Origin of the sequence: Advenella alkanexedens, from assembly GCF_019132845.1 — a bacterium.
GTDB lineage: Bacteria > Pseudomonadota > Gammaproteobacteria > Burkholderiales > Burkholderiaceae_B > Advenella > Advenella alkanexedens.
On the sequence record NZ_JAHSPR010000002.1, the window covers coordinates 173,015 to 230,685 of the forward strand.

Here is a 57,671-nt window from a genome sequence, read left to right on the forward strand (position 1 = left end):
GCGTCTGGTGGTGATTGCCGTTGGTTCTTTTTTCTTCCTGTATCTGGGCGCTGCGAGCCAGTTGGGGGAAATTGGCAGTGTGCTTGCCCTGGTGGTGGGTTTTGCCATGACTTTGATTGGCTATGTGCCTTTTGGCGAGGCGGCCACGCGCGCCTTGCTTTATGCCTGGTTGATGACGGTAGCTCCCATGGGCATTATTGTGGGCTTCAATCTGTTTCTGGGTCGTTCGGCGGTACGCTTGCTGAAATCAGAATTGGTGCAAAGGTTTGAAATGGCGGGGCAGGTGCTTGAGCAGGCAACGGCCGTTGATGATTTGCATGCGCTATTGCACGAGGGAAATGAAGCCCTGAAAAAACGCGCGGGGAATATCAAACTGTTGCATTTGGTCTCTACCGCTCAAAACCGTTATTTGGAGGTTGCGATTGATGAGTCGTATCGCCTGATGCTGGCCGTTACAATGCTGGCGGGCAACCTGCCTGAGCAGCAACGCGTTGAACTGGCGGCGCAATGTCGTTTGGCTGCCCGGGCTGTGGCAGAAGGATATCCGCCCAATACTGCTTCTGAGGTCAGTATCACGTATGGAGCGGAGCCTGCAGAAGCCGCCAGACAGGCGCTTGATACGCTTCTGGGACGTTGTGCCTTGCCGGTGGTGCGAGCCGCTAAAGTTCCATTTTTTTTCAAGGACGCGCTTACCAATCCCAATTATGTGCGATTTGCCCTTAAAACCACAGCGGCCGCCATTATCAGTTATCTGGTCTATGCAGCGATCGACTGGCAGGGTATCCATACTGCCATGATCACCTGTTATGTCGCTGCGCTGGGAACCACCGCCGAAACGGTACATAAATTAACGCTGCGTATCATTGGCTGCTTAATTGGGGCTGCCATGGGCGTGGCCTCCATCCTGTTCCTGATTCCCCACATGACCAGTATCGGTTCATTAATGGCGTTGGTTTTTGCCGGTATTCTGGTGGCCGGGTGGGTCTCAGCAGGCAGCGAGCGGATTGCGTATGCAGGTATTCAAATTGGCCTGGCATTTTTGTTAACCATTTTGCAGGGCTTTGGTCCTGATATTCAGATGTCTGCCGCATCTGACCGGGTGGTGGGTATTTTGTTGGGCAATCTGGTGATGTATCTGATTTTCACCCGGGTTTGGCCGCTTGGCATTGCCTCTACGGTCAATGACAAGCTCAATGAGGCCCTGGATGGACTCACGAAAATTTTGGATTCAAGCCACATGCAAGCGGTGACCATGGATGATGTCTCTAAAGTGGTGGCTACCTTGCATCAGGCCCGGGAGGCCCTGGGTTTGTCAATGTTCGAACCACGAAATTTACGGCTGGATGATGCGTCCATCGCCCGCCTGAAAGACTTGATTGTGCGTGCAGAGGCATTGTGTCCCGTTGTGGTGTTCAAACAGCCCGGTCTTTCTTCTGCCACTGCCAGTGCCCTGAATGAGATTGATCAAATGAAGCAATTACTAAGCAAGAGTTAAGGATGATTAAACAGGCACTTTTTCCTATCCGATTTAATCCAGCCTTAAGGCAGCCGGGTCTTGTTTTGGCAATGTGTATGGTTTTGTCCGGTTGTGCCAGCGATGCCCTGACGCTGGCACCGGCCTCACCCGATAAACCATGGAAGCCGTCTCCGAAAGATCCTGTTGTTTCTGCTATGACATCTGGCAGTCCCGAGGTGCCGTCGGGTTTTGGCGTGCCTGTCTTGCCCGAGGTGTCCGTGTTGCCGACGGCCCCCACCATTGACAGTAAACGGGCTTATGGTTTGCCCGAGCTGATAGATATTGCCCAGCGGGAAAATCCCGATACGCGCCTGGCCTGGAACCGGGCCAGGCAGGCTGCCCTGGCGGTTGGTCTGGTTGAAGCAACTTTCTTGCCGCGATTGTCCGCCAACGTGATTAGTGGTTGGCAAAAGACGCATACACCGCTTCCTTTGCTGCCGGGTAATCGAAGTATCAATACCGAGTTGAACGGTGTCGTGCCAGCGTTGGCGCTTGAATGGCTGATTTTTGATTTCGGACAACGCAGTGCGCTTGCTGAAGGCGCCCGGCAAGCTTCTTTTGCGGCCAATGTCCTGTTCAATGGTACGCATCAGAAAATTATTCATGAAGTGACACATGCGTATTATCAGTATGGCGGGGCGAATGCGCAAATACAGGTGGCCGATCAGGCCCTGAAAAATGCACGCCAAATTGCCAATGCTGTTGAAGCGCGTCGCAAGGCCGGCCTGGCCACCGTGCTGGAAACTTCCCAGGCCAATCAGCAAGTGGCCCAGGCAAAGTTGCGACAGGTGACAGCGCAAGGCAATCAGCAAATTGCATATCAGGCTCTCCTGGCAGCGGCAGGCCTGCCGGCAAACATGCATATTAAAATCAGTGCACCGCAAAAAAATACGCTGCCTGGTACCAATACGATGTTAACGGATGAGGCCATAAGGCTGGCCATTTCCCGGCGTCCTGATGTGCTGGCCAGTTATGCGGCCATGAAAGCCAGTGAGCAGGGGATTACCGCCGCCGAGGCCGAATTTTTGCCGAAGGTGTATCTGGGGGCAGTGGCTGCCACTAACCGGACCAACTTTGACGTGCGCGGTTTACCTAGCCTGCAGCAGCAAACCAGTTCAAGCAATGTCATCCTGGGCGTGACAATCCCGATATTTGATGGCGGCCTTCGTTCGGCCCGTTTACATGATGCGCGCATTCAGGCCGACAAGGCTTCTGATGTTTTTCAGCAATCCCAGCAGGCCGCCATGCGGGAAATCATTGCGGCGTCCAATATGCTGCGTACGGCATTGGCCAGTCATCAGGCCGCTTCCGAGCTGGTCAGAACCGCGCAGACAACTTACGATGGTGCGCTTGAAGCCTATCGCGAGGGATTGGGTACCCTGACGGCAGTCACCATTGCCGATACGGCACTGCTCGATGCACAACAAGCCCGCATGGATGCGAGAACTGCCTCTCAGGTGGCGGCAGCCAACCTTGCTTTCATGATGGGTAATATGACTGCGGCACGTGAAAGCTGGATTGAATAGGGCATGTGAAAAGGCCCTGGTTTAGTGCCCGCATGCGCGTGACGTGATCATGGGTAAAATCCAATTGCCTGATGAGGCAGATCGCCGTAAAGACATGGATGCCTGGCTGCATCGTCACGGGCAGTTAGGCAGTGATGGCGAATGTATTGATTTCCAGGCCAGTTATATTGATGATCTGGTCGGTGCTACCGACTATCCCGAGTTTCCCGTGCATCAGCAGGCCGATCTGTTCAAACAATGGCAGGAAGATAAAAAAGAAAAGCCGACATCATGGGTTTTCGCAATAAGGTTTATCGTTCAACCATTACCGGGACAATGGGGGCCAAACTCCCAAAACCTTGGCTGGAAATCAAGGATGATTCCCTTGAGGGGTTCATGTCTTTGAAGTTTGAAGAAGTGGTCTGATGCGTTTATTGTAATGACGGTGGTTTTGTCAGAATACGCCTGACGTATATGGAAAAAAGGTTGGCCATGGCCAACCTTTTTTCAGGCTTTTTCCTTAGCCTGTTTCCTGATTTTTGTCTTGATGCGGTTTTGTTTCAGGCTTGAAAGATGCTCAACAAAAACCTTACCCATCAAATGGTCCAGCTCATGTTGGACGCAGACCGCCAGCAGGCCATCGGCATCAAACGTGTATTCTTCGCCTTTTTCATTCAGCGCCTTTACCCTGACCTGGGCCGCGCGTTCAACTTTGTCGTAAATGCCCGGCACTGACAGACAGCCTTCTTCGTAAACCTGGGTGTCATCGCTTTTCCAGATGATTTCCGGGTTGATCAGTACGCGAAGTTCGTTGCCTTCTTCCGAGATGTCAATAACCACAACGCGTTCATGAACATCAACCTGGGTGGCCGCCAGGCCCACACCGGGCGCATCATACATGGTTTCAGCCATGTCCTTGACGAGCTGGCGAATTCGGTCGTCCACCTGTTCAACAGGTTTGGCCACTTTGTGCAAACGTGGATCGGGAAAATGAAGAATAGGTAGTAATGCCATAGAATAAAATGTGGGTTCAAGTAAAAGACATATCAGCAATATCAATATTATAGGCAATTTTTGTGCACTAATAATAACCACCCTGCTTTACACGGGGGATTTTCCGTGCAGGGCAGGCGCAGTCAAATGTGCTTTGTGAGTGCCAGGCAGACCAAATTGTCCGTTTTTCCGTTTCTTTATCGTAAATGGTGGCACAATGTCATATTTCAAGTGGGTGTACGGGTACGGCCCTTTCCGTTCTGCTGGCACGGTAAGATAATGTTTATTTCATTCTTGTTTTTCAAATGTCTTTGATGCGCTCCCAAGAAGAATTGCAGGCTTGGTTAAGGCTGACCCTTGAGCCGGGCGTGGGTCCCGTAACGGCACGTCAGCTGCTGGCGGTTTTTGGTTTGCCAGAGCAGGTGTTTGCCGCTTCGGTTGGCCAGCTCATGAAATATTTGCCACAAAAACTGGCGTTGCAGCTGGCAGCAGAGCCTGAGCCTGACATTCAGGGATTAATCCAGAAAACCTTCGAGTGGCTGGCCCGGCCCGGGCATTACATTCTCACGCTGGCCGACCCTTTGTACCCGAAAGCCCTGTTCGATACGCATGATCCGCCTGTTTTGTTATACGTGGATGGCCGTCCCGAGGTGTTGGCCATGCCGACCATTGCCATGGTGGGCGCCCGTAATGCCACGATGGGTGGCTGCGACAATGCCCGTGCCTTTGCCAAATACCTGGCTGGGCAGGGCTGGTGTGTAGTCAGTGGGCTTGCCCATGGCATAGATGCCGCTGCTCACGAAGGTGCCCTTCAGGCACCGGCAGGGTCGGGCAGCACGATTGCCGTGATGGGCACGGGTATTAATCGCCTGTATCCGGCTGCCAACAAGAACCTGGCCCTGCGCATTCGCGAACAGGGGGCACTGGTGTCAGAACTGCCACTGGACACGCCGGCCGTAGTGCATCAGTTTCCGCGCCGCAACCGGATTGTGGCGGGTTTGTCCAAAGGGGTGCTGGTGGTGGAAGCCGCCAAACAAAGCGGCTCATTGATCACTGCCCGTCTGGCCGGAGAAATGGGGCGAGAGGTGTTCGCGATTCCGGGCTCAATTCACTCCCCCTTGTCACGAGGGTGTCATGCCCTGATCCGCCAGGGAGCAAAACTGGTGGAAACGGCCATGGATATCCAGGAAGAGCTTGCTGGAATCCCGGCAAATAAGCTGACAGCCGATACGGGAATCGAGAGGGTGGTGGGAAAGGGCAGAGGTAAGGGCACGGGTACGATAACAGACCAGACTGATGGTTTTGTTCCTGACCCCGAACAGTGTCGTCTACTGGAGCGGATGGGGTTTGAGCCTTTAAGTCTGGATGAGCTGGTGAGCGATTTGCGTATTGGCGTATCTGAAGTCAGTAGCCAGTTGCTGGCATTGGAACTGGCCGCTTATATTGTGCGTTTGAATGATGGTCGATATCAGCGTGTGCGTTAGGTGGTTCAGATTATAATGAAAAGTTGAAAAAAGCCATTTATGGCCCTGAGTGATTATTTTTAAAATGAGCAAACTAAAGGAAGGAAGACAGTCATGGCATTGCCGGATAAAGTAAAAATTGTAGAAGTAGGCCCACGCGATGGCTTGCAAAATGAGAAAGAGTTCGTCCCTACCGATATCAAGGTAGCGCTGGTCAACCAGCTGAGCGATGCCGGTTTTCTGAATATAGAAGCCACTTCTTTCGTATCACCGAAGTGGGTACCGCAAATGGCGGATGGCGCCCAGGTCATGGAAGCCATCAAACGCCGGGAAGGCACGGTTTATTCAGTGCTGACGCCCAATATGCGCGGTTTTGAAGGTGCTTTGGCGGCCAGGGCTGATGAAGTGGTTATTTTTGGTGCGGCCAGCGAGGCTTTCTCTCATAAAAACATCAACTGTTCCATCGATGAATCGATTGACCGGTTCGAGCCGGTGGCCCGAGCGGCCAAAGAGGCCGGCATTCGCCTGCGTGGCAGCATCAGCTGTGCGCTGGGTTGCCCCTATCAGGGCGAGGTGCCGGTTGAATCGGTGGTGCACGTGGCCCAGCGCCTGATTGCCCTGGGCTGTGATGAAATTGATGTGGCAGATACGATTGGCGTTGCCACAGCCTCCCAGGTTTACCGGGTCATGTCGGCAGTGACCGAAAAGGTTGACCCTCGCCAGGTTTCCGGGCATTTTCATGATACCTACGGGCAGGCACTGGCCAATATCTATGCGTCCCTGCAGGCCGGGATTTCAATTTTCCATTCATCGGTGGCTGGTCTTGGCGGCTGTCCTTATGCCAAGGGAGCAACGGGTAATGTGGCAACCGAAGATGTCCTGTACATGTTGCAGGGCATGGGCATTGAAACCGGCATTGACCTGGATGCCGTTATTACCACCGGACAGTGGATTTCCGATTACCTGAAACGTCCCAATGCCAGCCGTGCCGGCAAGGCCCTGGTGAATAAGCGGGCCGCGGTGTGCGCCTGATCTTTTATTTTTTTTGCCTTGTCTTGAAGGGCGGGGCAAATGTCTGGCAGGCAAGCCCGCTTTGGATTGTGCCTGCCCGACATTTTAGTGCGGGTCGAAGTGGGTGGTGATATCTAAAATATCTTCATCCACCATCGCCCGTCGACAGGCTTCTTCGGAAATTTCATGTCCTTCGGCAATGGTCATGTTGGCGGGCAGTTCAAGGTGTACTTCCACCAGGATCATATCGCCCATTTTGCGGGTTTTAAGGTCATGAATGCCCAGCAGGCCGGGGGTACCGACCAGTTTGTCGTGAATGCGCTGGTAGGTTTCGGCATCTACCGAGCGGTCTGTCAGATCATTCAGGGTAGACCAGATGAATTTAAGACCCATGCGTGAAATCATCAGGCCCACGATCAGGGCGGCAACCGGGTCGGCCCAGGTAAAGCCAAGCATGTTGGCCAGAATTCCGATGGCTACAATCAGGGATGAGGCAGCGTCGGAGCGCGAGTGCCAGGCATTGGCCACCAACATGGACGAGCGCACTTTTTCGGCCTGTGTGAGCAAATACCTGAATAGCAGCTCTTTGCCAACCAGCGTGGCGAAGGCAATGATAAGGGCAGTGTAGTGTACCTGGGCAATAGGCTTGCCGCTTTGTACGCTTTCGGCCGCTGCCCAGATCATTTCAACACCCACTAGTAACAATAAAACCCCAATACCCAGGGCGGCCAGGGTTTCAAAACGCTGGTGTCCGTATTGGTGGTTGTCATCGGGCGCCTTATTGGCATGTTTGCTGGCAAACAGCACGGCAAAATCCGATGCCAGGTCTGACAGGGTGTGAACGGCATCGGCAATCAAGGCTTGTGAATGGGCGATAATGCCAATAATGATTTGCAAGACTGACAGGCTAAAGTTAACGGCAACACTGACCCAGGTGCTGATACGGGCTACCCTGACACGCTCATTGTTTTGGGTCAGGGTGGCATTCGGTTTTTTGGCCGTGGGATGGTGACCAGCCGAAGCGTTGTGTTTAGGGTCGGAATGGGGAAATTGGCTCATAATATTGGACTGTGCCGAAAGAAATACTGATTGCCCTTACTTTAACTGAATCCACTGAAGATAAGCGTTGATGGCCAGAATTTACGGCATGTAGTGAGTTAAAATCGTTATCATTCAGGATTGTTTGCAGGAAGATAAGTAATTATGCGAGTTATATTTGCCGGTACCCCCGAGTTTGCCCGTCTGGCCTATGAGGCGATTGTCAACGCTGGACACGAGGTCCCGTTGGTGCTGACCCAGCCCGATCGTCCTTCTGGCAGGGGGCTGAAATTAACGCCCAGCCCGGTCAAGCAAGAGGCCCTGGCGCAAGGGGCGCAGGTGCTGCAGCCCCAAAGCCTGCGGCTTGACGGCAAGTATCCTGATGAGGCCCGGCAAGCGCAGCAGGTATTGCAGGCGCTGGCTCCTGATGTGATGGTGGTGGCGGCCTATGGGCTTATTTTGCCCCAGTGGGTGCTTGATCTGCCCAAATATGGTTGCCTGAATATTCATGCCAGTCTGTTGCCACGCTGGCGTGGTGCCGCACCTATTCAGCGTGCTATCGAGGCCGGCGATGCGCAAACCGGGGTGGCGATTATGCAAATGGATGCCGGGCTGGATACTGGCGACGTATTGCTTGAGAAGCGTATCGATATTACCGATCAGACCGCTGCCGTGCTGCATGACCAGTTGGCTGCAATGGGTGCCGAATGCATTACCGCGGTATTGGGCAAGCTGGGTACGGGTGAACTCAAGGCTGTGCCCCAGCCTAAAGAAGGGGTGACTTACGCGGCCAAGCTGGAAAAATCCGAAGCGCCCATTGATATTAAGCAGGATGCCCCAACCATTGCCCGCCGTATTCGGGCCTTTAACCCGGTGCCAGGGGCAACCCTGCAGCTGCCCGGCCTGAAAGACCCGGTCAAGGTGTGGCAGGCGGTGGCGTTAAATGAAAACACCAGCGCAGAACCTGGTACGGTATTACGTGCCACCGCTGACGGGGTGGATATTGCCACCGGGCAGGGCGTATTGCGTTTGCTTGAACTGCAAAAGGCCGGTGGCAAGCGACAGCCGGTCGCGGTTTTTGTAACGGGATGGAAACCTTGAACCGCCGTAAAACAGGGGTTTTGTTTTCAAAATACCTGATGACCGGGGTGCTGAATACCCTGATTCACTGGGGTGTTTTTTTCCTGGTGTACCGTGTTTTCAGTACCAGCCAGGCTACAGGCAATTTTGTGGCTTTTTGCGTTGCCGTGACCTTCAGTTTTTTTGCCAACGCCAAGTTTACGTTCAAGTCCAATGCCGGTTTAAGGCGTTATTTATTGTTTGTGTCATTCATGGGAGCGCTGTCCATCCTGGTGGGATGGGGCGCTGATGCCTTGGGTGCTTTACCTGTTATAACCCTGGCCGCCTTTTCAGGCACCAGCCTGGTACTTGGGTTTATTTACTCAAGATATATAGTGTTCAGGCCATGATCTGCATTCCCACGCAGGAGCGTGGGAACGAGACTGGACATTGGGGGGGCAGTTCAGAGCGTGGGAACGAGACTGGACATTGGGGGGCAGTTCAGAGCGTGGGAACGAGTCTGAACGAGTCTGAATGGGCCAGGTGGGTCTGTGTCCCCACGCAGGAGCATGGGGACGAGTCTGGGTTCCGTGTGTGTCCTCGTCCTCGTTCCCATGCTCCAGCGTGGGAACGCCTACGAGTCACGCACGATTCAACGTTTGCGTGTGAACGTGTGTCTGGCACTCAAGTTAACGCCTTAACGATATCTGCCGGTGAGGTGAACAGAAAGTTGGGCTGTTCCTGTTGCAGGGCATCAAGGCTGTTATAGCCCCAGGTGACCGAGCCAACCATGACGTTGGCTTTGCGAGATGCTTCAATATCACGCAGCTCATCGCCAATCAGCAGGCATTCGGTGGGGGACAGATTGTGTTTCTCCAGCAGTTTGCCCAATTTGGCCGGTTTGCCGAAAAGATCGGTACCGCACAGGAATTCATGAAAGTAGCGTACATTTGCGCCAAGAATCTGGTGGACATTGATTTCACTGTTTGAACTCAGGATTGCCATTGGGTATCCCTTGGCATGCAACTGCGCCAGAGCCTCGGGAATACCGTCAAACAGTTCGATATTGGGAGAGGCGTCTTGCATGCGCTGGCGGAACTCCATCAGGATAGCGGGTGCTTTCCAGAAAGGAATTTGCAGTGTTTGCAAGATTTCGCCGGCTTCCATACTGCGCAAACGGGCTTTTTCTTCGGCTGATGGATCCCGGAAGTTATATTTTTGTGCAACACTGCTCAGGATTTCATCGAACCAGGGCAAGGTATTGGCCAGGGTGCCGTCGAAATCGAAAGCAATAATTTTGGGAAGTCTGTTCATTACTTGACGTCTGCCCACAAGTCGTATTCATCGGCATCGGTCACTACCGCGCGCACGAGATCGCCCGGTTTCAGCGTTTTTTCACTGCTTAGGTAAACACAACCGTCAATTTCGGGGGCATCGGCACTGGAACGGCCAATCGCATCGCCATCTTCGTCAATTTCGTCAACCAGAACGCTAATTTCCTTGCCGATTTTCGTTTGCAGACGAGCGGCTGAAATGGCTTGCTGGTGCGCCATGAAGCGTTCCCAGCGATCCTGTTTGACATCATCAGGAACAGGGTCGGCCAATTCGTTGGCGGGTGCGCCTTCGACGGGCGAGTATTGGAAGCAGCCAACCCGGTCAAGCTGGGCTTCACTCATCCAGTCAAGCAGGTATTGGAAATCTTCTTCGGTTTCACCGGGAAAGCCCACGATAAAGGTGGAGCGGATGGTGAGTTCAGGGCAGATTTCACGCCACTTTTTAATGCGGGCCAGGGTTTTGTCCTCAAATGCCGGGCGTTTCATGGCTTTTAAAATGCGCGGGCTGGCGTGCTGGAAAGGAATGTCCAGATAGGGCAGTATTTTACCTTCGGCCATTAAGGGAATAACTTCATCAACACTGGGATAGGGGTACACATAGTGCAGGCGAACCCAGACGCCCATTTCTGACAGGGCGCTGCATAACTCGGTCATGCGGGTTTTAACCGGGCGGCCATTCCAGAAACCGCTGCGATATTTAAGGTCTACCCCATAGGCGCTGGTATCCTGGGAAATCACCAGGATTTCTTTCACTCCGGCATTGACCAAGCGCTGGGCTTCATCCAGGACATCGCCAACCGGGCGGCTGACCAGGTCTCCACGCATGGATGGAATGATACAGAAACTGCAGCGGTGGTTGCAGCCTTCGGATATTTTCAGGTAGGCGTAGTGGCGGGGCGTTAACTTGATGCCTTGTGGTGGCACCAGGTCGGTAAACGGGTCGTGCTCCAGATTGGGTGGGGCAGCCTCGTGCACGGCACGCACCACTTCCTCATATTGCTGGGGGCCGGTTACCGCCAGCACACTGGGGTGCACATCGCGAATGATATTTTCTTCCACACCCATGCAGCCGGTCACAATGACTTTGCCATTTTCGGCAAGTGCTTCCCCAATGGCTTCCAGCGATTCAGCTTTGGCGCTGTCGATGAAGCCACAGGTGTTTACCACCACGACATCCGCATTTTCATAGGAGGGGGAAATTTGATAGCCTTCAGTACGCAACTGGGTAAGAATGCGTTCAGAATCGACCAGGGCTTTGGGACAGCCAAGGCTGACAAAACCGACTTTGGGGTTGGACATAAAAAACAATACCTTTTGAAGGAGCGGGGCTCAACAATACTTTTAAAATCAGCATTTTAACTTTTTTTTGGAAAATCCGTTCCGTTCAGGCCCCATTCAACGTAAACTGTAAAAAACCTTGTTTTATCAACCCCCTTTTTGAAAGAGGCAGTTGTTATGGAACGTAAAAAAACAAGTGATTTTTCGCCCGCGGTGTTGAAGGATTTTGATTTATACGTGCATGGCCTGATCAGCCGCCGTGAGTTTTTAAACCGCAGTGCCCGTTTCGCCGTTGGGGGTGTTACCGCTGCCGCCATTCTGGACAGCCTGCAGCCCAATTTTGCCTGGGCCCAGCAGGTAGCCAAAGATGATAGCCGGATCAAGGCGGAATATGTCGAATATCCATCTCCCAAAGGCAATGGCACCATGAAAGGGTATTTGGCACGCCCGGCTAACGCCAGCGGGCCCTTGCCAGCGGTGGTGGTCATCCATGAAAACCGTGGCCTGAATCCTTATATAGAAGATGTGGTGCGCCGCTTGGCGCTTGAAGGCTATCTGGCTTTTGCGCCTGATGCCCTGGCAGTGGTGGGCGGCTATCCCGGTGATGAAGACAAGGCCAGGGAAATGTTTGCCAGGCTGGATCCGGGCAAGCGGACTGAAGACATGGTGGCGGCGGCCGAATTCCTGAAAGCCCATCCCGAGTCCAGCGGGAAGCTGGGTGTGATTGGTTTTTGTTATGGTGGTGGCGTTGCTGGCATTTTGGCGGTACGCATGCCCGATCTGGCTGCGGCTGTGCCATTTTATGGTGCCCAGCCACCGGCATCGGAAGTGGCGGCGATCAAGGCACCTTTGCAAATCCATTATGCCGGGCTGGATGACAGAATCAATGCCGGCTGGCCCGCCTTTGAAAAAGCCCTGAAGGACAACGGCAAGACTTATGAAATGCACATGTATGATGATGTGCATCATGGGTTTCATAACGATACAACGCCACGATATGATGAAAAAGCCGCCAGTCTGGCCTGGCGACGCTCACTGGATTTTTTTGACCGGCATCTCAAATCCTGACTATCTGGTTTTTTTCTTCAGATTTAACATGGGAAAGGGCGGAAAAATCAGTTAAATCAACATCAAGGCGGGTTACACTTGGATTTGTCCGTTTATTTTTTGTCTGTTTCCTTATGACCTCTTCCGTTGTCGCGCCTGCTTTGTCTGATGTTCTGTTTGCCTGTGCCGGCTGCTTGCGTGACGTCCTGGCAGGCCGTTCTTTAACCGAATCCCTGCAGGAGGTGCCTGATGAGTTGCGGGCACCGGTGCAGTCGGTTTCATTTTATGTCATGCGGCAGCTGGCAACCGGCCAGGCCTTAAGCGAGCTGCTGCTGGATAAAAAAGCGCCCAATCGCCTGCTTGAGTCTTTGCTGGTGGTGGCTTTATGCCTGCTGGCGGTTGATGAAAACGAGGAACGGAACAGGGCGCGCCATGTGCCAGTTTATGATGCACATACAGTGGTGAACCAGGCTGTCAAGGCGGCTGAAAAGCACAAAAAAACCGCCTCATTCAAGGGGCTTGTCAATGCCTGTCTGCGTAATTTTCTGCGTAATAAAGCATCGTTAATGCAAGCCATTGCCGTACGCAGTGAGGTGAAATGGGGTTTCCCCAAATGGTGGATTCATCAGGTGCGACAGGCGTATCCCGAGCAGTGGCAGGGCATTCTGGCCTCAGCGGCCATACCAGGCCCCATGACCTTGCGTGTGAATACACGGCAAATCAGTCGTGAGGCCCTGCACAGGCTGTTCAGTGAGCATGGTATTGAGGCGCATGAAACCGGGCATGCCGGTCTTGTGCTGGCGCAGGCCATGCCGGTTAAGCAAATACCGGGATTTGATCAGGGCTGGTGGTCGGTCCAGGATGCCGGCGCACAACTGGCCGGTGAAATCGTGCCGGTACACAACGGGATGCGGGTGCTTGATGCCTGTGCCGCTCCGGGCGGTAAAACAGCCCATATGCTTGAACTGGCCGATCTAGACATGACCGTGCTTGATGTGGACAGTTATCGGCTTGCCCGGGTGGAAGAAAACCTGGCCCGCCTGAAACTGGATGGTCCGCATGTGCACCTGCACGCTGCCGATGCCGCCGACCTGTCGCAGTGGTGGGATGGCATGTCGTTTGACCTGGTGCTGGCCGATGTGCCTTGTACTGCATCGGGGATTGTGCGCAGGCACCCCGATATTAAATGGCTCAGGCAAGAGGCTGACCTGACCAAAACCGCCACCTTGCAAAGAACAATTGTGCAGGCTTTGTGGCAAACGGTTGCTCCGGGCGGTTACTTGCTTTATGTAACCTGTTCATTGTTTCCCATAGAAGGACAGGAGCAGGCTCGTTATCTGGAAATGTCGCTGGCAGACGCCGAGCGGTTGGGTGCACCTGGACAGATTCTGCCGCTGGCGCAGCAGTCGGGCAGTGTTGCGCCGCATGACGGTTTTTATTATGCCCTGTTCCGTAAAAAACCGGTATCAGGCAAGCGTGGGTAAAGAAATTTGAAGGACGATGTTTTTTCTCAATCTGGATTTCAATGGTTTGGCCGTATTTTCATGTGGTCGTTTTTAGCCGTTTTCCTGCTGTTACCAGTGTGGTTTTCATATGCCCATCAGTTTCAGCAGGCGCAGCCCGATGCCTGGATAGAATCCCTTGAGCTGGACAAGGAAAAAGAGAACTATACCCTGTCGGCCAGTATTTCCTTAAACCTTGGAGAGGAAGTGCGCAATGCCGCTGAAAAAGGGGTGCCGCTTTATTTCACCATCAATATGGAAGTGCTTAAGCCACAGCGCTTATGGTTTGATAAAACAGAATTGACGCAGCAGCATACCTGGCGTATTCAATACAATGCGCTGTTGCGTCAGTGGCGAATCAGTTACGGAGAGCACTCCATTCCAGAATTGTCGCTGGACGACTCCCTGCAGCATATTATTAACCTTGAAAGCTGGCCAATCAATGATCTCGACCAGCTTGATCCCGCCATTAACTATAAAGGTAGATTACGCCTGAAACTGGATACCTCATTGCTTCCGAGGCCCTTTCAGATTAATGCATTCAACAGCAGTGCCTGGTCATTATCAACTCCATGGAAAAATTTCACCTTAAAAGTTTCGGACATAAAACCCAGCTCCTGATTTCATGGCTGGTGAAAATCAGCTTCATGATCATTGTGTTGGCGGCATTTGTTTTGCTGGGTTTGCTGGTTGGATCAACCGGGAACACATCGCGTTTTGCCCAGCAGTTTGATTTGCTGCTGCTGCTTAATGGCGTGTTGGCCCTGGCTTTGTTTATCTGGGTCGCAACACTTACCTGGCGGCTGGTGCGCCAATTGCGCAAGAAAAAGTTTGGTGCCCGCCTGACCTCCCGGTTTGCCATGGCCTTTGCCGTGATGGCGATTATTCCAGGGGTGGTTATTTATTTGCTGTCGGTACAGTTCATGTCCCGTTCTGTCGAGTCATGGTTCAATGTCAAGGTTGACCGGGCACTTGAGTCGGGGCTGGCCCTTGGGCGGGCTTCGCTGGACAGTCAGGTGGCAGATTTGCTGGCCCGGGCAAAAGCCATGTCCAGTGATCTGTCACGGGTATCCGAGCAGGAAATGCCGATGGAACTGACGCGATTGCGTGAGGCTAATGGTGTTGGTGAAGCTCTGGTTTTTTCAGCAGCGGGTAATCGTGTTGTGGCATTTTCCACGTCAAATTTTGGCAGTTTGTTGCCCTCCATGCCGCCGGCCAGTATTGTGAACCAGCTCAAGCTGACGCGACAATATGCCCGCGCCGAAGACACCGGCAACGCTGATACGGAAAACCCTCAGCTCAGGATTCGGGTTATTGTGCCCGTGTTTACCCATTCTTTCCGGTTTGATGTGCCACTGGGCGCCGCGCCTGAACCGTACTGGCTGCAGCTGACCCATCTGGTTCCCGAGAGTCTGGGCAGTCACCTGAATCAGGTGCAACAGGGTTTTCGTGATTACGAAGAGCTGGCGTTGTCCCGGACCGGCATTCGCAATCTGTATGGCATAACCCTGACCATGGCCTTGTTGTTAACGGTATTTGCTTCTATCGGTGTGGCGCTGGCGATTGCCCGTCAGCTGGTTCAACCTCTGCTGAATCTGGCTGAAGGTACACAGGCCGTGGCAATTGGTGATTACCGCCCGTTACCCGAACCCGATGCCAAGGATGAAGTGGGGCAGTTGACACGCTCGTTCAACATGATGACGCATCAGCTTGATGAGGCTCGCAAACAGGTGGAGTTGAATCGTCTTCAGCTGGAGCGTTCCAATGTGTATCTGGAAAGCGTGATGGAGGGCCTGTCATCGGGAGTGATTGTGTTTGATGAGCGCTTTAATGTCACGACCGTGAACAAGGGTGCCCAGACCATCCTGAATGAAGACCTGCGTTCGGTGCCGGGGCGGCCGCTGGAAGTGGTGGATAACCTGATCGAATTCACGCAGGACATCCGCAAGGCTTTTTCCAATCACGCGGCAGTGGGTTCGGGTCGCCATTATTGGCAGGAACAAATCGAAATCATCATTGGTGCGGAATCGGGAGGCGATCAGAAAACGGTTACGCTATTGATGCGTGGCACGCGGCTGCGGGTGGATGGTCGCCAAACCGGTTACGTGGTTGTATTTGATGATATTTCCGAGGTCATTTCTGCCAACCGGGCGGTGGCCTGGGGAGAGGTGGCACGCAGGTTGGCCCATGAAATCAAGAATCCGCTAACGCCCATTCAATTGTCGGCTGAAAGGCTCGCCATGAAGCTGACCGACAAACTGGAAGAGGCCGATGCCAATATGCTGATCCGTTCCACCAATACCATCGTGAATCAGGTTACTTCACTGAAAAAAATGGTGGATGATTTCCGCGAATATGCCCGAACACCGCCTGCACAGATGCAACACGTTAATATTAATGCTTTAATAACGGATCTTGCGTTGCTGTATGGCTGGGACCCCGAAGGAAATCATGCCGAAGAACCGCTGAACCGGCGGGTGGGCCTGAAACTTGATGCCATGCTGCCAGAGGTCGAGGCTGATCCGACCCAGCTGCGTCAGGTGCTGAACAACCTGATGGCCAACTCCCGGGATGCCATGGCTGATATGGAGCTTGACGGAGACGAACCAGGCATCACCATTCAGACCATGCTCACAAAAGTCGCAACAGGTACCAGCGATGAAGGTGAAGCGGTTAGAATAATGATCGAGGATCGGGGTTGTGGGTTTACATCACAGGTTTTACAGAATGCGTTTGAACCATACGTAACAACCAAGGTGCACGGCACAGGTCTTGGTTTGGCAATCGTTCGCAAAATCATCGAAGAGCATGGCGGCAAAATTGACATTTCAAATCGCAAGGAAGGGGGTGCCCGTATCTCGATTTTACTCACGAGACTTGTGAAGAAAAGCAAAAAAACCATGTCCTGATGGTTATAATTCGATTAATCAGATTTAAATAATAGTACTGAAGTACGTTAGTAATAGGTGACTACATATGGCCAGAATACTGGTGGTAGACGATGAAATTGGAATTCGTGAGCTTCTTTCTGAAATTTTGTATGACGAAGGTCATACCGTGGAACTCGCTGAAAACGCTTCCCAGGCACGTGCAGCGCGCCTGAAATACCGGCCTGACCTGGTCTTGCTCGATATCTGGATGCCCGATACCGATGGGGTCAGTCTGCTAAAAGAATGGGGCTCACAGGGATTGCTTGATATGCCGGTAATCATGATGAGCGGCCATGCCACGGTGGACACTGCCGTAGAGGCAACCCGCATTGGTGCCATGGATTTTCTTGAAAAACCCATTACCTTGCAAAAACTTCTTAAAACGGTCCAGTCTGGCCTGGCACGTCCTCATGCCAAACAGGTGTTGGCTTCTGCCGGTCTGGCACCGGCTGCCCGTCCTGTACCCGCCCCGGTAAAAGCACCGGCAGCACCAACCTTTACCGCAGCGCCTGCTGTTGTTGCGGCCGCTGCACCGGTTCAGGAAGCAGCACCTCAGCAACAAGGTTCCATGCTGGGCAACATTACTCTTGACCAGCCTTTGCGTGATGCGCGTGATGAGTTTGAACGGGTTTATTTTGAGTATCATTTGGTACGTGAAAACCACAGCATGACGCGCGTTTCCGAAAAAACCGGACTTGAACGAACTCACCTGTATCGCAAACTGCGTCAGCTGGGTATCGATTCATCCCGCAAGCGTAACACCTAGTTCCTGTCTTCTCCATGAAGATCCTTATCATCGGGGCGGGGCGTGTCGGATCCAGCGTGGCCGAAAACCTGGTGTCAGAGCAGAATGACATCACGGTGGTGGATACCAACCCAGATCGGCTGACCTATTTGCAGGAACGCTTCGATTTGCGTTGCGTGTTGGGTGATGGCTCATTGCCCGATGTGCTCGAGGAAGCCGGTGCCGATGATACCGACCTTCTGGTGGCCTGTGCCGCCACGGATGCCTCCAATCTGGTGGCCTGTACCATTGCCCGTGATACCTTCAATATACCGCGTCGCATTGTTCGGGTCAGGGGGCAGTCTTATTCTGAAAATGAAGCGTTGCTGGCGGAAAGCTTCGGCGTGGATTTTGTGATCAGCCCCGAAAAAAGCGTTACGCAATATCTTTACAGCCTGATTGAATTTCCCGAGGCCTTGCAGGTTGTCGAATTTGCACAGGGTCGGGTGAGCGTGGTCATCCTTAAAGTGGGACGCAAAAGTTCTCTGATCGGCCATCATATCGACGAAACGCATCTGAATCTGCCTAACCTGAATACCCGTATTCTGGAAGTCATGCGGGGTGAGGTGTCCATTCCCATGAACCGGGTGGGGGCCATACAGGCCGATGATGAGCTGGTGCTGGCCATTGATACCCGGCAGGCCCGGGAAAGTATCGCTTCTTTCCACAAAGAAAAAAAACGTATTCGTTCCATCATGATTGCCGGTGGTGGCAATATTGGCTATCGGCTGGCCAAAGAGCTGGCCCAGGACAATTACAACGTTCGCATTATTGAAAGCAACAAGGCGCGTTGCCAGTGGCTGGCATCCATGCTGCCTGAAAATGTGCTGGTCCTGCATGGCAACGGTACTGATGAGTCCTTGCTGGAAAGTGAGAATATTGCCGAAATGGACACCTGGCTGGCCTTAACCAACGACGATGAGGACAATATCATGTCTTCCTTGCTGGCCAAGCGGTTGGGTGCCCGCAAGGTGATTGCTCTTATCTCGCGCCAGGCTTATGGCGAGCTCATGCAGGGCAGCATGATTGATATCGCGGTTTCACCCGCCCAGGCCACGATTGGTGCCTTGTTGCGTGATGTGCGCCAGGGGGCGGTGGTTGCCGGTCATCGCTTGCGTCGTGGCGCTGCCGAGGTGATCGAGTTCGAGGTGCTGGGGGACATCAACAGTTCGAAACTGGCCGACCGCTCGGTGAAGGATATCCAGTTTCCCAAGTCTTCAACACTGGCGGTTATTTTCCGTGAAGGTTACCTGATTATGCCTGAGCCTGATACCGTGATTCGCCAGGGAGATCACGTGATTGTCTATGCGGCAAACCGTGAAACCATGAAAAAAGTTGAAAAAATGTTCCAGGTTTCGGCCATGTTTTTCTAGGAAATTGAATGCGCAGTATTCTGAATGTTTTGCATGCGCTCGGCTTGACCATGGTGGTGTTCTCACTGACCTTGTTGTTTCCTTATTTTTTTTCACGCCTGTTTGAGGATGGTGCCGATCAGAGTTTTCTGACCAGTTTCATGCTGGCAGGTGGCAGTGGCTTGCTGCTTTGGCTGCTGACTTACCCGTTTCGCCGTGAATTGCGTCCGCGTGACGGGCTGTTGCTGGTGTTTCTGGTGTGGACCGTGTTTCCTCTTCTGGCCGCCTTGCCTTTAATGCTGGAAGCGTCTCATGTGGGGGTAAAACTATCATTTACCCATGCCTATTACGAAGCCATGTCGGGGCTGACCACCACGGGGGCTTCGGTCTTGCCAGACGTGACAAAACTGCCCGAATCCCTGAATCTTTGGCGCCATACCCTGGTCTGGTTTGGCGGTATGGGTATTCTGGTGCTGGCCGTGGCCATTTTGCCCATGTTGGGGGTGGGCGGACATCAGGTGATGCGGGGTGAAATCCCAGGCCCCATGAAGGAAGAGAAATTAACGCCTCGCATTGCCGGGACGGCCAAGGTGTTGTATGGCATTTACGTTTCGGCCTCTTTTGTGTGTCTGATTGCCTATCGTCTGGTGGGCCTGAGCTGGTTTGATGCCTGGTGTCATACTGCCTCCACAATGGGTTTGGGCGGTTTTTCCACTCACAGTGGAGGCTTTGTGGATATCAATTCACCGGCTGCTGAAATGGTGGCGATGGTGTTTATGCTGTTTGCCGGCATCAATTTTGCCACTCACTACAAGGCTATTCGTAACCGGGATTTGTCCACTTACCGGTTTTGCCCTGAAACGATTCCGTTTTTGCGTCTGGTGCTGGTCAGTGGTGTCCTGATTAGTCTTTACCTGTTCTTTACCAGTGAATACAGCAACCTGCTTGATGCTTTCAGGTTTGGCATGTTCAATACCATTTCCGTGGCGACCACCACCGGTTTTTCCAATGTGGATTACCTGCAGTGGCCGCTGATTTTACCGATTGTCATGTTATTGCTGGGTGCCTGTGCCACCTCATCGGGATCTACCGGTGGTGGCATCAAAATGATTCGCCTGATTTTGGTCATCAAGCAGATTCGTACTGAAATCCGCCATATTTTGCATCCGCATGCGGTGTTTCCGGTCAGGTTGGGAGCACGCATTATTGACCAGAGCGTGATTATGTCCATCATGGTTTTCATGCTGGTGTATGCCTTGACTTTAATGGCGTTGTCGGCGGTCATGCTGTTGTCGGGGGCCGAACCCACTACGGCGTTTTCTGCCGTTTTTGCCAGTCTTAACAATATTGGTCCCGGATTGGGCAGTGTCGGGCCCATGGGCAATTACAGTGCCTTGTCCGATTTTCAAATCTGGCTATGTACCCTGGCCATGCTGATTGGACGTCTTGAACTGTTCACCGTATTGGTTATTTTTACCCCCGGGTTCTGGCGCCGTTAAAACGTTGCCGCGAATGTTTGTCCCTAGACGCTGCCGGCATAGTCGATCTGTCGCCATGCCTCGTATACGGTAATGGCGACCGCATTGGACAGGTTCAGGCTGCGCGAGTCAGGTCGCATGGGCAGACGCACGGCATTTTCCATTCCGATAATGTCCCATTCTTCGGGTTTGAGTCCGGCTGTTTCCCTGCCAAAAATAAAGGCATCGCCATCGTTAATGGTCATGTTGCCAATGTGGCGTTGGCCTTTGGTGGAAATGGCATGAATATGGCCGGCGGCGGCACCGGTTGATTCGATCGCTTCTTGCAGGAGGTCGTGAATCTTGATGTCGGCCCATTCATGGTAATCCAGCCCGGCGCGGCGCAGGCGTTTGTCATCAAGCATGAAACCCAGCGGCCTGACCAGATGCAGCTGTATGCCGGTGTTGGCGGCCAGACGAATGATATTGCCGGTATTGGCCGGAATTTCGGGTGAAACAAGAATAATGTGAAACATGCGATTGCTTAAAAATGGTTGGGGGGAGTACGGGCAATGGCCAGGGCATCCACGCGTTGCACACCGGCGGCCAGCAGGGCACGGGTGGCGCTGTCGAGGGTGCTGCAGGTGGTGACAATATCATCGACCAGAATGGCATGGGGAATGTCCAGGCGGCGCGAACAATAATATAAACCGGCAGCGGTGGCACGACGTGCGTGACGGGACAGGCTGGATTGCTTGAGATGCTGGTCATGGCGGTGCAGCACAAAATGCTCAACTGGTAATTGTAGTTTTTTTCCCAGCTGTTGTGCAAATTCAGCCGCTGGATTGAAACCGCGCCGGGAAAGTGATTGCCGGCTGCCCGGAATGGGGATCAGGCAGGTGTTGGTCAAGGGCAGCAGACCCCGTTGTTGCAGCTGTTGGCTTAGCAGCTGTGCAAATGCGGGCGCCAGGTCAAGTTGGCGGCCGTTTTTGTAGCGTAATACCAGGCTGTCGAGTGGATGTACGTAATCGAAGGCAGCGATGACCGTTCCGGTATGAAGTGCCTGTTCGCTGCAATCCGGACAAGGGCCCGCGTTGGGCAGGGCCAGGCAGCAGCGGGCACACCGATAGGGGTGGTTTTGCATGGAGTGTAAAATATCGTTGTGGCAGTCGGGGCAGAATCTTTCTCCCGTGCAGACGGTACCACACAAGGGGCAGGTGCCGGGCAGGACAAGCAATCTTTTGTTTGCGTAAGGGTTTTGCACAGAATCGGGGAAGTCTTATTTACAATATGACCTTATCAAATCATTTTCTTCCCGTATTAACAATACGTCAGTGATCTCAATGTCCCAGGCCATTTATTCCCCTCAGGTTTTGCCCATCAATTCCGAGCACGTCATTCGACAATTTTCCCGTCGTGGTTTATTGGAAGATTCCCGGTTTTTTTATGATGAAATCAGCCATCGCATGATCGGGCGTTTAAGTTATATCCGCATCACACCGGAGACGGTGGTTGATGCCGGCTGTGGTCCAGGGCATTCGCTTGAAGCGCTGAAGACGCGTTTTCCCAAAGCGCGTCTGCTGGGGGTGGATAGCTGCCCCTCATTTATTGCGCATTGCAGGAAGACCTTTTTACCCAAGGGCATGCAGGCATGGGTGTCAAAACTGGGCCGCAAAAACCTGGGTGAATTCCATTTGGCCGATCTGGCAAGCATGCCGCTGGAGGCCGAATCGGCAGGCCTGGTCTGGTCCAATATGGCCCTGCACTGGCATCCCGAGCCGCATAAGGTAATTGCCGAGTGGCGGCGGGTAATCCAGGTTGGCGGCATTTGCATGTTTTCCTGTCTGGGCCCCGGCACCTTTATCGAATTGCGCAAAGCCGTTGAAACCGCCGGGATCCAAACCCAAACGGTGCCCTTTGTGGATATGCATGACTTTGGCGATATCCTGCTTGAAAACGGTTTTGTGGATCCGGTCATGGATCAGGAAGTGATTACACTGACTTACCAGAGTCCGCAAAAGCTGCTGCGTGACGTCTCCGCCCTTGGCGGTAACCCAACCATCGGGCGTCATAAGGGGCTGGTTGGGCGCCAATGGTACCAGCGCCTGTGTGATGCCCTTGAGCAGCAGCGACAGTCTGATGGCAAACTGCATTTGAGCCTCGAAGTCGCCTATGGCCATGCCTGGAAAAGTGCCGTACATAAAACGGCAGCGGGTGAAACCCGTATTTCCCTGAGTTCCATTGGGGGCAGAAAATCAAAAACCTGAACTATTCATGACCCATTCATGACGGTTCCTGCACAACGCACGTTTTCGGACGTGCTTTTTTTTGATATTTACTTGATTTTTGATTGATGTTTCCTTGTTGCGCCAAGACGTACTCTTACGCCTGTCATGTTTAAAAGATGAAAGCAGGTGCTGTCAATGAGTGCAATGGAAGAAAACGGGACATCTTTATTTCAGGCTGAAAAAGGCCTGGTTTTATCTGTCGTGATTCCGGTTTATAACGAAAGGCAGATGTTGCCGTTACTGTTTCCCCGGCTGGCCTCGGTTCTGGATCCGCTGGAGATCAATTATGAGCTGGTGATGGTGGATGATGGCAGTCGCGACGGGTCGGGGCATTTCCTGGCCGAGCGCGCCGCTTGGGATGAACATCTGAAACTGGTCCGTCTGAGCCGCAATTTTGGCAAGGAGGCAGCCCTGAGTGCCGGTCTGGCCTATGCCGGGGGACAAGCCATCATTATTATGGATGCCGATTTGCAGGATCCACCTGAGCTGATTCCGGATATGTTGCAGGCCTGGCGCGAGGGTGCCGATGTTGTGAGCATGAAGCGCCGTTCACGGGCCGGTGAAACCTGGTTCAAGCAATTTTCCGCCCATGCTTTTTATCGTTTGCTGAACCGCATCAGTGAGGTTGAGATTCCTGAAGATACTGGTGATTTTCGTTTGCTCAGCCGCAAGGCGGTTAATGCCATGAGCCAGTTGGGTGAGCGCAATCGTTATATGAAGGGGTTGTTTGCCTGGATTGGCTTGCCCACCAAGGTGATTGAATACGACCGGCTACCCCGTGCCGCAGGTACCAGCAAGTGGGACTATCCCGGCCTGATGGGGCTGGCTTTTGAGGGAATTACTTCATTTTCAGTGGCACCTTTGCGCCTGACCATGGCGGCTGGCATTTTGACTGCACTGGCAGGTATTTTGTTTGCCCTGTGGATTGTCGCTAAAACCCTGGTACTGGGAGAGCCGGTGCAAGGCTATCCTTCGTTAATTTCCATGATCACTTTTCTGGGAGGGGTCCAGCTGATTTCAATTGGACTGCTGGGCGAGTATGTGGGCAAAACCTATTTTGAAGCCAAGCAGCGTCCGGTTTACCTGATCAGGGATGTACTGCGTAAAAATAAAGGGCAGGCCCTGGAACCGTTTGTGGATACTACCCGTGAAATGAATCGCTCAGCGGTGAATCAGCAGCAACAGACGGTTCGAGAGTTGATGGTTGTAAAAGGAAATTAAAGTGACGCGCAGGATTGGTTTGTGGTGGGTGACGGGTGTTTTATTGTGTCTGCCCCTGATAAGTATGGTTTTGATGCCGTTGTCTGATACGTCTGAGCCACGTTATGCGGAAATTGCCCGTTTGATGGCGCAAAGCGGTGACTGGATTACGCCCTGGTTTGAACCGGGCAAGCCCTTCTGGGGCAAGCCACCGCTGTCGTTCTGGGCACAGGCATTGTCCTTCAGGCTGCTGGGCGTTAACGAGTTTGCCGTGCGCTTTCCTTCATGGTTAAGCATGGTGGCAACCGTGGGGCTTCTTATTGCCTTTACACGGGCTTTTTTTGGCCGGCAGCTGGCTCAGTGGGTCGCAGTGGTGTACAGCTCCTGTGCCCTGGTTTATATCACTTCGGGGGCGGTACTGACTGATCCGTTTCTGGTGCTGGGCACGACCTTTAGCATGACGGCTTTCATGATGGCCCGGCATTATCCGTCCCTGTTCTGGCGCTATGGTTTTTTTGTGGGACTGGCCATTGGTCTGCTCGCCAAAGGGCCTTTGGCGCTGGTTCTGGTTGCCGGCCCGTTGCTGTTATGGTTGTTGCCCAATATCGGTGGCCGGATGGTTCAATTCAGGGCATTGTCCTGGACGCGGGGTTTGCTCTTAACCGCGCTAATCAGCCTGCCGTGGTATGTGATGGCAGAAATCAAGACCCCGGGATTCCTGAATTATTTCATCGTGGGTGAGCATTTTCTGCGTTTTATGGATCCGGGCTGGCAGGGGGATTTGTATGGTACCGCTCATGAAAAAAGGCATGGTACGATCTGGTGGTATTGGTTACAGGCTACCTTTCCATGGGGCTTGTTTGGCATAGGCTTGCTGCTGAGCAGCCTGGTGAAAAAAGGTGTGCGTGCCGTTATCAAGCCGCTTGCCGATTCAGCCCAGCTATCGTATTTGCTGGCCTGGGCGTTATTTACTCCTTTGTTTTTCACCTTTTCGGGCAATATTCTCTGGACCTATATTTTGCCTTGCCTGGGGGCTTTCAGCATACTGATGGCGCTTGGCTGGCGCAATTGGGTGGAACAAAGTACGTGGCAGTTTGCCGGAAATACCCGGTGGATGGCGGCGCTGGTGCCGATGATACTGGTTTTGCTCAGTCTGTTTGCGTATGTTAGTCCGAATCACTTCAAAACAGAAAAGGGTCTGGTTCATTTTGCCGCCTTGCAGACGAAGGCCGGGACGCCTGTTTATTATGTTGATGATCGTCCGTTTTCAGCCCGGTTTTATTCTGGCGGAACCGCAGAATTGTTGAAGATTAATGAGGTTTCTGCCAAACTGGACAACAGTACATTGCCTGTGTTGCTGGCAATACCCAAAAGGCGTCTAAACGAGGTTGTGCATGCGTTAAGCGTACCGGTACAAAAGCGTTATGAAAACAAACGTTATATTTTGTTTGAAACCAGTCCTGGTCTTGCACAGACAGCCATGTCCATAGTGGCAAACTGATTTTTTTCTGAAATTGCATGAATACATCTACAAAGCCCATTCGCATGCTGGTGGTTGAGGATCATGTCGGGCTGGCCGAGAACCTGTCCGAGTATTTTGAAAATTCGCATTATGTGCTGGATTTCGCTTCGGACGGTTTAACGGCCCTGCATCTGATTGCCACCCATGAATACGATGTCATTGTGCTGGATGTCATGTTGCCCGGCCTGTCGGGGTTTGATATCTGCCACCGGATCCGTAACGATATCCAGTGTACGACGCCGGTTATCATGATGACCGCCAAAGACCAGCTTAAAGACAAGGAAGAGGGCTTTCGGGCCGGTGCCGATGATTATTTGGTCAAGCCGTTTGACCTTCGTGAGCTGCAACTGCGGGTCAATGCCCTGTACCGCCGCAAAGAGTGCATGGGCAAGACCCCAGGGATCGAAGTGCCGGGTATCCGTTTTGACCCAGGCAAGCTGACGGTGCAGGTCAATCATAGCGGTTCTTTGGAACTAAGTGGCACGATGGCGCGTATTTTTGAGGAACTCATTAAAGCCTATCCGGGTTTTCTGTCTTATGAGCAGTTGCAAGAACGGATCTGGGGGGAAAAAGAAGTGGATATGAATACCTTGCGTACCCATGTGTATACCTTACGTAAATTATTGCAGGATACTTTCGGGTTTTCCATGATCAAGACCATGCACGGGCGCGGTTACCGCTTGACTTCACCGGCACAGGCAGAACAATGAGGTCCATTTCCCGACGCATTCATCGCGCCATCCTGCTCGTTAGCATGGCATGTATTGCGGTGATGGTGGTGATGGTGCTGGAAGTCAATGAAGACCTTGAACGAACCATGCTGCAGGTGGAGTTTGAGCAGGAACTGGATTTTATTCTTGAAAACCGTAATGATTCCGAATTGTTTGTGTGGGAGGGCTTTAACCAGCAGTTGGTGTTTGTGCCCCAGGGGCAGGCAACACCATCACAAATGCCCGAGATTTTCAAGGATTTGCCGCTGGGTTTCTCTGATGAGATCCAGCGGGGCAAAAACACCTATCTGGTCAATATTGCTATTTTACCCAAAGGGGTGGTGTATATGGCCAAGGATATTACCCATTTTGAAGATCGCGAACTCCTTTTCAGCATCGCGCTGGTTGTCATGACGCTGCTTATCATCGGCCTGGGTTTGTGGATGGCAACTTTAAGCAGTCGACGGATCGTTGATCCCTTGCGCAAGCTGTCAGAGCAAATCAGTGAGGTGCCGGTGGGTTCGCAAATGCCGCGTATTCCGGTTAATTACACAGACAGCGAATTGTATTCAATTGCGGAAACCTTTAACCGTTTCCTGGGTGAGCTTGAATCCTATGTGCGCAGGGAGCAATCGCTGCTCAGCCTGGCCAGTCATGAGCTGCGCACGCCAGTGGCGGTCATGTCCGGGGCGCTTGATATCCTGGAAATGCGCGGGCAGCTCAAGCCCAATGATTTGGCAACTGTGGCCCGCATGCGTAATGCCTGCACGGAAATGCGCAGCAATGTAGAGGTTTTGCTTAAGCTGTCGCGTAACCAGGCCGACGGTTCTCCGGTCAGGGAGGTTGTTTCACTGACAGCCTTGCTTGAAGAGGTTCTGGATGACCTGAATAATTTATTCACGGTTCGGGCCAGGGTGCGTCTGACGGTCATGGACACGATCAAGCTCAGGAGTGATGCTGTCCTGGTGAAAATGCTGTTGCGTAATCTTATCCAGAATGCCCTGCAGCATACACAAAAAGAAATTGATATTACCGTGAGTAAAGGCATGATCCAGATACAGGACAGGGGGGCAGGCTTGACGGCCGGGCAAAAAGCCATTCTTGGCAGGGAACGGCAAGTGGTGCCGGGCAGTGCGTCTTTAAATGGTCTGGGTTTGTATATTGTGACTTTGATGTCCGAGCGCTTGCAATGGCCTTTGCAAGTGATCCGCAGTGATTCGAATGGCAGCGTGATTCAGTTAAGCATTCCCGCAGACCAGATCCTTGGCAACCATTAAGGCATGGAGGCAAGGTCTGGGGAAGTGTTGCCAGGCGTGGTCAGCAGCAGGTTTACCCGGCCGGCCACTCGGCCTTGGCTTCGCGTGCCAGCAGGTTTGAAACCGCCTGCAGGGGCGGCATGGCATTGAACAGGACATCGCAGACCGCTTGAGTGATGGGCATCTCGATGTTCAGGGCAGTGGCGCGTTTCAGGGCATCACGGGCGCAGCGAACGCCTTCAGCGGTCATGCCTGAGGCAAGGATGTGATCCAGCGATTGGCCTTGTCCCAGGGCCAGCCCAACCTGACGGTTGCGTGACAGGTCGCCGGTGGCGGTCAATACCAGGTCACCCAGCCCGGTCAGGCCTGAAAAAGTGGCGGCTTGTCCGCCCAGGGCAATGCCCAGTCGGGTAATTTCAGCCAGGCCACGGGTAATTAATGCGGCACGGGCATTGGCGCCCAGTTCAAGACCATCTGAAATGCCACAGGCAATGGCCATGACGTTTTTAAGTGCGCCACCCACTTCCACACCAATGACATCGTTGCTGGCATAAATACGGGTGTTATTGGCATGCAGGGCAGCCGTGGTGTTCTGGACGGTAATGTCGTTATGACTGGCAATGGTCAGGGCAACCGGCAGATTGCGGGTGACTTCTTTGGCAAAGGACGGTCCTGACAGTACACCGGTATTGGGTATTTGGCTGCCAAATACGGAATGCACGATTTCGTGTGGTAATTGTCCGCTGTTTTGTTCAAAACCCTTGCAAGTCCAGACAATGGGCGTATCGGTTAGTTTGGCGTTTTGCAGCAGGGGCAACCAGGTCTCGCAGGTGCTGCGCATGGCCATGACAGGTACGCCAAGTATGATTAATCTTTGCTCTGGGGGGAAACCTTGCAAATGGGCAATGGCCCGATCAGGGCTTGTGGTGCTTTGCAGGCAGTCGGGCAAGGGAAGATCACCCAGGTATTTGGTATTGTGGTGTCGGGTATTGACGTCTGATGAAACCGCTTCGTTGCGGGCCAGCAGCAGGGTGGGGGCATTATTGGCTGCCGAGGCAGCCAATGCGGTTCCCCAGCTACCCGCACCTATAACCAGTACATGAGGCGAAGCACCGGGAAGTGACATGCGAGCCCTTACTGACGGGTGGCGCCGGGAGGCAGGATGATGCCGGAATCTTCAGGGGCGGCACTGTTTTGTTGTGCCTGTTGGGCTTCCTGGATTCGTTGCTCGTACAGGGCCTGGAAGTTGACTTCTGCCAGGTGCAGCGGTGGCAATGAGGTACGGTTGATGGCGTCAGCAATATTGGCGCGCAGGTAAGGGAAAAGCATGGTGGGGCAAACAATGCCCAGAAGTGGATCAAACTGCTCTTCAGGGATGTTGGCAATTTCAAAAATACCTGCCTGGGTGCCTTCAACCAGATACAGGACTTTGTCAGCAATCTTGGTGGTGACGGTGACGCGTACGGTGGCTTCGAAAATGGTTTCTGCCAGGCGCTGACCGCCTACGTTCAGGGAAATCTCAACTGCCGGTGTTTCCTGCTCAAGGAAAATCTGGGGTGAGTTGGGCATTTCCAGGGACAGGTCTTTCAGGTAGACGCGTTGCAAACTGAATGCGGGATTGGTGTTTTCTGTTTGTTGCTCTTGGGCCATGCTGTTTCCTATGTAAGAAGATTAAAGGTTAAATTGCGCTGCTGGCTTAGTCGGCCAATAGGGCAGTCAATTCACCGGCGCGATCAAGTGCCATCAGGTCATCACAACCGCCTACATGTTTGTCGCCAATGAAAATCTGGGGAACGGTGGTGCGTCCGGTGCGCTCAATCATAACAGCCCGTTGTTCACGGTTGGTGTCAATGCTGATTTTTTCCAGATTTGTTACGCCACGCTCGATGAGCAGCTTTTCGGCACGGATGCAATACGGGCAGGTTGCCTTGGAGAACATAGTGACTTTTTTCATGATGCTTTTTTTATGTAAATGATTTAACGGTTGTGCTTGCGCTGGGCAGTTGCCGTGTGTTTTTTAAGAGGCAGGCCATCCTGGGTCCAGGCTGAAAGGCCACCCGAAAGCACGTGAACCTCTTCAAAGTTGAGCTTTTTCAGGGTGACGGCCGCTTTTTGTGCGGTACGCCCCATATTGCAGACCAGAATGATAGGCTTGCTTTTGGACAATGAAGCCGTTTTCTCTTCGAGTTCGTCCATGGGAATATTACGGGCCTGCGGAATAGAGCCGTTTTTGTATTCTTCAGCGGAACGGATGTCGATGAAAATGGCAGCCGATTTATTGGCCATTTGCACGGCTTCTTTGGTGCTTAACATATTGGACTGGCCGCCAAAACCGCCTTTGCGAACATTGGGAAGGGCCAGCATGATGCCTGAAACCAGGGCAAAAGCTAAAAAATAAATGGTATTTTGGTAAAAAAGAAAATCCACGTTTAATCCTGTAGTGTTGCTTTTTTTAAGCTTAATTCTCAGATTATAAAATAGCTGGACAAATAGAGATAAGACTTCGCTAAAATAACAGAAAATTGTTTGGGTATTGAATTGTTTATTTCTTAATTTAGTGGAAAAGAGCTCATAGTATGTACAAAATCGTCTTAATGCGTCATGGCGAAAGCCAGTGGAATCTTGAAAACCGTTTTACCGGCTGGACCGATGTTGACCTGACCGATTTGGGTCGTCAGCAGGCATGGCAAGCCGGTGAACTGCTGAAGCAGGAAGGGTTTTCATTTGATGTGGCTTATGCTTCCGTCTTGAAACGGGCCATTCGTACTTTGTGGATTGCTCTGGACGCCATGGACGCCATGCATACCCCGATTCACCTGAACTGGCGCCTGAATGAGCGTCATTACGGTAACCTGCAGGGTCTGAATAAAGCGGAAACTGCAGCCAAGTATGGTGATGAGCAGGTTCTTGTCTGGCGTCGTGCCTATGCTATCGCTCCTGAACCTCTGGATCTGGATGATGAGCGTCACCCCCGTTTTGATCCCCGTTATGCGCGCATTCCTGCCCAGGAGCTGCCGGCGACCGAATGCCTGAAAGACACAGTGGCCCGTGTCCTGCCTGTCTGGAATGAATCCATTGCGCCTGCCATCAAGTCTGGCAAGAATGTGCTGATTGCCGCCCATGGCAACAGCTTGCGTGCACTCATCAAGCACCTTGATAGCATTTCCGATGATGATATTGTTAATTTGAATATCCCCACCGGGCAGCCGCTGGTTTATGAGCTTGATGAAAGCCTCAAGCCTATCCGTCATTACTATCTGGGCGATCAGGAAGCGATTGCCGCGGCGGTGGCTGCCGTGGCCGCTCAAGGTAAAGCCCAAAAGGACTAATGTGACCAGGTGGGTAATTTGCATTTCCCTGTTTGTGCTGTTAGGCACCGGGCCGGTCATGGCCCAGACGACCGCTGCATTAAGCGAACAGCAAAAAACGGCAGAAAAGCAGAAAGCCCGCCTGCAAAACCAGATAGAAGAAATCCAGAAAAAAATCAAGGCGCAGGAGTCGGATAAACAAGACGTTACCGATGAGCTGCGCAAATCCGAAACGGAAATTTCCAAAATAAATGCCCGCCTTGATGACCTTCAGGCACAGGGTAAACGCGCCAAAAAAGAATTGGGTGAGCTGCGTAAGCAGCAGGATCGCCAGCAAAAAATCATGGAGCTGCGCCGCGAAGAGTTGGCGGCTCAAATGCGTACACAATATACCAGTGGACTGTCTCCGTGGGCAGCGTTGCTGTCAGGCGAAGATGCCCAGAAAATAGGTCGGGACCTGACTTATCTGGGTTATGTGGCCAAGGCACGGGTTGAGTTGGTTCAGAAACTGGAAACGGAAATTTCCCGACTGGATGAGCTGAAGAAAAAAACGGCAGATCACCAGAAAACCCTGGACCGTCTGGCCGAACAAACGCTGGCAGGTAAAAAAGAACTTGAGACCGAGCAAAAAAAATACGCGGCTGTCTTGAAGAAAATTGAAAAAGATTTAACAGACCGACGCTCACAGGCTGTCAAGCTGGCCCAAGATGAAAAGCGGCTGAACAGCCTGATTGAAGATATTCAGAAAGACATCTCCAGGCAGCTGGAGCAGGCCCGACTGGCAAAGATTGCCCAAGAGAAAGCCGAAGCTGAAAAACGCAGGGAAGCATTACGTCAGAAAGAACAGGAGGCGGCTTTGGCCAGAGAGCAGGCAGCCAGGGCAGCCATTGTGGCCAAACAGGCCGAAACGCAAACAGAGTTGGCGTATGTGGTGCTGCAAAGCGCTGTGGTGAATCAGGAAAAGCAAACCCAGGTCTTGACTCAGGCGCAACAGCAGGTGGCCCAGGCACAAGACGAGCAGCAGCGTCAGCAGGCCCGGCAGCAGGTGCAAAATGCCTTGCAGCAAACCGAACAGGCTCGCCAGGAACTGGCACTGGCCCGACAACAGGCTGAAAATGCTGAAATTGAACGGGCCAAGGCACGGATTCAAAAAGAAAAAGAGGAGCAGGCGGCCTTGCTGGCTCAAAAGGCCCGTGAAGATGAACGCCGGGCAGCGGCCAATGCCGAATCGGGTGCAACCGGTTTGCAAAAAGGCGCACCCTGGCCGGTGCGTGGTACCCTGCAGGGGCGTTTCGGTACGACCCGGCCCGATACCGGTGGCGTATGGCGGGGTATCCTGATCAGTGCCAATGAAGGCACACCCGTGCGTGCCATTGCGGGTGGGCAGGTGGTGTTTTCATCCTGGGTGCGTGGATTTGGCAATCTGGTCATTGTTGATCACGGCAATAACTATATGAGTGTGTATGGATATAATCAAAGCATCCTGGGCAGTGTGGGTGATAATGTCCGTGCCGGACAAACCATTGCCCGTGTAGGGTCAACCGGTGGTCAGGTTGATCCTGCCCTGTATTTTGAAATTCGTAATGGCTCCACGCCTGTTGATCCATTAACCTGGTTATCAAAATAATAGGGCTGGAACCCATACCACTTACCACTGAAACTTTATTCGATTGTAGGCAGGAGTCTCTTGTGACAAGCAGAAAACGATTGGTCAGTTACATGGTTGCGGCAGGCTTGCTGTTAACAGCCGTCATGCCAGCATGGGCGCAAAAGGTATCGCATGAACTTCCTTATGAGGAATTGCAGCGCTTTGCCCGAGTCTTTGCCGCTATCAAGAATAATTATGTTGAACCGGTTTCAAGCCAGGAGCTGATCGCATCTGCCATTAAGGGGATGGTCAATGATCTTGATCCGCACTCTTCTTTTTTGGATGAGGATGAGTTCGAGGAAATGAAAGAATCCACCGATGGCGAATTTGGCGGGCTGGGTATTGAAATTGGTGCCGAGCAGGGGTTGGTTAAAATTATCGCTCCTATTGAAGACACACCGGCGGCCAAGGCTGGCATTATGCCGGGTGACTTGATCATAAAAATCAATGGGGAAAGCACCGAAGGCATGCCCATGAATGATGTCATCAAGCAATTGCGTGGTGAACCGGGCAGTGAAATTGTCCTGACGGTGAAAAGGTCTTCTTCGGACGAACCGTTGGATATTAAAATTGTTCGTGACATAATCCAGATTCGCAGCGTACGCAGCAAGCGCTTGCCTGATGATATTGGTTATGTGCGAATTTCCCAGTTTCAGGAACGCACCGGGGCCGATTTGGCCCAGCATTTGGCAGACTTGGGTAAAGGCAAGCCCCTGAAAGGGCTGGTGCTTGATTTGCGTAATGACCCGGGCGGTTTGCTCAATGCCGCCATTGGCGTTTCCGCCGCTTTTATCGAGCCCAATAAGCTGGTGGTTTCAACCAAGGCCCGCGAACAGGAAATGCAGCGTTATCTGGCGGTGCCATCCGAATATGCACCTGATGAATCCGATTACCTGAAAAATCTGCCCGACTGGGCGCGCACGGTGCCGTTGGTGGTGCTTATTAATGTGGGTTCGGCTTCTGCTTCGGAGATTGTGGCCGGTGCCTTGCAGGATTATGAGCGTGCCACCATCATGGGTAACCGCAGTTTTGGTAAGGGTTCGGTACAGGTTGTTATGCCATTGGACGACAATACCGGCATTAAATTGACCACTGCCCGTTATTACACACCGCTTGGACGCTCCATACAGGCCACCGGTATCGAACCGGATATTGTTGTTTCCGATACCAAAACGGGTGACCTGTTCAGTTTTCCACGGGAAGCGGATTTAAGTGATCACCTGAATAATGACCAGGCGCCTGAAGCCAGCGGGAAGGGTACGGTCAAGACAGACAAGGCGGCTAAAATGCTTAAAGAACCTGAGGAAATGTTTGAGTTTGGCTCCAGTGACGATTTTCAGTTGCAGCAGGCCATTAATCATTTAACCGGAAGAAAGGTTGATCAGGGGGTTATCACCAAAGAAAAGCCCAACGGCCTGACTAAAGAAGAAATGGAAGCGGTCAAACCATCAGACAGTAATGATGCCAGTGGCGGTGAGTCTGGTGATAAAAGTGCTGCAAAGCAGAAAAAATAATGGATGATTCTCAGTTATTGCGTTATGCCCGGCATCTGATGCTGGATGAAATAGGCATTGAAGGCCAGCAGAACATTATGTCCTCCAGGGTGTTGGTGGTGGGCGTGGGTGGTCTGGGTTGTCCGGCGGCCGCTTACCTGGCAGCGGCAGGGGTTGGGCAGCTGGTGCTGGTTGATGATGATCAGGTGGAGTTAAGCAATTTGCAGCGACAAATCCTGCACACGACCGGGCGGATCGGTCTGCCCAAGGTGGAGTCGGCACGGCAGGCTTTGCATGCCCTGAATGCAGAGCCGCTTATCGAGTGCCATGCCCGCCGTCTTGACGGGCCGGGTTTGATGGAGCTGGTTAAAGATGCCGATGTGGTGCTTGACTGCACGGACAATTTTACGACCCGGCATCATATCAACCGGGCTTGTGTGGCCCTGAAAAAGCCGCTGGTATCGGGGGCGGCCATTCGTTTTGACGGGCAAGTGGCGGTTTATGACCTGCGTCATGACGACGCCACCTGTTATGCCTGCCTGTTTGATCCTTCAGATAATCTGGCGCCTGATAATTGCGCCACGCTGGGGGTGTTTGCACCGCTGGTGGGTATTATTGGCAGCATGCAGGCGGCAGAAGCGCTTAAGTTGCTGGTGGGCATGCCCGCTGGCCTTGAAGGGCGTTTGCTACAGCTTGATGTGCGGACCATGCAATGGCATGCAATGCAGGTACAGAAAAACCCGCATTGCCGGGTGTGTGCTTCAGTACATGCCTGATTAAGCCTGTACCGGCTCAATCAGGCACGTGTTCAGTGCGGGTGGATTCAGGGCAAGACTAAAGCAGCGTAGTTCATCACGCCTGAATACATGGATAAGGACTTTTTGCCCTGGCTGGTAGCGTTTCAGCAAGGTTTCCAGATTGTCGCTGTCCACTTTGATGCCATCAATGGCCACCAGGGCGTCTCCCGCGCTGAGCCCGGCCTTGTGGGCCGCACCATGCTCAATCACGCTGCCAATCTGGCAGACATTTCCGGTCACCTTGGTGCGTATATCCAATGATGGGGTTTGATTGCTGCTCTTCCAGCTCAAGGTCAGATTCTGGCCGGCCAGCAGTTCTTTTAATGGAATATCTTCCGTGCCGTATGCGTAGCGCGTAATGTAGTCGCTGGCATCAACCCCGGTTGCGCTTTTGATGACTGTAGCCATCTCGTCTTCTTTTAGACCCTCGGCTGGTTTGTTGAAAAAGTCGCGACCGTAGCGTTGCCATAGCAGACGCATGACGTCATCCAGTGATTTCTCATTGCGGGTGGCGTTGCGGATAGTCAGGTCAAGGCCCAAGGCAACCAGTGAGCCTTTGGTGTAGTAGCTGACGATGGCATTCGGGGCATTTTCATCCTGCTTGTAAAACCTGGTCCAGGCATCAAATGAGCTTTGTGCCACACTTTGCTTGAAACGTCCTGGCAAGGCATGGACGTTGGCAATGGTTTTGGCCAGTAGGCCCAGGTATTGTTCCTGTGTGATCAGGCCGGCCCTGAACAGGCTCAGGTCGTCATAGTAAGACGTGAAGCCTTCAAACACCCAGAGCAGGTCGGTGTGGCTTTCAGTATAAAGGTTATAGGGCGCAAATGCTTTAGGCTTAATACGTTTTACGTTCCAGGTATGAAAGTATTCATGACTGACCAGTCCCAGGAAGTTACGGTATTGTTCGCTTTGTTCGGGATTGCCAAGGGTGGGCAGGTCATTGCGTGATGCCATCAGGGCGGTCGAGGAACGATGCTCAAGACCACCGTAATCTTTGCCGGTCACCATGGTCATGAATACATAGCGATCGGAGGAGTCCAGGAATGGGGCCTTGTGTGTTTCGGGTTCGAAAAACTTGATTTGGTATTCGCAAATGCGGGCGGTATCGGCCGCAATGCGGGCCAGATCCAGGTTGGGAATCTGGCCGGTAAACACCATTTCATGTGTGGCGCCACACGCCTTGAAGGAAACCACCTGAGGTGTGCCCATTTCAACCGGGTGGTCTATCAAGGCATCATAGTTGGGTGCCAGGTACATGCCAAAGCCATGACGTTTGGCGCAGCCAGTGTGTTTTTTTGCCTCGGGCAGGCTGGTGTACACTTTCCAGCCGTTAATCGAGTCGGGTGCCTTGATATTTAACAGGCAGGGCCGCTCTTCCTGTTCATGCACTTGCAGGAAAACACTGGTGCCATTGAAGAAGCCATGCGTTTCATCAAGGTGTGCGCTGCGCACCGATAAATCCCAGGCGTAAACGGTATAGGAAACATGCAATGGTCCCTGGCAAGCCTCTATTTGCCAGTGGTTGTTGTCGATTTTTTCAACCGACAGTTTCTTTTCACCACAACGGGCTTCAATGCTTTCAATGTTGCGGGCAAAATCCCTGATCAGATAACTGCCGGGAATCCAGGCGGGCAGGGAGACTTTTTGGCCGTTGGGGGAGGGGGCGGGAATGTCGATATTGACAAAAAAACGATGGCCGGCCGGATCGTGGGGGGTAATGGTATAAATAATTTCGTTCATCGGGATTTTTTCTATTTGTATGTATTCAGACAGAGTAACTATAACAAACTGGCTACAATACCTCAGGAAAAACAGATGATTGACAACTTACAGGAGGGTAGTATGTCAGAGCAGTTGGTATTGACCAAAATTGAGGGTGGTGTGGGTGTATTAACCTTAAACCGTCCCAAGGTGTTGAATGCGCTTAGCAACGAAGTCATGGAAGCGCTCAGTGAAGCCTTGCTGGCACTGGAAAGTAATGATGACGTGGGTGCCATTGTACTTACCGGCAATGAAAAGGCGTTTGCGGCTGGTGCTGATATTTCAGCCATGAAAGATTGGTCTTATATGGACGTGTATAAAAGCAATTATATTGGCGGTCCATGGGAAACCATGAAAAATGCCATTCGCAAGCCTGTGATTGCCGCTGTTTCCGGTTATGCGTTGGGCGGTGGCTGTGAATTGGCCATGATGTGTGATTTCATTATTGCGGCCGAGAATGCCAAGTTCGGCCAGCCCGAAATCAAGCTGGGTACCATTCCGGGTTTGGGGGGTACGCAACGGCTGACGAGGGCTATCGGAAAATCAAAAGCCATGGATATGGTTCTAACAGGTAGAATGATGGACGCAAAAGAAGCGGAAAGTGCCGGTCTGGTTGCCCGCATCCTGCCTCTGGAAAACTTTCTTGAGGAAGTGATCAAGGTGGCCCAGGGTATTGCCGAGTTGTCCACGCCTGTGGTCATGATGGCAAAGCAATGCGTGAATACCGCACTGGAAACCACCCTTGAACAGGGGCTGCAATATGAAAGGCGTGTATTTCATGCAACATTTGCAATAGAGGACCAGAAAGAGGGTATGAACGCATTTGTAGAAAAACGTCAGGCAAATTTCAGGAATATGTAATTAAACAGCCTCTTGGGTTTGCTTATGTTGGAAAAAATAAGTTATACTCTCAAGGCTTGACATATTGCGAAACCTTGTTATGACCATACCGCATGATAAGTACGCGTATTCGGCCAACGCCGAGCACAACGTACTTAAGCTGAGCCAGGCTGAAAAAGCCAGACTTAACGCAAGTTCTGCCAAAGGGCTTGTGAATATAGTGTTGGCACAGTTTTTTTTGCTGGCCATAGTGGTGGTGTTGTGCTGGGTGGTGTCTGGTGTGGCTGCCGCAATGTCGGCGTTGGCAGGTGGCATGGCTTACCTGGTGCCAACAGCACTTTTCGTGCTGCATATGTTGTTAAAGCTTTATAGTGGTTCAAATGCAAGCGTGCTAACGTTTTTCTGGGGTGAAGCATTCAAACTCGGGGGCACGGTGGGCCTGCTTGCGTTAATTGTTAAATTATCCGGAACCTCGCTGGTTTGGCCAGCATTGCTGATTGGCCTGGTTGCGGTGTTAAAGGGATATGTATTGTTATTGGCTTTCAGGAAGCTTTAATAGCAATCATTGGGAAAGAGTGTAATGCAGCCTTGTTGGCTGCCAAATCGTGGAGTACGAATCAAATGGCTGCACCTGCAGATGTCTCGCCTCAGTCATATTATGTTCAGCATCACCTTGTCCATTTCAACAACCTTGGAGAAGGACAGGCAAACATTGTAGACTTCGGTGTTATCAACTATGACTCCATCTTCTGGTCTGTTGCAATGGGTTTGCTGGTAGTCGGTTTTCTGTGGAAAGCCGCGCGTCACGCCACCTCTGGTGTACCTGGGCGTTTTCAGGCTGGTGTTGAAATGATTGTTGACATGGTCAATGATCAGGCAAAAAGCATTATTCATAATTCTGAATCACGCAAGTATGTTGCGCCATTGGCGTTAACCATATTTTTGTGGATCACGCTCATGAACGTTCTTGACTTGGTCCCCGTTGATATGCTTCCTTCGCTGTTTGGCTGGCTTGGTCTTGCCGGCGATGGTCATGCGCACGGTCCCCTGTACTATCATCGTATTCTTCCTACTGCCGACCTGAACGTGCCTATGGGTATGTCTCTGGGTGTTTTGTTGCTGTCCATTTACTACGGCTTCAAAATCAAAAACCCCGGTGGTTTCTTGAAAGATCTGTTCACAGCTCCTTTCCATTCAAGTGGTATTGGTGCAATTATTCTGGCCCCTGCCAACTTCGCATTGAACGTTATCGAGTATGCTGCCAAAACAGTATCTCTGGCCATGCGGCTGTTTGGTAATATGTTTGCCGGTGAACTCGTATTTATGTTGATCGCTCTTCTGGGCGGTGCATGGACAGGATTCAATGCAATGAGCATTGGGTTGGGGGTCGGCCATGTTCTGGCTGGTTCCATCTGGGCAATTTTCCATATTATGATTATTTTGCTCCAGGCATTCATTTTCATGATGCTGACACTGGTTTATATCGGTCAGGCACATGAAGGGCATTAAGATTTAACGTCCCGGTTTTTCGTGTAATATTCCGGGATGTTTTTTCTTGCAAATTGCATCATTTAATTTTTAATTGGTCTGTTTGCTTTGTTTTTAGTAGTTTTTTTTCCATCTTTAAATTTGTTTTAGGTTCATAACCACAAGGAGTTGTCATGACCACAGCAGCTTTCGTTGCTCTTGCTTGCGCGTTTATCATCGGTTTGGGTGCTATCGGTGCATGTATCGGTATCGCTATCATGGGCGGTAAATATCTTGAGGCATCTGCTCGTCAACCAGAATTGATGAATGCACTGCAAACAAAAATGTTCTTGTTGGCTGGTCTTATCGATGCTGCGTTCCTGATCGGTGTTGGTATCGCTATGTTGTTCGCGTTTGCTAGCCCATTCGGCGCTTAATACAGTAAACGTCTATACCATCTGTTGATGGGGTGTGAACTGGATGGAGATGCGGGCCTTATGATTTATCAATAAGGCCTGCATATGACAGAGTTCAATAAATTTCGGGTTTTGCAATTTCGCAAAGCCTTAACATAGTAGAAGGGAAACGACCGTGAATTTAAACGCGACGCTCTTTTTCCAGACGCTCGTTTTCTTTGTATTGGCATGGTTCACAATGCGGTTTGTGTGGCCTCCTCTTACAAAGGCTATCGATGAACGTCGTCAGAAAATTGCCGATGGTTTAGCTGCTGCCGACAAAGGCAAGGCAGATCTGGCTCAGGCCCAGGCTCGTATCAGCCTGATCGAAGCATCTGCAAAATCAGAGAATCACGCTAAATTGGCAGAGGCGGAAAAACAGGCAGCACTTATTGTAGAAGCTGCTCGTGGTGAAGCCGAGTCTGAACGCGCCCGTATTTTGGCTCAGGCCAAACAGGATGCCGAGCTCGAAGTAGAACGTGCTCGTCAGGGACTGCGTGAAGAAGTGGCCGCTTTGGCTGTTAAAGGTGCAGAGAAGATTCTTCAGCGTGAAGTAAATGAAAAAACGCATGCTGAGTTGTTGAATCAACTTAAAGCACAGCTTTAATTCGGGATTATCATGGCTGAATTATCAACAATTGCCCGCCCATATGCAGAAGCCTTGTTTGCCGCTGCCAAAGATGATCAAGCCGGCTTGGCTGCATGGTCAGAGGCTGTTAGTGAATTGGCACAAATTTCAAGTGTATCGGATGTGCGTGAAGCAATGTCCGATCCCAGATTAAGCAAAGATCAACGTAAAAAGCTGTTCTCAGGGCTGGTCAAGTCTGCACTTTCCAAAGGAATGCAGAACTTTATCGATCTGCTTGTGGACAACGATCGATTATTGCTATTGCCCGAGATCGCAGCGCAATTTGAAGAACTGAAAAATCGCCATGAGGGTTCTGCCAGTGCAGAAATCACAAGTGCTTTTGAATTAAGCGATGCGCAAATTCAGGAATTGCTTACTGGTCTCGAGAAAAAATTTGGCTGCAAGTTAAAGCCGGTTGTTACTGTCGATAAGTCACTTATTGGCGGTGTCCGAGTCACAGTGGGTGATCAGGTATTAGATACTTCCGTGCAAGCCCAGTTGGCTCGCTTGCGCGATACATTGGTCGCTGCATAAGCGCCAGAATAACAGGATTTCAGGAGTCTGAATATGCAACTCAATCCGTCAGAAATCAGCGAATTGCTTAAGAGCCGTATCGAAGGCTTGGGTACTTCTGCTGATGTTCGCACACAAGGTACGGTCGTTTCCGTAACCGACGGTATCACACGTATCCACGGTTTATCCGATGTGATGCAAGGCGAAATGCTTGAATTTCCAAACAACGTTTTTGGTCTCGCTCTCAACCTTGAGCGTGATTCAGTTGGTGCGGTTATTTTAGGTGATTATACAGGTGTGTCCGAAGGTGACCCTGTTAAAACAACCGGTCGCATTCTTGAAGTGCCCGTTGGTCCCGAATTGCGTGGTCGCGTTGTAAATACACTGGGTCAGCCCATCGATGGCAAAGGCCCGATCAATGCCAAAGAAACCGATATTATCGAAAAAGTGGCGCCAGGCGTTATTGCCCGTCAATCTGTTTCCCAGCCATTGCAAACCGGTATCAAGGCGATTGACGCCATGGTACCCGTTGGTCGTGGTCAGCGTGAGCTGATTATTGGTGACCGTCAAACTGGTAAAACCGCTGTTGCTATTGATGCCATCATCAACCAGAAAGGCAAAAACGTTACTTGCGTTTATGTGGCTGTTGGTCAAAAAGCATCCACGATCAATAACGTTGTTCGCAAGCTCGAAGAGCACGGCGCACTGGAATACACAATCGTTGTGGCTGCCGCTGCTTCTGATTCTGCCGCCATGCAGTACCTGGCTCCTTATGCCGGTTGTACCATGGGTGAATATTTCCGCGATCGTGGCGAAGATGCCCTGATCGTTTATGATGACCTGACCAAACAGGCATGGGCATACCGTCAGGTATCCTTGCTGTTGCGTCGTCCACCAGGCCGTGAAGCCTATCCCGGTGACGTTTTCTATCTGCATTCCCGCTTGCTCGAACGTGCGGCCCGTGTGAATGCCGACTATGTTGAAAAATTCACAAAAGGCGAAGTAAAAGGCAAAACAGGTTCCCTGACTGCTCTGCCTATCATTGAAACACAGGCAGGTGACGTTTCCGCTTTCGTTCCAACCAACGTAATTTCCATTACCGACGGTCAGATCTTCCTGGAAACAGACTTGTTTAACGCGGGTATCCGTCCTGCGATTAACGCGGGTATTTCCGTGTCTCGCGTGGGTGGTGCAGCCCAGACCAAAGTAGTCAAAAAACTGTCTGGCGGTATTCGTACCGACCTGGCCCAGTATCGTGAATTGGCTGCTTTCGCCCAGTTTGCATCTGACCTTGACGAAGCCACTCGCCGTCAACTGGAGCGTGGTAAACGCGTGGTTGAGTTGTTGAAACAGCCTCAGTACCAGCCTTTGCAGGTATGGGAACAAGCCGTGTCTCTGTTTGCCGTGAATAATGGCTACCTTGATGACATCGATGTCAGCCAGGTTCTGTCATTTGAAAAAGGTTTGAAAGATGAGTTGAAACACAAGCATACTGCTTTGGTTGATCGCATCGAAGAAACCAAAGAGCTTTCTAAAGATGACGAAGCCACTTTGAAAGAAGCGGTTCTGTCATTCAAGAAGAACGGTACTTACTAAGACCTGGTAGGGTGCACGATCATGATCCTGCACCCTTGTTTTGCAAAACCGTCTAACAGGAAGGCTTATGGCTGGAATTAAGGAAATCCGTACTCAGATCAAGAGTGTGCAAAACACTCGCAAGATCACAAAAGCAATGGAAATGGTCGCTGCTTCCAAAATGCGCAAGGCGCAGGAAAGAATGCGTGCAGGCCGTCCCTATGCTACCAAAGTACGTGAAATTGCTACGCACATGATGCAGACACATCCTGAGTACTCTCATCCTTATCTGGAAGAGCGTAAAGACCTCAAGGCTGTCGGCATTGTAGTGATAAGTACAGATAAAGGTCTGTGTGGGGGCTTGAATACCAACATACAGCGTCTTGTCTTGTCACGTCTTAAAGAATTTGATGCCCAGGGCATTAAGGTTCAGGCTACTGCGATTGGTAACAAGGGCCTGGGCTTTTTGACTCGAATCGGTACAAACCTGGTTTCTCAGGAAGTGCAGTTGGGTGACACCCCAAGTCTCGAGCGTCTGATTGGTGCACTGAAAGTGCAGTTTGATGCTTATATGGATGGCACGATTGATGCTTTGTATGTTGCCACGAACGTTTTCGTCAACACCATGAAGCAGGAACCTTCGTTTATTCGTTTATTGCCGTTGCCTGATGGTCTTGCTGATCCTTTCCAGACTTCCCAGGAAGAAGAGTCTCAGCTTCCCAAGGCATCATATAAGTGGGATTACATTTTCGAACCCGATGCAAAGTCAGTCATTGATGACCTGTTGCATCGCTATGTAGAGTCCGTAGTCTACCAGGCAGTAGCAGAAAATATGGCGTCTGAGCAGTCAGCCCGAATGGTGGCTATGAAAGCTGCGTCAGATAATGCGAAAAAAGTGATTGGTGATTTGCAACTGGTTTATAACAAAACCCGTCAGGCAGCAATTACTAAAGAAATTTCAGAAATCGTGGGGGGAGCTGCAGCCGTTTAAGCCAAGGGCTTGCTGGCTGTCAGTTTCTTTCAATCGTTATTAAGTAAGGAATCGACATGAGTAACGGTACCATCGTTCAGTGCATCGGCGCCGTCGTGGATATACAGTTCCCACGCGACAACATGCCAAAAATTTACGAAGCGCTTGTTTTAGCAGATGATGCAGGCGGTTTCGCTGAAAAAGGGCTTACCCTTGAAGTTCAGCAGCAACTGGGTGACGGCGTTGTCCGTACTATTGCTCTGGGTTCAAGCGATGGTCTTCGTCGCGGTATGGCAGTAAACAGAACCAATGCAGCTATTTCCGTACCAGTTGGTCAAGGTACACTGGGCCGCATTATGGACGTATTGGGTCGTCCAATCGATGAGGCTGGTCCAATCGAGCACGAAGAAAAACGTGCTATTCACCAGGCCGCTCCAAAATTCGACGAATTGTCTCCATCCGTTGAACTGCTGGAAACCGGTATTAAAGTTATTGATCTGGTTTGTCCGTTTGCAAAAGGCGGTAAAGTGGGTCTGTTCGGTGGTGCCGGTGTGGGTAAAACCGTTAACATGATGGAACTCATTAACAACATCGCTAAACAGCACTCTGGTTTGTCTGTTTTTGCCGGTGTGGGTGAGCGTACTCGTGAAGGTAATGACTTCTACCACGAAATGGAAGAGTCCAACGTTCTTGACAAGGTTGCCATGGTGTTCGGTCAGATGAACGAACCCCCAGGAAACCGTTTGCGCGTTGCCTTGACCGGCCTGACAATGGCTGAGAAATTCCGTGACGAAGGCCGTGATATCCTGTTCTTCGTTGATAACATCTACCGTTACACGCTGGCCGGTACCGAAGTATCCGCGCTGCTGGGACGTATGCCTTCAGCGGTGGGTTATCAGCCTACACTGGCTGAGGAAATGGGTGTTTTGCAAGAGCGTATTACCTCTACCAAAACAGGTTCCATTACATCTATCCAGGCCGTTTACGTTCCTGCCGATGACTTGACCGACCCTTCTCCTGCAACGACCTTCCAGCACTTGGACTCTACCGTTGTGTTGTCTCGTGACATCGCTTCACTGGGTATTTACCCTGCGGTTGACCCACTGGATTCCACCAGTCGTCAGCTGGACCCACAAGTTGTTGGTACCGAGCATTACGAAGTGGCCCGTGCTGTTCAGCAAACCCTGCAGCGTTATAAAGAGTTGCGTGATATTATCGCGATTCTGGGTATGGACGAGTTGTCTCCTGAAGATAAACAGGCCGTTGCACGTGCCCGTAAAATTCAGCGCTTCCTGTCCCAGCCTTTCCACGTTGCTGAAGTGTTTACCGGTTCTCCTGGTAAATATGTTCCATTGTCAGAAACCATCCGTGGTTTTAAAATGATCGTGGAAGGTGAATGCGATGCGTTGCCCGAACAGGCGTTCTATATGGTTGGTTCAATCGACGAAGCGTTTGAAAAAGCCAAAACCTTATAATTAAGGAATAGCGATGGCTACTATACATGTTGATGTGGTAAGTGCGGAAGAATCGATTTTTGCCGGTGAGGCCAAATTCGTTGCTTTGCCTGGTGAAGCGGGTGAACTGGGTATTCTTCCAGGCCACACACCACTGATCTCTCGTATCCGTCCCGGAACAGTGAAAATTGTTCGTGAAGACGGAGGCGAAGAGCTGGTATTTGTGGCTGGCGGCATCATTGAAGTTCAGCCGTATGGCGTTACGGTATTGTCTGACACAGCTATTCGTGCTGCAGATCTTGATGAAGCGAAAGCGGTCAAGGCACGCGAACAGGCTGAAGAAGCGTTGCGTAATGCACGAGACAAGGCAGAGATTGCTGTGGTCGAAGCCGAGTTGGCCATGTTGGCCGCTCAGGTTAGCGCCGCTCGTCGTCTGACTCAAATGAAAAATCGCCATTAAGCGACAAAAGAAGTACGAAAATAGCGCCCTTTGGGCGCTATTTTTTTGTATTTTTAAAACCCGGTTTTGTTTGGCGCCATTACGTTTTTCTGGTGATTGCTGCCCTGCCGGGCATTCATACCCGGCAGGGTGGAAAAACAAGGTTTATTTCAGGGCTGCGGCACGAATTTGGTCAATGGTTGCCGAAGGGGTGATCGCCTGTGGATCAACCAGACAATGCAAAATGGCCGGTTTTCCGCTTGCCACTGCCCGTTCAAAGGCAGGGCCAAATTCTTCATTGCTTTCCACTCTTTCTCCGTGGCCGCCAAACGCGAAGGCATAGGCGGCAAAATCGGGATTTTGCAAATGAGTGGCACTGATCCGCCCGGGGTAATGCTTTTCCTGGTGCATGCGGATGGTGCCATACATGCCATTGTCAAAAATCAGCACAACGATATTCAGACCGTATTGTACGGCGGTGGCAAATTCCTGGCCGTGCATCATGAAGCAGCCATCACCGGCAAAGCAGACAACCGGCGTGTCGGGCAACAGGCGTTTTGCACCCACAGCCGCAGGCAGGCCATAACCCATCGAGCCCGAGGTGGGGGCCAGCTGGGTACCGAATTGAGTAAACCGGTGGAAACGGTGCAGCCAGGTAGCATAATTGCCGGCTCCATTGGTCATAATCGTATCTGGAGTCAGCCGGCTATCCAGGTACTGCATGATATGGGGCATTTGCAGTTTGCCTGGCACGCTCACGGTTGCCGGGTCGCTCCAGCTCAGGTAATCGTTATGGGCCTGCTTGACCAGGTCCTCCCGGCCAGTGCCTGGCTTGATGCTTAGTTTACCCAGTGCACGGGTGAATTCTGCTGGGGTTGCGTTAATAGCCAGCTGAGCCTGGTAGACCCGGTTCAGTTCCTGGCTGTCGGGGTGTACATGCACCAGTTTTTGCTTGGGAACCGGGATGGACAGGGCCGTATAACTTTGTGAAGGAACCTCGGACATGCGGCCTCCCACCAATAGCACGGTATCGGCCTGTTCAAAACGTTTTAGCAACTTCGGATTAATACCCAGTCCAATATCACCGGCAAAGCAGGGGTGGTTGGCGGGAAAGAGCATTTGGCGCCTGAACTGGACGGCAACGGGCAATTGATTTTTTTCCGCAAACCGGGCAAAGGCGTTCACGCTATCTTCGCTCCAGCGGCTGCCGCCCAGAATGGCGAGCGGGTTTTTGGCTTCACTCAACAGGTTTTCAAGGGTGTCCATCTGGGATTGGGTAGGGGCTGATTCAACCGCTTCCACGCGGGGGGCATCGGCCACTTCACGCAGTTGTACCAGCATGTCTTCGGGCAGGGCAATCACAACCGGGCCAGGGCGTCCTGAGGTCGCCACATGAAACGCCCGGGAAATCAGCTCCGGTATTCGGCTTGCATCATCAATTTCGGTGGTCCATTTGGTTTGAGTGCCGAAAACGGCGCGGTAATCCACTTCCTGGAAAGCTTCACGTTCACGCATGCCGGTTTCAATTTGGCCAACAAAAACGATTAAAGGGGTAGAGTCCTGCCTGGCAATATGAATGCCGGCAAATGCGTTGCTGACGCCCGGGCCGCGGGTAACCATGCAAATGCCAGGACGGCCGGTTAATTTGCCATAGGCATCGGCCATCATGGCGGCACCTCCCTCCTGGCGGCATACGGTAATTTGAATATCAGTATCATGCAGTGCATCAAGTACGGCAAGATAGCTTTCACCGGGTACACAAAAAACGTGCTCCACGCCTTGTGCCATAAGTTGATCTACAAGAATTTGTCCACCACTGCGAGTTTTGATATTGTTTTCCATGAGTATTCTATAATAGTAGGGTTTGTAATAAACGTAGCCAAAATAGGAAGTTAGTTTCTACTTAAGAAAACATTCTGGCTGCCGAAACATTATATTAAAGGAAATTCTATATGAAAGGGCGTTCTCTATTTCGCGTCGCTGCGCTGGCCATGAGTCTCGGACTTGGCTTTATGGCCATGACATCTCCTGCCAAAGCAGAAACCAAATATCCTGAGCATGCGGCAAAAATTGTTGTGGGCTTTAGTCCTGGCGGTACCACCGACGTACTGGCCCGTATCGTGGCTAAAGGCCTAAGTGATGAGTTGGGTGAATCTTTTGTTGTGGAAAACAAAGCCGGTGCTGGCAGCAATATTGCCACTGACCTGGTTGCCCGCGCCAAGCCCGACGGCTATACATTGCTAATGATGGCAATTACCACCACCATTAACCAAACACTGTATAACAATATCAAGTTTAATGTAGAAAAAGATTTTGCACCGGTTGCCTTGGTCGCCAAGGTTCCCAACGTGCTGGTTGCCAACAAAAACATGCCCTATAATTCGGTGAAAGAGTTGGTCGATCATGCAAAGGCCAAGCCTGAAGACGTGATTTACGGTTCTTCCGGCTCAGGCACTTCAATGCACTTGTCTGGTGAGCTGTTCAAGCAGCAGGCAGGTATCGAGATGCTGCACATTCCCTATGGTGGTAGTGGTCCAGCCATGACTGCTCTTTTGGGCGGTCAGGTTCATGTCATGTTCGACAACATGCCTTCTTCCGCTCCGCATATCAAAGCCGGTTCGCTGAAGCCATTTGCTATTACTTCCGCAAATCGCTCTCCCGCTTTCCCTGATGTACCTACCCTTCAGGAATTGGGTTACCCCAATTTCACGGTTGACTCCTGGTTTGGAATTGTTGCACCTGCCGGTACACCCAAGGAAATTGTGGACAAGCTAAACGTTACCATTGAAAAAATCCTGTCCAAGCCAGAAGTGGTTGAACAGCTGGATGGTTTGGGTGCGGTTACTGAAAAAAATACACCAGAACAATTTGGTGCGTTTATTTCAGCCGAAACCAAAAGCTGGGGTGACGTTATCCGCAAAGGTGGCATTAGCGTAGATTAATTCTGTCGTCAGTCGCTTGTTTGCCTGATATCATTCGTGTTTTTCAGGCAGGCAAGCTATCTACAGCCGGTCTTTTCAAGACATGAAAAAAGCTAATAGATAAAATTCCATTAGCTTTTTTTATTACTTCTCAATCCAGGACATTTCCCCTCTTGTGGGGGGTAAGACGTGGGGGTTCAACAAAAGCAGCCAGTGCTTTTGGTGCTGGGTTCAATTACCAGCTGAAACCACCTGTGCTGTGATCTTTACGATCAGCCTGGTCAATTGCTTTTTCGGTATCTTTAAACATTTCAACGAATGAGCTGACAGCGGTAGCAATTGAAGCAATAACAGCTTTAAACATTTTCACCAGATTAACGGGGCGTTCTTCGCTGATTGCCTGTGAAATAAGTTCGCGCTCAAGGTTGTCGCTAAGGGTAATGTTGGAATTCATTGCGGTTTGCATGTGTTATCTCTCTTGAATTGAGTGTTAAGTAAGTGATATCCATTATAGGGTTTTCCCTAGTTTGTTGCAAGTGAAATTGTTGTTTTTTCAAATAATTAATTGAAAATTAAGGATTTTTTTCAAAAAAGACACAATTGCAGGTGCTTGATATTGTGGAAAGTAGCAATTGTTACCAAGTGTTATGAATTGTTATGATGAGGCCCGTCATGAATCGTAATACGGGAGATAAAAATGCGAGAGTGTCTGGATTGTGGTGTTCTGGTCGTGCCTTCTTTTGAGGAAAGAATAAAGGCGTTTATTGACAGGGCAAATGTAAATACCCGAAAATTAAATCTCTATCCTGTTAGCCTGATGGAAGACTGTTACCCATCGGACAGCCTTTCCTCGTGCCCTCAACGTCAGGATGCCTATCCGGATCTCTCGGTGTTAACCAACCTGTCGCAAAGGCTGCAGCGTTTTGACGTGATTTTGCTGCCGGTTTCCCAGGATTCTCTGGTATGGACCAGGATGCTGCTTCAGCAAACGCCGCTCTCCCTGTTACGTCCGGTGATTGCGTTAACGAAAGAAATACATCCTGTGGCCATGTACGATTTGGTGTGTCTTGGGGTGGCTGACTGTGTTTTTGCACCCGATAACATCGAAGAGCTAAGGGTTCGCCTGCTCATGCGTTTGCGGCATGAACAGGAAAAGCAATTGCTTGACGGCTCAAGAACGCCTGTTTTGCATGACAAGGCCCGTGAGGTGTCCAGGGTCAGCCGCTCTGTTACTCCTGTTTTCGAAGTCGATGCCTGTTGCAGGGAGCTTGTCAGTCAGGCCCATTCTTACAAGGAAGCCAAATCCAGGCTGGTTGCCCAGTTTGAAAAGACTTATGTGACGCATGCCTTGTTCAGGTGTGGTGGCAATATTGCGATGGCGGCCAGAGTCTCCAGCAAGCATCGAAGGGCATTTTGGGCATTAATGCAAAAACACGGGATCAAGGCAGAACAATTCAAAGATATGCTCTAGTTCGTCACTGTCGCCCTGTAAGTGCCTGAATCAGTTAAAATCTTGGATTCATCATTAAAAGGGATTGCTGTGGTTGCTGCTACATTACAAAACGATACTTTCCTTCGCGCCTTGCAGCGTCAGCCGGTTTCTTATACACCGGTCTGGCTCATGAGGCAGGCAGGCCGTTATCTGGCCGAATACAAACAAACCAGAAGTACCGCAGGTTCTTTTCTGGGGCTTGCCAAAAACCCGGATTTTGCAACAGAGGTTACCATTCAGCCCCTGGATCGTTTTCCGCTTGATGCAGCCATTCTGTTTTCAGATATCCTGATGATTCCTGATGCAATGGGGTTGGGACTTGATTTCGTTCACGGAGAGGGCCCACGTTTTGCGCGCCCGCTGCGTACGGAAGATGATGTCAACAAGCTGGCGGTTCCGGACATGAACGAGTTGCGTTATGTGTTTGATGCGGTAGCCCAAATCAGAAGCAGCCTTAATGGCCGTGCGCCGCTCATCGGGTTTGCCGGCAGCCCCTGGACGGTTGGCTGTTATATGGTGGAAGGTCAAAGTTCTGCCGATTACCGCACCATCAAAACCATGCTGTATACGCAGCCGGCACTGTTGCACAAAATCCTGGATATTACCGCCCAAACGACGACCCAGTACCTGAATGAACAAATCAAGGCGGGTGCCCAGGCTGTCATGATTTTTGACAGCTGGGGCGGTGCTCTGGCCGATGGCCTGTATCAGCAATTTTCGCTGGCCTACATGAAGCAGGTCTGCGATGGTCTCTTGCGTGAATATAACGGCCAGAAAATCCCGGTGATTGTGTTTACCAAAGGCGGTGGCTTGTGGCTTGAAGATATTGTGACCACGGGTTGCGATGCGATTGGGCTGGACTGGACGGTCAATCTTGGCAAGGCCCGTGCCCGGGTTAACGATGCCGTTGCCCTGCAAGGCAATCTTGACCCGATGAGCCTGTTTGGTTCTGAAGCATCGGTACGTCAGGAAGTGCGTCGGGTGATTGATGATTTCGGTCCGGTCGGCAAGGGTGGTCATGTTTTTAATCTGGGTCATGGCATTTCCCAGTTTACCAATCCTGAAAGGGTTGCCGCCCTGGTGGATGAAGTGCATTCCTATAGCCGGAAAATGCACGTTTAATTGAAGTTGTGCACAGTTTTAATAAAGGGTAATATTTGCCCTTTATTAAAACAAAATATAGAAATTCATATTAAGTTATTGATATTAAAAAGAAAAATTGGTTTACCACAAGCTCTTTCAAAGAATTTGTACTGATTTTCATCTTTTCAACAGATTATCAATATACTTTTCCCCAAAGTTATCCACAGCCTGTAGGCAGGTCGCCAGCACTCATTATCAATATCTGTTGCCGGTGTTGAAACGGTCTCCATCACTTGTCAGGCAATCTTCAGGAAGCAGGGTTTGAAACATAATCAATGGATTCGTGTCGCTTTGGACGTCCCTTTGGCGGGCCCCTTCGATTATCGTGTGCCTGAATCCCTGGAAGCCATTAAGGGGCAACGGGTGCTGGTGCCTTTTGGTCGCCGCGAGCTCATAGGTATCGTGCTGGACACCATCGAAAGTCCTTCTTATCCCGAAGAGCAGGTCAAGGACATCTTGATGGTGTTGGATGATTTACCCCCATTGCGGCAGGATTGGCTGGATTTTGGCCAGTTTGCCGCTTCATATTATCATCGTCCGGTGGGTGAGGTTTTGTTGCCTGCCATGCCTTCCGCACTTAGAAAGCCCGGTTCTTATACCGGCAAGTTGTCCAAGGGAGGGCCGGTTGCCCGGCTTGACCGTAAAAAGAAAAAAACCCGGGTGCCCGAGCCACCGGAAGACCGGATGCATGAGCTTAATCCCGAGCAGCAGCAAGCAGTGGATACCGTGCAGTCACTGAAGGGGTTTAAAACCGTCCTGCTGCATGGCGTGACCGGTAGTGGCAAAACCGAGGTCTATCTGCACTTGGCACTGGATGCCCTGACTAAAGGTAAACAGGTACTGTTTCTGGTGCCTGAAATCAATCTTACTCCGCAATTTGAACAGGCCTTGCTGGCCCGTTTCCAGCAGGTGGTAGGCCTGGAAGGGCTCGCGGTATTGCATAGCGGGCTGGCTGAGGGTGAGCGTCTTAAAGCCTGGGTTGCCATACAGCGTGGACAGGTCAGAATCGTGCTGGGAACACGGATGGCCATTTTTGCTCCTTTGCAGGAAGCGGGCCTGATTATTGTGGATGAGGAGCATGATGCTTCTTACAAGCAACAAGAGGGTTTGCGATATTCTGCACGGGATCTGGCCATATGGCGTGCGCACCAGCTGGATATTCCCGTTGTGCTGGGGTCGGCCACGCCTTCACTGGAAAGCTGGCAGCATGCCAGGCTTGGCCGGTATCTTAAACTGACCCTGTCAAAACGCGCCAAAACCACCTATATGCCAGCCATTAAACTGGTGGACACCAAACAGATCAAGCTGGAGCAGGGGTTTGCACCGGTGGTCTTGCATGCCATCCGGGAACGGCTGGCGCGGGGTGAGCAATCTCTGGTATTCCTTAACCGGCGTGGCTATGCGCCCGTCATTCATTGCGCCTCATGCGGCTGGATGAGCCAGTGTCCGCGCTGTTCGGTGTATACCGTGATGCATCGCATGCCCGGGCATGGCAATGTCTTGCAATGCCATCATTGCGGCTATTATGGCAGGGTGCCGGTTAAATGCCCCGATTGTGGCAATCAGGATCTGGAAATGCTGGGCAGGGGCACCCAGCGGGTTGAGGAATTCTTGCAGGCGGCTTTTCCACAAGCCTGTGTTGAACGGATTGATGCGGACAGTACCCGTCTGAAGGGCAGTGCGCGCCAATTGTTTGACCGGGTGCATTCGGGTGAAATTGATATCCTGGTGGGTACGCAAATGGTGGCTAAGGGGCATGATTTTCGTAAACTTGGCCTGGTGTGTGTGCTCAATGCCGATGCCATGCTGTTTTCTTCCGATTTCAGGGCCCCCGAAAAGCTGTTTGCCCAGCTTGCCCAGGTATCGGGCAGGGCGGGCAGGCATGTGGCGGGTGGTGAAGTACTGATTCAAACTGCGTATCCCGAACAGGCGGTTTACCAGGCCCTGATACAGCATGATTATGATACTTTTGCCAATGCCAGCCTTGAAGAGCGTAAAATCACTCATCTGCCTCCTTTTTCTTACCAGGTGCTTATTAGCGCCCAAGCCAAAACCGTCAATGAGGCCATGCAATTTTTACTCGAGGCCAGGCAGTTGCTGGCATCGCAGCCACAATTGGCCGGCTTTCAGGCCGTCATCAATATGTATGATCCCGTCCCCTTGCGGATTGTTCGGGTGGCGCATGTAGAAAGGGCACAATTGTTGGTGGAGTCGGCATCACGGCCTGTATTGCAGGCGTTTCTGGGGCATTGGCTGCCACTGGTGCAGGAAATTGGCAAGCGTCACCGTATTCGTTACTTTATCGAAGTGGATCCCCTTGAAATATGAGTACAACAAATCTTGATGGCCTGAATGCCTCCCAGCGTGAGGCCGTTTTGTACCTGGACGGGCCCTGTCTGGTCCTGGCGGGCGCGGGCAGTGGCAAAACAAGTGTGATCACGCAAAAAATCGCCTACCTGATCAATACTTGTGGCTACGATGCCAAAGGTGTTGTGGCGCTGACGTTTACCAACAAAGCAGCCAGGGAAATGGCCGAGAGGATTAAAACACTGATTGACCGAAAACTCATGAAAGGGCTGATTATCAGTACCTTTCATTCGCTGGGGGTCCGTTTTTTACGGGAAGAGGCCTCGCATGCCGGTCTGAAGCCGCAGTTTTCCATCCTGGATGCCAATGACACCTACGGTATTGTGCAGGAAATGCTGGCAACGACCGACAAGGGGCGGATTCGCATGGTGCAGCAAAAAATCTCGCTCTGGAAAAATGATCTGGTTACCCCTGATATGGCTGAAAGAATGGCTCAAACTCCCGACGAGGTGGATGCCGCGCTGGTGTATCGCAGTTATGATGCGACGCTCAAGGCTTATCAGTCGGTGGATTTTGATGATCTGGTTCGCCTGCCGGCCCAATTGATGATGCAAAATGCCGAGGTGCGTGAGCGTTGGCAAAAGCGCATCAAATATTTGCTGGTGGATGAGTACCAGGATACCAATGTTTGCCAATATGAGTGGGTGAAGCAATTAACCGGTTTCCGGAATATGTTCACTGCCGTGGGTGATGATGACCAGGCCATTTATGCCTGGCGTGGTGCAACGATTGAAAACCTGGCCAAACTGACCAAAGACTATAAGAATCTGAAGTTGATCAAGCTGGAACAAAACTATCGCTCGGTGGAAACGGTGCTGAATGCGGCTAATCAGGTGATTTCAAAAAATCCCAACCTGTTTGGTAAAAAACTCTGGTCCAATTTGGGCAGGGGAGAACCGATTCAGGTCATTTCCATGGATAATGAAGAGGCCGAGGCCGAATCGGTGGGTATGCGTATATCGGCCTCGCGCTTTGAGCGTAATGCCCAGTGGAAGGATTATGCCGTTCTTTACCGGGGCAATCATCAGGCGCGAATTATCGAGCAGACATTCAGGCAGTTGCGTATTCCCTATACCATTTCGGGCGGACAAAGTTTTTTTGACAAGGCCGAGGTGCGTGATGTGCTGTCTTATTTGCGTCTGATTGCCAATGAGGAGGATGATCCGGCCTTTATTCGGGCGGTTACCACGCCCCGGCGTGGGGTTGGGCAAGCTACCCTGACTGCATTGGGTGAGCATGCGGCAGAAAAGAAATGCTCGCTTTTTGAGGCGGTGTTTGATGAGGAGCTGGATCATAAAATTGCCAGCCGGCAGCTTGAACCCTTGCGTGTCTTTGCCAAATTCATCCAGACCATCCAGTGGCGCGCCAGCAAAGGCAAGGCAGACCCGGTCCAGGCCGTGCAACCCGCTTCGGCCGATGTGTTGCTGGATGATATTCTCAAATACATGAATTATGAACACTACCTGTATGAAACCCAGGAAGAACGCGCGGCGGAAAACCGTTGGCTGAACGTGCTGGAACTGGTGGACTGGCTCAAGCGCAAGTCAAAGGAAGATGGCCTTGACCTGATGCAGCTGGTGCAGCATATTGCCCTTATTACCATGCTGGAACGCAGCGAGGAAGAAGAAGAGCCGGATGCCGTCAAGCTAACCACCATTCACGCTTCCAAGGGGCTGGAGTATCCTTATGTGCACATGGTGGGCGTGGAAGAGGGCCTGTTGCCCCATATGGGCAAGGATGATGAATATGGCGATGCCAACAAAGATGCCGAGGCGCTGGATGTGCGTATCCAGGAAGAACGCAGGCTCATGTATGTGGGCATTACACGGGCACAGTTCCACTTGACCCTGACCTGGTGTAAAAAACGTCGTCGGGCACGTGAAGACCTGATTCGTGAGCCCTCTCGTTTTATTAGTGAAATGGGACTGGAAAGCGGACGCCAGCTACTCCAGGATCCTTATCAGGGCATGAGTCCCAAGGAAAGACTGGTTAAGTTAAAAGAGATGCTGCAGAAAAAAACTGCCGGTGCATAGGCTTAAATGCTATTTGCAACAGGTGTCCGCATTTTTGGGTGTGGGTGTTTAGGGACGGATGCCGGTGAAAACCGATTATCCGGGTCCATTGGAAATGGAATTGCGAGAAACCAAAAGGGATTTAAGGTGCTCCTGGCTTTTATGACCAATATGGTCGCACAATAAAGAGTCGGCAACTTCGCTGCCAAAAATGGTTTTCACTGCGTTAAACAGTAAATTGAACATGATGTTTCCCCCCCCCTTTGTTGGATTGTATCTAGGGGTTAGTCCCTGTTTTTCTTGGTGATGGTGGCCATAAGCCGTGGATGTCTCTATCCAGGGTGATAGGCCTAGAGAAGGAAATAAAAAAACCTCCGGTGATACCGAAGGTTTTTGTGTGGTGAAAATTGCGAAGGCAGTTTGTTATTCTGCTGCGGGTGCTTCGGGTTCGGTCAAAGAACCGCCTGATTTGTTTGCCATGTATACAACCGCACGTTTGACTTCAATATCATCCAGGGAAGTGTCGCCACCTTTGGCAGGCATGGCGTTGAATCCTTCCAGTGAATGTTTGAAAAGCGTGTCCTCACCTTGTGCGATGCGTGGCGCCCAAGCTGCGCTGTCACCTATTTTTGGGGCACCGGCCACACCGGCGTCATGGCAGGCCATGCAAAGTTTGTTGTACAGGGCTTCACCGGTCAGTAACTGTTTGGGGCCGGTTTCTTCTGTTTCTGTGACGATGGTCACGTTGTATAAGGCGACTGGCGCGATACGGGCGGCAATGGCTTCATGAGACATGGCATCTGAGCCGTAACCAACCCTGGGAGTTGTATCTACCAGCTTTACCAGCAGGATGATCGCGATGACAGGCACCAGGAATGACAGGCCCACGACAGCAATCAGCTGCTTGGGTGATTTGATGGGACTTTTGTGTTCTTCGTTGTGTACTGTTTGTTCGCTCATGGATCAAATCCTAAGGTTTTTGTTTGCGCAAATACGAGTGGGTAATGAAATCCGGTCATTTAGTATTGTTAATCAGATTATACTTACTAAAAGTACGCGGAAGATTATAGTGATGAATTATAGCGACACTATCTGAAATTTGTATGAATTCCAACAATATATCCCCTTAAAATGCCATTTTGCTGTGCGTTTTATGATCAAAAGCCTGTTTTTTTATAAGCTGTCTTATCTTTTAAACAGAAATTTTGTTAAATAGTAGCGGTTATTAAGATTAATAAGGTACAATCATCGGTTCTGTCAGTCTCCGTAGTTCAATGGATAGAATGAGAGTTTCCGAAGCTCTTGATACAGGTTCGATTCCTGTCGGAGACGCCAAATGAATACTTATACTGCCTGGCAGCGGTACTAAAGAAAAATGAAAAAAGCCCCTGCTTTCCCATGAGAGCAGGGGCTTTTGTTTTTATAACCGTGAGTAAAATCTGCTCACCAAAAAGATGAGTAAGCCGTAACAAGCTCACACCCTTCCCCCCACACCTTTAAATTTCTCCACAAAAGCAGAGATTTTTTGGAGGACAGTTTGCTTTTTAATCAAATACTTCGGGTTTAGCGGACTCATCTTAGGCAGCAGCTCATTTAAGGCCGTACCTTGTTCGCTGGCATACTCACGTCGTAATGAGATGCTCAGGTAACGTCTGGCAGCGTCACTATTCAGGTTTTCTTCGGCAATCAGTGCTTCGGCTTCGCGTTTTTGCTCGTCTTGAGCGTAGTTGAAAAACGCCTCAATAACACTGGCTTTATCCCCTATCTGATCCAGATCCGTTTGATTAATGAAATCCACAACCAAACTTTCTTTGGCTCGATTGCCTAAGCTGGCACGGATCATCCGACGTACTTCATCCACGAGCTCGGTCTTGCTCTTGTTTTTTTTGTTTTGCTCAAAGATCAGCTCCAAAATGTAGTCAAGGTTGATCTCTTGTGATTTAAGCAAATCCACCTCAAACACCACATCATCCCAGTCAATGGTGGATTGGCTCTGTTGCTCTCCTGCTTTTTGGCGACGCTGCCAATCACGAATATCGTTATAGGTAGAGCGATAATCTTGCACCTTACGCTCAGCGGGCAGACGTATGATTTGCAGCTCAGCCAGCTTTTCATCATCAAGGTAATGCTCGGCCTTAAAGGCCTCTACGGCCTGTGCATCGCTCAGGTCTAGGTTTTGTAAGGCTTTAAGGCTGGCGTACTCATCGTAGTTTTGCAAAATGTTCTCAACGCGCAAATACTCACCAAATAGCTTAGCGAAGGCTTTTTTGTCGGCCTCTTTTTCTATGGCGGATGGGTCAGGAAAGCGCTGCTCCAGCTCGCTCACCACGTCCATAAAGCCGCGCCGTGCTTCACCGGTTACCACATCCGTAAAGCCCTCCATGTATTCCTTATAGCTTTTCTCTAACACCACGTTTTTAGTGTTTTTGTCGCCAAACAGGGTAATGGCATCAATGGTGGCTTTTTCCAAATCTCGGAAGGTGACGATATTACCAAAGGTTTTGGTGGCATCGTAAATACGGTTGGTACGCGAGTAGGCCTGCATTAAGCCGTGGTAACGCAGATTTTTATCCACGAACAGGGTATTGAGCGTTGGCGCATCAAAACCAGTGAGGAACATGCCCACCACAATCAGCAGATCAATCTCCTGCGATTTCACCCGTTTGGCCAAGTCGCGGTAGTAGTTTTGGAAACCGTTACTATCCACGCTAAAGTTGGTTTTGAAAAACGTGTTGTAGTCATCTATCGCTGCGCTCAAAAACTCTTTGGCGCTGCTGTTCATGGCCGACACTTCAAAGCTTTCATCGGCAATATCGCCAATAGCGTCTTGTTCCTCGTTAGCCGCAAAAGAAAATATTGTGGCGATTTTCAGCGGCTTGTCCGCGTCTTGTTGCAGTTGGTTCAAGGTTTCATAGTACAGCTTGGCGGCATCCACGCTGCTGACCGCAAACATGGCATTAAAGCCTTGGTTATTGCCTCGCAAGCGGTGGGTTTTCTGAGGAAAGTGGGTCAGCACATACTGCGATATTTCGCGAATCCGTTCGGGGTGCAATAAGGCTTGCTTGTTCTCTAGCGCACTCAGCTTTTGCTCGTCCTGCTCCTGCTCCAGCGCCTTAAACTGTGGGCGGACATCGTTGTAG

General features: G+C 51.3%; 53 protein-coding genes and 1 tRNA gene (2 of these 54 running past the window's edge). 39 read left to right on the plus strand and 15 right to left on the minus strand.

Annotation, left to right across the window (positions count from 1 at the left end; translation table 11 throughout):
• The 3 genes from KU392_RS03265 to KU392_RS03275 form a co-directional block, all read left to right on the plus strand.
• Positions 1-1,495: the 3' portion of an FUSC family protein gene (locus KU392_RS03265; protein ID WP_217734553.1), read on the plus strand. The gene continues 302 nt to the left of window position 1, outside the view; only the last 1,495 of its 1,797 coding nucleotides appear in the window; the start codon falls outside the window, past its left edge; it ends in the stop codon at positions 1,493-1,495.
• A 77-nt stretch (positions 1,496-1,572) separates the two neighbouring features.
• Positions 1,573-3,042 carry a TolC family protein gene (locus KU392_RS03270; protein ID WP_217734554.1) on the plus strand — a complete coding sequence of 490 codons (1,470 nt, stop codon included), beginning with the start codon at positions 1,573-1,575 and terminating at the stop codon, positions 3,040-3,042.
• A 49-nt stretch (positions 3,043-3,091) separates the two neighbouring features.
• Complete coding sequence (locus KU392_RS03275) at positions 3,092-3,427, plus strand: hypothetical protein (protein ID WP_217734555.1); 336 nt, start codon at positions 3,092-3,094, stop codon at positions 3,425-3,427.
• A 101-nt stretch (positions 3,428-3,528) separates the two neighbouring features.
• Here the strand turns inward: KU392_RS03275 and def are convergent, their stop codons facing one another.
• Positions 3,529-4,035 carry a peptide deformylase gene (gene def / locus KU392_RS03280; RefSeq protein WP_217734556.1) on the minus strand — a complete coding sequence of 169 codons (507 nt, stop codon included), beginning with the start codon at positions 4,033-4,035 and terminating at the stop codon, positions 3,529-3,531.
• 284 nt (positions 4,036-4,319) lie between these two features.
• Here def and dprA point away from each other — a divergent pair, with 284 nt between their 5' ends.
• Positions 4,320-5,498 carry a DNA-processing protein DprA gene (gene dprA / locus KU392_RS03285; protein ID WP_217734557.1) on the plus strand — a complete coding sequence of 393 codons (1,179 nt, stop codon included), beginning with the start codon at positions 4,320-4,322 and terminating at the stop codon, positions 5,496-5,498.
• Positions 5,499-5,591: 93 nt separating this feature from the next.
• Complete coding sequence (locus KU392_RS03290) at positions 5,592-6,509, plus strand: hydroxymethylglutaryl-CoA lyase (RefSeq protein WP_169293467.1); 918 nt, start codon at positions 5,592-5,594, stop codon at positions 6,507-6,509.
• Positions 6,510-6,593: 84 nt separating this feature from the next.
• Here the strand turns inward: KU392_RS03290 and KU392_RS03295 are convergent, their stop codons facing one another.
• Positions 6,594-7,547, minus strand: coding sequence for a cation diffusion facilitator family transporter (locus tag KU392_RS03295; RefSeq protein WP_169293468.1), 954 nt, complete (start codon positions 7,545-7,547; stop codon positions 6,594-6,596).
• Positions 7,548-7,691: 144 nt separating this feature from the next.
• On the opposite strand from KU392_RS03295, the gene fmt reads away from it, so the two are divergent.
• Positions 7,692-8,627 (plus strand): methionyl-tRNA formyltransferase, encoded by a 936-nt coding sequence (gene fmt, locus KU392_RS03300; protein WP_169293469.1) that lies wholly within the window; start codon positions 7,692-7,694, stop codon positions 8,625-8,627.
• Positions 8,615-8,995 carry a GtrA family protein gene (locus KU392_RS03305; RefSeq protein WP_217734558.1) on the plus strand — a complete coding sequence of 127 codons (381 nt, stop codon included), beginning with the start codon at positions 8,615-8,617 and terminating at the stop codon, positions 8,993-8,995. The genes fmt and KU392_RS03305 overlap by 13 nt, the downstream gene beginning before the upstream one ends.
• 274 nt (positions 8,996-9,269) lie before the next feature.
• Here KU392_RS03305 and KU392_RS03310 read toward each other — a convergent pair whose 3' ends face one another.
• Together KU392_RS03310 and rimO are read right to left on the minus strand one after the other, a co-directional pair.
• The gene (locus tag KU392_RS03310; RefSeq protein WP_217734559.1) at positions 9,270-9,899 is read right to left on the minus strand and encodes an HAD-IA family hydrolase; all 630 of its coding nucleotides are present in this window, start codon (positions 9,897-9,899) and stop codon (positions 9,270-9,272) included.
• Positions 9,899-11,218 carry a 30S ribosomal protein S12 methylthiotransferase RimO gene (gene rimO, locus KU392_RS03315; protein WP_217734560.1) on the minus strand — a complete coding sequence of 440 codons (1,320 nt, stop codon included), beginning with the start codon at positions 11,216-11,218 and terminating at the stop codon, positions 9,899-9,901. Before rimO ends, KU392_RS03310 begins: the two co-directional genes overlap by 1 nt.
• A 156-nt stretch (positions 11,219-11,374) precedes the next feature.
• Between rimO and KU392_RS03320 the strand changes: the two genes are divergently transcribed.
• From KU392_RS03320 to KU392_RS03350, 7 genes are all read left to right on the plus strand, one after another.
• Positions 11,375-12,265 carry a dienelactone hydrolase family protein gene (locus KU392_RS03320; RefSeq protein ID WP_217734561.1) on the plus strand — a complete coding sequence of 297 codons (891 nt, stop codon included), beginning with the start codon at positions 11,375-11,377 and terminating at the stop codon, positions 12,263-12,265.
• 113 nt (positions 12,266-12,378) lie between these two features.
• Complete coding sequence (rsmB, locus tag KU392_RS03325; protein WP_217734562.1) at positions 12,379-13,728, plus strand: 16S rRNA (cytosine(967)-C(5))-methyltransferase RsmB; 1,350 nt, start codon at positions 12,379-12,381, stop codon at positions 13,726-13,728.
• A 60-nt stretch (positions 13,729-13,788) separates the two neighbouring features.
• Positions 13,789-14,367 (plus strand): DUF4390 domain-containing protein, encoded by a 579-nt coding sequence (locus tag KU392_RS03330; protein ID WP_217734563.1) that lies wholly within the window; start codon positions 13,789-13,791, stop codon positions 14,365-14,367.
• On the plus strand, positions 14,367-16,655 hold the full coding sequence (locus KU392_RS03335) for a sensor histidine kinase (protein WP_169293654.1): 2,289 nt from the start codon (positions 14,367-14,369) through the stop codon (positions 16,653-16,655). The genes KU392_RS03330 and KU392_RS03335 overlap by 1 nt, the downstream gene beginning before the upstream one ends.
• A 67-nt stretch (positions 16,656-16,722) precedes the next feature.
• On the plus strand, positions 16,723-17,442 hold the full coding sequence (locus tag KU392_RS03340) for a response regulator (RefSeq protein WP_217734564.1): 720 nt from the start codon (positions 16,723-16,725) through the stop codon (positions 17,440-17,442).
• A gap of 14 nt (positions 17,443-17,456) precedes the next feature.
• Positions 17,457-18,833, plus strand: a complete 1,377-nt coding sequence (gene trkA, locus KU392_RS03345) for a Trk system potassium transporter TrkA (RefSeq protein ID WP_169293477.1) — start codon at positions 17,457-17,459, stop codon at positions 18,831-18,833.
• Positions 18,834-18,841: 8 nt separating this feature from the next.
• Positions 18,842-20,311: a TrkH family potassium uptake protein gene (locus KU392_RS03350; protein WP_169293478.1), complete on the plus strand. Its 1,470-nt coding sequence runs from the start codon at positions 18,842-18,844 to the stop codon at positions 20,309-20,311.
• 23 nt (positions 20,312-20,334) lie between these two features.
• On the opposite strand, the gene KU392_RS03355 is transcribed toward KU392_RS03350, so the two are convergent.
• Together KU392_RS03355 and KU392_RS03360 are read right to left on the minus strand one after the other, a co-directional pair.
• Positions 20,335-20,805, minus strand: coding sequence for a tRNA (cytidine(34)-2'-O)-methyltransferase (locus KU392_RS03355; RefSeq protein ID WP_217734565.1), 471 nt, complete (start codon positions 20,803-20,805; stop codon positions 20,335-20,337).
• Between the two features lie 8 nt (positions 20,806-20,813).
• Positions 20,814-21,506, minus strand: a complete 693-nt coding sequence (locus KU392_RS03360) for a ComF family protein (RefSeq protein WP_169293480.1) — start codon at positions 21,504-21,506, stop codon at positions 20,814-20,816.
• A 106-nt stretch (positions 21,507-21,612) separates the two neighbouring features.
• On the opposite strand from KU392_RS03360, the gene KU392_RS03365 reads away from it, so the two are divergent.
• The 5 genes from KU392_RS03365 to KU392_RS03385 all read left to right on the plus strand — a co-directional run bounded on the left by KU392_RS03365 (position 21,613) and on the right by KU392_RS03385 (position 27,266).
• Positions 21,613-22,536: a methyltransferase domain-containing protein gene (locus KU392_RS03365; protein ID WP_169293481.1), complete on the plus strand. Its 924-nt coding sequence runs from the start codon at positions 21,613-21,615 to the stop codon at positions 22,534-22,536.
• 156 nt (positions 22,537-22,692) lie between these two features.
• A complete protein-coding gene (locus tag KU392_RS03370; RefSeq protein ID WP_169293482.1) occupies positions 22,693-23,778 on the plus strand; it encodes a glycosyltransferase family 2 protein in 1,086 nt (361 codons plus the stop codon).
• Between the two features lies 1 nt (position 23,779).
• The gene (locus KU392_RS03375; protein ID WP_343212397.1) at positions 23,780-25,258 is read left to right on the plus strand and encodes an ArnT family glycosyltransferase; all 1,479 of its coding nucleotides are present in this window, start codon (positions 23,780-23,782) and stop codon (positions 25,256-25,258) included.
• A gap of 17 nt (positions 25,259-25,275) precedes the next feature.
• Positions 25,276-25,989 carry a response regulator transcription factor gene (locus tag KU392_RS03380; RefSeq protein ID WP_217734566.1) on the plus strand — a complete coding sequence of 238 codons (714 nt, stop codon included), beginning with the start codon at positions 25,276-25,278 and terminating at the stop codon, positions 25,987-25,989.
• The gene (locus KU392_RS03385) at positions 25,986-27,266 is read left to right on the plus strand and encodes a sensor histidine kinase (RefSeq protein WP_211182242.1); all 1,281 of its coding nucleotides are present in this window, start codon (positions 25,986-25,988) and stop codon (positions 27,264-27,266) included. The genes KU392_RS03380 and KU392_RS03385 overlap by 4 nt, the downstream gene beginning before the upstream one ends.
• 52 nt (positions 27,267-27,318) lie before the next feature.
• Here the strand turns inward: KU392_RS03385 and KU392_RS03390 are convergent, their stop codons facing one another.
• Genes KU392_RS03390 through KU392_RS03405 form a run of 4 tightly spaced genes read right to left on the minus strand, consistent with a single transcriptional unit; the run spans position 27,319 to position 29,672 of the window.
• On the minus strand, positions 27,319-28,371 hold the full coding sequence (locus tag KU392_RS03390) for an NAD(P)H-dependent glycerol-3-phosphate dehydrogenase (RefSeq protein ID WP_169293484.1): 1,053 nt from the start codon (positions 28,369-28,371) through the stop codon (positions 27,319-27,321).
• An 8-nt stretch (positions 28,372-28,379) separates the two neighbouring features.
• A complete protein-coding gene (secB, locus tag KU392_RS03395; RefSeq protein WP_169293485.1) occupies positions 28,380-28,895 on the minus strand; it encodes a protein-export chaperone SecB in 516 nt (171 codons plus the stop codon).
• A gap of 46 nt (positions 28,896-28,941) precedes the next feature.
• Positions 28,942-29,199: a glutaredoxin 3 gene (gene grxC, locus KU392_RS03400; RefSeq protein WP_169293486.1), complete on the minus strand. Its 258-nt coding sequence runs from the start codon at positions 29,197-29,199 to the stop codon at positions 28,942-28,944.
• Between the two features lie 23 nt (positions 29,200-29,222).
• On the minus strand, positions 29,223-29,672 hold the full coding sequence (locus KU392_RS03405) for a rhodanese-like domain-containing protein (protein ID WP_169293487.1): 450 nt from the start codon (positions 29,670-29,672) through the stop codon (positions 29,223-29,225).
• A gap of 149 nt (positions 29,673-29,821) precedes the next feature.
• On the opposite strand from KU392_RS03405, the gene gpmA reads away from it, so the two are divergent.
• The 4 genes from gpmA to KU392_RS03425 all read left to right on the plus strand — a co-directional run bounded on the left by gpmA (position 29,822) and on the right by KU392_RS03425 (position 34,470).
• Positions 29,822-30,574 (plus strand): 2,3-diphosphoglycerate-dependent phosphoglycerate mutase, encoded by a 753-nt coding sequence (gene gpmA / locus KU392_RS03410; protein WP_169293488.1) that lies wholly within the window; start codon positions 29,822-29,824, stop codon positions 30,572-30,574.
• A 1-nt stretch (position 30,575) separates the two neighbouring features.
• Complete coding sequence (locus KU392_RS03415; RefSeq protein ID WP_217734567.1) at positions 30,576-32,180, plus strand: peptidoglycan DD-metalloendopeptidase family protein; 1,605 nt, start codon at positions 30,576-30,578, stop codon at positions 32,178-32,180.
• A 62-nt stretch (positions 32,181-32,242) separates the two neighbouring features.
• Positions 32,243-33,715: a S41 family peptidase gene (locus KU392_RS03420; protein ID WP_371808382.1), complete on the plus strand. Its 1,473-nt coding sequence runs from the start codon at positions 32,243-32,245 to the stop codon at positions 33,713-33,715.
• The gene (locus tag KU392_RS03425; RefSeq protein ID WP_217734568.1) at positions 33,715-34,470 is read left to right on the plus strand and encodes a HesA/MoeB/ThiF family protein; all 756 of its coding nucleotides are present in this window, start codon (positions 33,715-33,717) and stop codon (positions 34,468-34,470) included. Before KU392_RS03420 ends, KU392_RS03425 begins: the two co-directional genes overlap by 1 nt.
• Here KU392_RS03425 and KU392_RS03430 read toward each other — a convergent pair whose 3' ends face one another.
• Positions 34,471-36,240 carry a M61 family metallopeptidase gene (locus tag KU392_RS03430; protein WP_217734676.1) on the minus strand — a complete coding sequence of 590 codons (1,770 nt, stop codon included), beginning with the start codon at positions 36,238-36,240 and terminating at the stop codon, positions 34,471-34,473.
• 96 nt (positions 36,241-36,336) lie between these two features.
• On the opposite strand from KU392_RS03430, the gene KU392_RS03435 reads away from it, so the two are divergent.
• The 10 genes from KU392_RS03435 (at position 36,337) to KU392_RS03480 (ending at position 44,617) form a co-directional block, all read left to right on the plus strand.
• On the plus strand, positions 36,337-37,116 hold the full coding sequence (locus KU392_RS03435) for an enoyl-CoA hydratase (protein WP_169293492.1): 780 nt from the start codon (positions 36,337-36,339) through the stop codon (positions 37,114-37,116).
• A gap of 64 nt (positions 37,117-37,180) precedes the next feature.
• Positions 37,181-37,651: an ATP synthase subunit I gene (locus KU392_RS03440; protein ID WP_246587268.1), complete on the plus strand. Its 471-nt coding sequence runs from the start codon at positions 37,181-37,183 to the stop codon at positions 37,649-37,651.
• Between the two features lie 65 nt (positions 37,652-37,716).
• Entirely contained in the window at positions 37,717-38,604 is an 888-nt protein-coding gene (gene atpB / locus KU392_RS03445; RefSeq protein ID WP_169293494.1) for a F0F1 ATP synthase subunit A, read from the plus strand.
• Between the two features lie 152 nt (positions 38,605-38,756).
• Positions 38,757-38,999 (plus strand): F0F1 ATP synthase subunit C, encoded by a 243-nt coding sequence (atpE, locus tag KU392_RS03450; RefSeq protein WP_169293495.1) that lies wholly within the window; start codon positions 38,757-38,759, stop codon positions 38,997-38,999.
• A 154-nt stretch (positions 39,000-39,153) separates the two neighbouring features.
• Positions 39,154-39,624: a F0F1 ATP synthase subunit B gene (locus tag KU392_RS03455; RefSeq protein ID WP_169293496.1), complete on the plus strand. Its 471-nt coding sequence runs from the start codon at positions 39,154-39,156 to the stop codon at positions 39,622-39,624.
• Positions 39,625-39,636: 12 nt separating this feature from the next.
• Positions 39,637-40,179, plus strand: a complete 543-nt coding sequence (locus tag KU392_RS03460; protein WP_169293497.1) for a F0F1 ATP synthase subunit delta — start codon at positions 39,637-39,639, stop codon at positions 40,177-40,179.
• A gap of 33 nt (positions 40,180-40,212) precedes the next feature.
• Positions 40,213-41,754 (plus strand): F0F1 ATP synthase subunit alpha, encoded by a 1,542-nt coding sequence (gene atpA, locus KU392_RS03465; protein WP_169293498.1) that lies wholly within the window; start codon positions 40,213-40,215, stop codon positions 41,752-41,754.
• A 67-nt stretch (positions 41,755-41,821) separates the two neighbouring features.
• On the plus strand, positions 41,822-42,724 hold the full coding sequence (atpG, locus tag KU392_RS03470) for a F0F1 ATP synthase subunit gamma (RefSeq protein ID WP_169293499.1): 903 nt from the start codon (positions 41,822-41,824) through the stop codon (positions 42,722-42,724).
• A 56-nt stretch (positions 42,725-42,780) separates the two neighbouring features.
• Positions 42,781-44,178 carry a F0F1 ATP synthase subunit beta gene (atpD, locus tag KU392_RS03475; protein ID WP_169293500.1) on the plus strand — a complete coding sequence of 466 codons (1,398 nt, stop codon included), beginning with the start codon at positions 42,781-42,783 and terminating at the stop codon, positions 44,176-44,178.
• A gap of 13 nt (positions 44,179-44,191) precedes the next feature.
• Complete coding sequence (locus KU392_RS03480) at positions 44,192-44,617, plus strand: F0F1 ATP synthase subunit epsilon (RefSeq protein ID WP_169293501.1); 426 nt, start codon at positions 44,192-44,194, stop codon at positions 44,615-44,617.
• A gap of 144 nt (positions 44,618-44,761) precedes the next feature.
• Here KU392_RS03480 and KU392_RS03485 read toward each other — a convergent pair whose 3' ends face one another.
• Complete coding sequence (locus KU392_RS03485) at positions 44,762-46,438, minus strand: thiamine pyrophosphate-binding protein (protein WP_217734569.1); 1,677 nt, start codon at positions 46,436-46,438, stop codon at positions 44,762-44,764.
• Between the two features lie 110 nt (positions 46,439-46,548).
• Between KU392_RS03485 and KU392_RS03490 the strand changes: the two genes are divergently transcribed.
• A complete protein-coding gene (locus tag KU392_RS03490; protein WP_217734570.1) occupies positions 46,549-47,538 on the plus strand; it encodes a Bug family tripartite tricarboxylate transporter substrate binding protein in 990 nt (329 codons plus the stop codon).
• Positions 47,539-47,752: 214 nt separating this feature from the next.
• Here KU392_RS03490 and KU392_RS03495 read toward each other — a convergent pair whose 3' ends face one another.
• Positions 47,753-47,971, minus strand: coding sequence for a hypothetical protein (locus KU392_RS03495; protein ID WP_217734571.1), 219 nt, complete (start codon positions 47,969-47,971; stop codon positions 47,753-47,755).
• Between the two features lie 243 nt (positions 47,972-48,214).
• On the opposite strand from KU392_RS03495, the gene KU392_RS03500 reads away from it, so the two are divergent.
• From KU392_RS03500 to KU392_RS03515, 4 genes are all read left to right on the plus strand, one after another.
• On the plus strand, positions 48,215-48,988 hold the full coding sequence (locus KU392_RS03500) for a hypothetical protein (protein ID WP_217734572.1): 774 nt from the start codon (positions 48,215-48,217) through the stop codon (positions 48,986-48,988).
• A 69-nt stretch (positions 48,989-49,057) separates the two neighbouring features.
• A complete protein-coding gene (hemE, locus tag KU392_RS03505; RefSeq protein ID WP_169293658.1) occupies positions 49,058-50,131 on the plus strand; it encodes a uroporphyrinogen decarboxylase in 1,074 nt (357 codons plus the stop codon).
• 282 nt (positions 50,132-50,413) lie between these two features.
• Positions 50,414-52,480, plus strand: coding sequence for a primosomal protein N' (locus KU392_RS03510; protein WP_246587270.1), 2,067 nt, complete (start codon positions 50,414-50,416; stop codon positions 52,478-52,480).
• Positions 52,477-54,552 carry a UvrD-helicase domain-containing protein gene (locus KU392_RS03515; protein WP_217734573.1) on the plus strand — a complete coding sequence of 692 codons (2,076 nt, stop codon included), beginning with the start codon at positions 52,477-52,479 and terminating at the stop codon, positions 54,550-54,552. The genes KU392_RS03510 and KU392_RS03515 overlap by 4 nt, the downstream gene beginning before the upstream one ends.
• A gap of 402 nt (positions 54,553-54,954) precedes the next feature.
• Here the strand turns inward: KU392_RS03515 and KU392_RS03520 are convergent, their stop codons facing one another.
• Complete coding sequence (locus tag KU392_RS03520) at positions 54,955-55,491, minus strand: c-type cytochrome (RefSeq protein WP_169293508.1); 537 nt, start codon at positions 55,489-55,491, stop codon at positions 54,955-54,957.
• 300 nt (positions 55,492-55,791) lie between these two features.
• On the opposite strand from KU392_RS03520, the gene KU392_RS03525 reads away from it, so the two are divergent.
• Positions 55,792-55,866 (plus strand) — tRNA-Arg (locus KU392_RS03525).
• A 139-nt stretch (positions 55,867-56,005) separates the two neighbouring features.
• Here KU392_RS03525 and KU392_RS03530 read toward each other — a convergent pair.
• Positions 56,006-57,671, minus strand: the 3' portion of a protein-coding gene (locus KU392_RS03530; RefSeq protein WP_217734574.1) for a type I restriction endonuclease subunit R. The gene runs 1,433 nt beyond the window's last position; the window shows 1,666 of its 3,099 coding nt (coding positions 1,434-3,099); its start codon lies beyond the right edge, outside the window; its stop codon occupies positions 56,006-56,008.

What these genes read in the sequence shown, in the direction of transcription:
- KU392_RS03385 (WP_211182242.1), top strand. Translation starts at nt 25,986, where the DNA reads ATGAGGTCCATTTCCCGACGCATTCATCGCGCCATCCTGCTCGTTAGC.
- rimO (WP_217734560.1), bottom strand. Translation starts at nt 11,218, where the DNA reads ATGTCCAACCCCAAAGTCGGTTTTGTCAGCCTTGGCTGTCCCAAAGCC.
- KU392_RS03355 (WP_217734565.1), bottom strand. Translation starts at nt 20,805, where the DNA reads ATGTTTCACATTATTCTTGTTTCACCCGAAATTCCGGCCAATACCGGC.
- KU392_RS03305 (WP_217734558.1), top strand. Translation starts at nt 8,615, where the DNA reads ATGGAAACCTTGAACCGCCGTAAAACAGGGGTTTTGTTTTCAAAATAC.
- KU392_RS03460 (WP_169293497.1), top strand. Translation starts at nt 39,637, where the DNA reads ATGGCTGAATTATCAACAATTGCCCGCCCATATGCAGAAGCCTTGTTT.
- KU392_RS03340 (WP_217734564.1), top strand. Translation starts at nt 16,723, where the DNA reads ATGGCCAGAATACTGGTGGTAGACGATGAAATTGGAATTCGTGAGCTT.
- dprA (WP_217734557.1), top strand. Translation starts at nt 4,320, where the DNA reads ATGTCTTTGATGCGCTCCCAAGAAGAATTGCAGGCTTGGTTAAGGCTG.
- KU392_RS03330 (WP_217734563.1), top strand. Translation starts at nt 13,789, where the DNA reads ATGTGGTCGTTTTTAGCCGTTTTCCTGCTGTTACCAGTGTGGTTTTCA.
- KU392_RS03515 (WP_217734573.1), top strand. Translation starts at nt 52,477, where the DNA reads ATGAGTACAACAAATCTTGATGGCCTGAATGCCTCCCAGCGTGAGGCC.
- KU392_RS03320 (WP_217734561.1), top strand. Translation starts at nt 11,375, where the DNA reads ATGGAACGTAAAAAAACAAGTGATTTTTCGCCCGCGGTGTTGAAGGAT.
- KU392_RS03370 (WP_169293482.1), top strand. Translation starts at nt 22,693, where the DNA reads ATGAGTGCAATGGAAGAAAACGGGACATCTTTATTTCAGGCTGAAAAA.
- KU392_RS03485 (WP_217734569.1), bottom strand. Translation starts at nt 46,438, where the DNA reads ATGGAAAACAATATCAAAACTCGCAGTGGTGGACAAATTCTTGTAGAT.
- gpmA (WP_169293488.1), top strand. Translation starts at nt 29,822, where the DNA reads ATGTACAAAATCGTCTTAATGCGTCATGGCGAAAGCCAGTGGAATCTT.
- secB (WP_169293485.1), bottom strand. Translation starts at nt 28,895, where the DNA reads ATGGCCCAAGAGCAACAAACAGAAAACACCAATCCCGCATTCAGTTTG.
- KU392_RS03380 (WP_217734566.1), top strand. Translation starts at nt 25,276, where the DNA reads ATGAATACATCTACAAAGCCCATTCGCATGCTGGTGGTTGAGGATCAT.
- KU392_RS03480 (WP_169293501.1), top strand. Translation starts at nt 44,192, where the DNA reads ATGGCTACTATACATGTTGATGTGGTAAGTGCGGAAGAATCGATTTTT.
- atpB (WP_169293494.1), top strand. Translation starts at nt 37,717, where the DNA reads ATGGCTGCACCTGCAGATGTCTCGCCTCAGTCATATTATGTTCAGCAT.
- KU392_RS03275 (WP_217734555.1), top strand. Translation starts at nt 3,092, where the DNA reads ATGGGTAAAATCCAATTGCCTGATGAGGCAGATCGCCGTAAAGACATG.
- trkA (WP_169293477.1), top strand. Translation starts at nt 17,457, where the DNA reads ATGAAGATCCTTATCATCGGGGCGGGGCGTGTCGGATCCAGCGTGGCC.
- KU392_RS03425 (WP_217734568.1), top strand. Translation starts at nt 33,715, where the DNA reads ATGGATGATTCTCAGTTATTGCGTTATGCCCGGCATCTGATGCTGGAT.
- atpA (WP_169293498.1), top strand. Translation starts at nt 40,213, where the DNA reads ATGCAACTCAATCCGTCAGAAATCAGCGAATTGCTTAAGAGCCGTATC.
- fmt (WP_169293469.1), top strand. Translation starts at nt 7,692, where the DNA reads ATGCGAGTTATATTTGCCGGTACCCCCGAGTTTGCCCGTCTGGCCTAT.
- KU392_RS03350 (WP_169293478.1), top strand. Translation starts at nt 18,842, where the DNA reads ATGCGCAGTATTCTGAATGTTTTGCATGCGCTCGGCTTGACCATGGTG.
- KU392_RS03520 (WP_169293508.1), bottom strand. Translation starts at nt 55,491, where the DNA reads ATGAGCGAACAAACAGTACACAACGAAGAACACAAAAGTCCCATCAAA.
- atpG (WP_169293499.1), top strand. Translation starts at nt 41,822, where the DNA reads ATGGCTGGAATTAAGGAAATCCGTACTCAGATCAAGAGTGTGCAAAAC.
- KU392_RS03270 (WP_217734554.1), top strand. Translation starts at nt 1,573, where the DNA reads ATGGTTTTGTCCGGTTGTGCCAGCGATGCCCTGACGCTGGCACCGGCC.
- atpD (WP_169293500.1), top strand. Translation starts at nt 42,781, where the DNA reads ATGAGTAACGGTACCATCGTTCAGTGCATCGGCGCCGTCGTGGATATA.
- KU392_RS03435 (WP_169293492.1), top strand. Translation starts at nt 36,337, where the DNA reads ATGTCAGAGCAGTTGGTATTGACCAAAATTGAGGGTGGTGTGGGTGTA.
- atpE (WP_169293495.1), top strand. Translation starts at nt 38,757, where the DNA reads ATGACCACAGCAGCTTTCGTTGCTCTTGCTTGCGCGTTTATCATCGGT.
- grxC (WP_169293486.1), bottom strand. Translation starts at nt 29,199, where the DNA reads ATGAAAAAAGTCACTATGTTCTCCAAGGCAACCTGCCCGTATTGCATC.
- KU392_RS03310 (WP_217734559.1), bottom strand. Translation starts at nt 9,899, where the DNA reads ATGAACAGACTTCCCAAAATTATTGCTTTCGATTTCGACGGCACCCTG.
- KU392_RS03490 (WP_217734570.1), top strand. Translation starts at nt 46,549, where the DNA reads ATGAAAGGGCGTTCTCTATTTCGCGTCGCTGCGCTGGCCATGAGTCTC.
- rsmB (WP_217734562.1), top strand. Translation starts at nt 12,379, where the DNA reads ATGACCTCTTCCGTTGTCGCGCCTGCTTTGTCTGATGTTCTGTTTGCC.
- KU392_RS03390 (WP_169293484.1), bottom strand. Translation starts at nt 28,371, where the DNA reads ATGTCACTTCCCGGTGCTTCGCCTCATGTACTGGTTATAGGTGCGGGT.
- KU392_RS03365 (WP_169293481.1), top strand. Translation starts at nt 21,613, where the DNA reads ATGTCCCAGGCCATTTATTCCCCTCAGGTTTTGCCCATCAATTCCGAG.
- KU392_RS03500 (WP_217734572.1), top strand. Translation starts at nt 48,215, where the DNA reads ATGCGAGAGTGTCTGGATTGTGGTGTTCTGGTCGTGCCTTCTTTTGAG.
- KU392_RS03290 (WP_169293467.1), top strand. Translation starts at nt 5,592, where the DNA reads ATGGCATTGCCGGATAAAGTAAAAATTGTAGAAGTAGGCCCACGCGAT.
- KU392_RS03295 (WP_169293468.1), bottom strand. Translation starts at nt 7,547, where the DNA reads ATGAGCCAATTTCCCCATTCCGACCCTAAACACAACGCTTCGGCTGGT.
- KU392_RS03495 (WP_217734571.1), bottom strand. Translation starts at nt 47,971, where the DNA reads ATGAATTCCAACATTACCCTTAGCGACAACCTTGAGCGCGAACTTATT.
- def (WP_217734556.1), bottom strand. Translation starts at nt 4,035, where the DNA reads ATGGCATTACTACCTATTCTTCATTTTCCCGATCCACGTTTGCACAAA.